The sequence below is a fragment of the candidate division TA06 bacterium B3_TA06 genome (assembly GCA_005223075.1).
Taxonomy (GTDB): Bacteria; Hydrothermota; Tepidihabitantia; order B3-TA06; family B3-TA06; genus B3-TA06.
Genome location: NJBO01000009.1, coordinates 57,672 through 99,628, shown reverse-complemented (window position 1 = coordinate 99,628; position 41,957 = coordinate 57,672). Strand labels below are relative to the sequence as shown.

Annotated in this window: 31 protein-coding genes and 1 tRNA gene (1 of these 32 only partly in view); 23 read left to right on the top strand and 9 right to left on the bottom strand. The window is 54.3% G+C overall.

What is annotated here, in order from left to right; genetic code table 11:
- Positions 1–137: 137 nt before the first annotated feature.
- On the bottom strand, positions 138–458 hold the full coding sequence (locus CEE36_06820; GenBank protein ID TKJ42790.1) for a hypothetical protein: 321 nt from the start codon (positions 456–458) through the stop codon (positions 138–140).
- 147 nt (positions 459–605) lie between these two features.
- Entirely contained in the window at positions 606–1,187 is a 582-nt protein-coding gene (locus CEE36_06815; GenBank protein TKJ42789.1) for a hypothetical protein, read from the bottom strand.
- 636 nt (positions 1,188–1,823) lie between these two features.
- On the opposite strand from CEE36_06815, the gene CEE36_06810 reads away from it, so the two are divergent.
- From CEE36_06810 to CEE36_06780, 7 genes are all read left to right on the top strand, one after another.
- Positions 1,824–3,398 carry a hypothetical protein gene (locus CEE36_06810; GenBank protein TKJ42788.1) on the top strand — a complete coding sequence of 525 codons (1,575 nt, stop codon included), beginning with the start codon at positions 1,824–1,826 and terminating at the stop codon, positions 3,396–3,398.
- Positions 3,399–3,883: 485 nt separating this feature from the next.
- Positions 3,884–6,997, top strand: a complete 3,114-nt coding sequence (locus CEE36_06805; GenBank protein ID TKJ42787.1) for a hypothetical protein — start codon at positions 3,884–3,886, stop codon at positions 6,995–6,997.
- Between the two features lie 238 nt (positions 6,998–7,235).
- Positions 7,236–9,272, top strand: coding sequence for a hypothetical protein (locus tag CEE36_06800; GenBank protein TKJ42786.1), 2,037 nt, complete (start codon positions 7,236–7,238; stop codon positions 9,270–9,272).
- A gap of 217 nt (positions 9,273–9,489) precedes the next feature.
- Positions 9,490–11,055: a hypothetical protein gene (locus CEE36_06795; GenBank protein TKJ42785.1), complete on the top strand. Its 1,566-nt coding sequence runs from the start codon at positions 9,490–9,492 to the stop codon at positions 11,053–11,055.
- Positions 11,056–11,261: 206 nt separating this feature from the next.
- The gene (locus CEE36_06790; protein ID TKJ42784.1) at positions 11,262–12,110 is read left to right on the top strand and encodes a hypothetical protein; all 849 of its coding nucleotides are present in this window, start codon (positions 11,262–11,264) and stop codon (positions 12,108–12,110) included.
- Between the two features lie 278 nt (positions 12,111–12,388).
- Complete coding sequence (locus CEE36_06785; protein ID TKJ42783.1) at positions 12,389–12,934, top strand: hypothetical protein; 546 nt, start codon at positions 12,389–12,391, stop codon at positions 12,932–12,934.
- A complete protein-coding gene (locus CEE36_06780; GenBank protein ID TKJ42782.1) occupies positions 12,931–13,485 on the top strand; it encodes a hypothetical protein in 555 nt (184 codons plus the stop codon). The genes CEE36_06785 and CEE36_06780 overlap by 4 nt, the downstream gene beginning before the upstream one ends.
- 155 nt (positions 13,486–13,640) lie before the next feature.
- On the opposite strand, the gene CEE36_06775 is transcribed toward CEE36_06780, so the two are convergent.
- Positions 13,641–14,138 (bottom strand): hypothetical protein, encoded by a 498-nt coding sequence (locus tag CEE36_06775; protein TKJ42781.1) that lies wholly within the window; start codon positions 14,136–14,138, stop codon positions 13,641–13,643.
- Positions 14,139–14,262: 124 nt separating this feature from the next.
- The gene (locus tag CEE36_06770) at positions 14,263–15,270 is read right to left on the bottom strand and encodes a hypothetical protein (protein TKJ42780.1); all 1,008 of its coding nucleotides are present in this window, start codon (positions 15,268–15,270) and stop codon (positions 14,263–14,265) included.
- A gap of 467 nt (positions 15,271–15,737) precedes the next feature.
- Here CEE36_06770 and CEE36_06765 point away from each other — a divergent pair, with 467 nt between their 5' ends.
- Entirely contained in the window at positions 15,738–17,912 is a 2,175-nt protein-coding gene (locus tag CEE36_06765; GenBank protein ID TKJ42779.1) for a hypothetical protein, read from the top strand.
- Positions 17,913–17,969: 57 nt separating this feature from the next.
- Here the strand turns inward: CEE36_06765 and CEE36_06760 are convergent, their stop codons facing one another.
- On the bottom strand, positions 17,970–18,185 hold the full coding sequence (locus CEE36_06760) for a hypothetical protein (protein TKJ42778.1): 216 nt from the start codon (positions 18,183–18,185) through the stop codon (positions 17,970–17,972).
- Positions 18,186–18,521: 336 nt separating this feature from the next.
- Here CEE36_06760 and CEE36_06755 point away from each other — a divergent pair, with 336 nt between their 5' ends.
- The 13 genes from CEE36_06755 to CEE36_06695 all read left to right on the top strand — a co-directional run bounded on the left by CEE36_06755 (position 18,522) and on the right by CEE36_06695 (position 33,960).
- On the top strand, positions 18,522–19,454 hold the full coding sequence (locus CEE36_06755; protein ID TKJ42777.1) for a hypothetical protein: 933 nt from the start codon (positions 18,522–18,524) through the stop codon (positions 19,452–19,454).
- Between the two features lie 480 nt (positions 19,455–19,934).
- Positions 19,935–21,230, top strand: coding sequence for a hypothetical protein (locus CEE36_06750; GenBank protein ID TKJ42776.1), 1,296 nt, complete (start codon positions 19,935–19,937; stop codon positions 21,228–21,230).
- 74 nt (positions 21,231–21,304) lie between these two features.
- Complete coding sequence (hypF, locus tag CEE36_06745; GenBank protein ID TKJ42775.1) at positions 21,305–23,707, top strand: carbamoyltransferase HypF; 2,403 nt, start codon at positions 21,305–21,307, stop codon at positions 23,705–23,707.
- Positions 23,708–23,842: 135 nt separating this feature from the next.
- Entirely contained in the window at positions 23,843–25,165 is a 1,323-nt protein-coding gene (locus CEE36_06740) for a chromosomal replication initiation protein DnaA (GenBank protein ID TKJ42774.1), read from the top strand.
- A 193-nt stretch (positions 25,166–25,358) separates the two neighbouring features.
- The gene (gene dnaN, locus CEE36_06735; GenBank protein TKJ42773.1) at positions 25,359–26,459 is read left to right on the top strand and encodes a DNA polymerase III subunit beta; all 1,101 of its coding nucleotides are present in this window, start codon (positions 25,359–25,361) and stop codon (positions 26,457–26,459) included.
- 27 nt (positions 26,460–26,486) lie between these two features.
- Positions 26,487–27,893: a transcriptional regulator gene (locus CEE36_06730; protein ID TKJ42772.1), complete on the top strand. Its 1,407-nt coding sequence runs from the start codon at positions 26,487–26,489 to the stop codon at positions 27,891–27,893.
- A 211-nt stretch (positions 27,894–28,104) separates the two neighbouring features.
- A tRNA-Leu gene (locus CEE36_06725) sits at positions 28,105–28,190 on the top strand.
- 43 nt (positions 28,191–28,233) lie between these two features.
- Positions 28,234–28,899, top strand: a complete 666-nt coding sequence (locus tag CEE36_06720; GenBank protein TKJ42771.1) for a glutaredoxin — start codon at positions 28,234–28,236, stop codon at positions 28,897–28,899.
- Positions 28,893–29,879 (top strand): thioredoxin-disulfide reductase, encoded by a 987-nt coding sequence (locus CEE36_06715; GenBank protein TKJ42770.1) that lies wholly within the window; start codon positions 28,893–28,895, stop codon positions 29,877–29,879. Before CEE36_06720 ends, CEE36_06715 begins: the two co-directional genes overlap by 7 nt.
- 17 nt (positions 29,880–29,896) lie before the next feature.
- Entirely contained in the window at positions 29,897–30,541 is a 645-nt protein-coding gene (locus CEE36_06710) for a hypothetical protein (GenBank protein TKJ42769.1), read from the top strand.
- A gap of 206 nt (positions 30,542–30,747) precedes the next feature.
- Complete coding sequence (locus tag CEE36_06705) at positions 30,748–32,223, top strand: hypothetical protein (protein TKJ42768.1); 1,476 nt, start codon at positions 30,748–30,750, stop codon at positions 32,221–32,223.
- Between the two features lie 13 nt (positions 32,224–32,236).
- The gene (locus CEE36_06700; protein ID TKJ42767.1) at positions 32,237–32,440 is read left to right on the top strand and encodes a hypothetical protein; all 204 of its coding nucleotides are present in this window, start codon (positions 32,237–32,239) and stop codon (positions 32,438–32,440) included.
- Complete coding sequence (locus CEE36_06695) at positions 32,440–33,960, top strand: hypothetical protein (protein TKJ42766.1); 1,521 nt, start codon at positions 32,440–32,442, stop codon at positions 33,958–33,960. The genes CEE36_06700 and CEE36_06695 overlap by 1 nt, the downstream gene beginning before the upstream one ends.
- Positions 33,961–34,111: 151 nt before the next feature.
- Here the strand turns inward: CEE36_06695 and CEE36_06690 are convergent, their stop codons facing one another.
- On the bottom strand, positions 34,112–35,752 hold the full coding sequence (locus CEE36_06690) for a hypothetical protein (protein TKJ42765.1): 1,641 nt from the start codon (positions 35,750–35,752) through the stop codon (positions 34,112–34,114).
- Between the two features lie 1,011 nt (positions 35,753–36,763).
- Here CEE36_06690 and CEE36_06685 point away from each other — a divergent pair.
- Complete coding sequence (locus CEE36_06685; GenBank protein TKJ42764.1) at positions 36,764–38,104, top strand: hypothetical protein; 1,341 nt, start codon at positions 36,764–36,766, stop codon at positions 38,102–38,104.
- Positions 38,104–39,273 carry a hypothetical protein gene (locus tag CEE36_06680; GenBank protein TKJ42763.1) on the top strand — a complete coding sequence of 390 codons (1,170 nt, stop codon included), beginning with the start codon at positions 38,104–38,106 and terminating at the stop codon, positions 39,271–39,273. Before CEE36_06685 ends, CEE36_06680 begins: the two co-directional genes overlap by 1 nt.
- A gap of 80 nt (positions 39,274–39,353) precedes the next feature.
- Here CEE36_06680 and CEE36_06675 read toward each other — a convergent pair whose 3' ends face one another.
- From CEE36_06675 to CEE36_06665, 3 genes are all read right to left on the bottom strand, one after another.
- Entirely contained in the window at positions 39,354–39,536 is a 183-nt protein-coding gene (locus tag CEE36_06675) for a hypothetical protein (protein ID TKJ42762.1), read from the bottom strand.
- Between the two features lie 157 nt (positions 39,537–39,693).
- Complete coding sequence (locus tag CEE36_06670) at positions 39,694–41,436, bottom strand: hypothetical protein (GenBank protein ID TKJ42761.1); 1,743 nt, start codon at positions 41,434–41,436, stop codon at positions 39,694–39,696.
- Between the two features lie 40 nt (positions 41,437–41,476).
- Positions 41,477–41,957: the 3' end of a hypothetical protein gene (locus tag CEE36_06665; GenBank protein TKJ42760.1), read on the bottom strand. 1,277 nt of this gene lie beyond the right edge of the window; the window shows 481 of its 1,758 coding nt (coding positions 1,278–1,758); its start codon lies beyond the right edge, outside the window — the gene reads right to left on this strand; its stop codon occupies positions 41,477–41,479.

Here is a 41,957-nt window from a genome sequence, read left to right as displayed (position 1 = left end):
CCACACCCGAGGGCACATCCTTGGCGCCTGAGTCGTAGGTCTTCTCCCAGATGATAGCCGGACCGTCATAGGTGTTGGCCCATATCAAGCCAAAAGCAAGAGCCAACCCGCACAACGCCTTCAATAAACCTTTCATGTTATCCTCCTATTCTTAAGATACTTCCTATAAACATAAGCAAACCGACTACAAGGAAGGAACCCCAAAGAGGAAGAAGCGCTACTGTCCATCCTCCCTTGGTCGTTTGGTCGAGCCGTAATCCTATGAGGAAAAGAGTCAGAGCAAACATCAGCAGGAACCAACCAATGATGATAGGGATAAATCTAAGAATGGAAGAAGCAGCATCGAATGAAGAGGAAAGAGAAGGTTGAGGTTGCTCTTGATACTGAGCCAAGAGAGGGGAAGCTAACATCCCAAGTCCTATTATTCCGATAAGGGTTAGGACTATCGTTCGTTTCATGTCATCCTCCTTAGTTTGCTCCCTTCACGCTCACTCCGGCTTAGGGCTGAATACGTAGCTCCACGTCAAGTCAAGAGAATCATTACCTTTACCGCGCCGGTCCATGGATTAACCCGCAGATATCCACGAAAAGAAGCTCAACCTGGCCTATCTCCTGAACAGACAGGAACGTTTGTGTTTCTGAGCCTGCGGTTGGACGATATCTGCCGAGACGACCGCGCCGGTGCTAAGGTTAACGAGGATTACCCCTCCCCTTGGCCTAAGCTCAAGGGACACGAGACTCCCCGCATCTGCAAGAAGGCGGTAGGGCTTGCCGCCGAACCCCAACCTGGCAAGGATCTCATCCACACTGTAGCTGATCCGATCCTTATCCGCGTAGCGCAGAGCCGCGATTAGATCAATCGAGCGAATCCCGGCGTCCAGCCTGGTGAAAACAAATCGCAGGGAAGAGTAAGCAACAAGGGTGTCTCTTTTTCTCGCGATCGAGTCGCAGTGCAGAACCTCCTGCAGTGCGGCAGGGTTCCCTCTCCCCAGCCAGCGCTCCTGGATTACGCCCTCGACGAGGGCTAAAAGGCCCTCCTCTTCAAACCCAAGATGCAGCTCTCGTTCATAGGTTGTGCTGTCTGCCCCCTTCGGCATGGGAAGAAACCACACCTCGCGCCGCACCACCTCAAGATAAGGGTACTCGTATGGAACGGTCTGGGCGATTAGAAGGAGAAGAAGTTCCACGATTTATCCTACCCCTGCATCCCGGATTGTCAAGTACCATCCGGTCTGTGCGCCAATAGATGGTTACCAGGTGGGTGAGAGGGTGAGGAGGGTATTAGAAAAAGCGGGGATCTCCCCTAGACTCAGGAAAAGAGAGATAACCAAAGAGATCCGCCGCTTATGAAGGAATGCGACTTATTCATCTCCCCCTTGATGGGGACGAAGTGCCCCGTCGGGTAGAATAAAAGAGGGGGTGACACCCCAAACCTCCACTACACGCACTTCGGATTGATCTATCTCCTCTTGCACCCCTCCGGGGCACAGGCCAAACTCCAATCCATTGGTTACGATTACCTCGATTAAAACATCTGCTTCTTCCCCCTCGTCCTTCTCGATGATCTCAACCCCCTCTTACCTGGTAACCTTGACAGTTCTTGTGGCCCTCCCCAAGCAAATGGGTAAACACAGATATTTTTCATATATGAAGCTAAATAGAATGTTTAGTGTATATAATTACCAAATAAGGACTTGACAACTGAAAAATCTGATGTAAACTTTACATCTAAACAAAGGCCTAGTCTGTAGGCCCAAGGGAGCGATGGGCTAAAAAGAAGTGCCAGGAAGCGCGCGCTTGTAGCGAGGTACTTCTGTAAGTGTATGTTGAAGGGAATAAACAAGCTAAACTCAGGAGGAACTATAATGCGCAAAAAACTTCCATTGGGTGCCCTAGTGGTGTTTGCGGTCCTTACCTCATCCCTTAATGCCCAACCAACCAGCCTGCTCTCAGAGGGGTTCGAAGGACCCTTCCCCCCGGGTGGTTGGAGTACTTCCACCTCCATCGGTCAGAATCAGTGGTTCCGCAACGACTACTGGGGCCGTCCCAACTATACCCCGGGCGGGAACGGTTACTGCGCAGACAACGACGACGCCGGTGCAGGCCCTGGCGCTGCCAGGGTGGGCAACAATATCCTGCAGTCGTCAATGTTTGATGCGAGTGGTTACAACATCATATGGCTCGCCTACGACGTGGACTGGTATCCAGTGGGTGAGGATATGATGGGCCGGGTGGAGGTCTACAACGGTTCGAGCTGGATTATAGTGATGAACCACCCCATGAGCCGCAAGACAACACGAGACAGCATCAACATCAGTGACAAGGTCGGAGCTGCGATGAACGCCCGGGTGCGGTTCCTCTACAGCGAGATGACAGGCGGCGTAAAATCAAACTGGTATGAGGTTGACGACGTGAACGTCTGGGGCTCAGACCCTCCCGAACCGCTTGACCTGGTGATGGTTCAGATAATCCGCCCCTGGGACAAGGAAAAGGGTGGAGTTCCCTTCAAACCCTCGTGTAGAATCTACAACAACCTCGACACCACTGCCCACGGCAAAGTCCACTGCGGGATCAAGCAATGGCTCCCCCAGCAGACAGTCTACGAGGACGTACACAATAACTACCCGCTCGAGCCGGGCTACACCGTAGTGGAGTTCGCGCCCTTCACCCCTCTCAAGAATAATTCCTACAATGCTTTCTTCGTGGTTGAGCACCCTGATGACGTAAACCCAACCAACAACGACATGAACAAGAACTTCTCCACCCACGAAATTGAATATGACGTAACACCCTATGAAATGCTCTTTCCAGAAACCCCTGAGCAGATCAATCCGTTCGAGCCCACAGCCAATTATGCCGAGCGTCTAGGCAAAAAAACGGTGGACGTGAAAATGCACTGCTGGATTCAGGATTTTGACACCGAAGAATGGGTCTACCGTGACTCGTCAGATATTCGCGATTTTGAGCCTTACGACACCTTCCTTGCCATATTCTACACAGCGTACCTTGAAACCGGTACTTACATAATCAGATTCTGGGCAAATGGCGAAAACAATACAAACATAAGCAACCCTCCACTTGTGGACACCTTCAACTACACATACACAACAGGGATCGCCGAGACCCCGATAACCGCCCGATTCAGTCTTGATGCGGTAACACCCAATCTTTGCGTCAATTTCACCACGATACACTTCACCCTGGGGCATTCTACCAATGTTAACCTGCGCGTCTATGATGCAACAGGCAACGTGGTGGCAACGCTTGCGGACGGTTCCCGTAACGCCGGCTGCCACTCGGTGGACTGGAACACTCACGATGTGGCTTCGGGTATCTACTTCCTGAAGCTTACGACACCTGAGTTCCGGGCCACCCAAAAGCTGCTGGTGCTGCATTAACCCCAACGGATTTTAGCTAACTTTAGCTAAGGATCTGTAGGCGGCCCTGGGTGTTACGGGGCCGCCTACTTTATTATCGCGGGCGACGAGCGCAGCCTTCGGATTGTGCCCCCTATGAGTTCGTCGCCCTCCCTTCGGTCGATCGCGATGACTTCCTGTGCTATCGTATCCGAACGGACGAAAGCCTCCGTTCCACATTGCTTTTGTCACTGCGAGGACGGTTGAGCTTGTGCCAGGCCGGACGAAGCTCCGAAGGACGACGCTTGCGGAGCAATTTTGCACTTTGCAATCTTCAATTTGAAATGAGCGCGAAAGCGCGTCAAAGGGCTTGACAAACCCCGAATTTTGACTAAATTTAGGTATTAGGTTATAGAGAGACGGGAGACGACTGAAGGACGGGCAAAATCGGGAGAGTGAGTGGGAAGCTCAGTTTTCCGATCAGAAAGATTTGGAGAATAAACCAACTCCAAGTAAGGAGGAACATAATGACCAAGAAAGTCATAGGGATCGCGGCCGCGCTGGTTCTTCTCGCGGTTGCTGTGCCGCTCTTCGGCCAGTGGCAGGGCGACACAAGGATCACCAACAACACCGGCTCATCATACACTACCTACAGAGGCGGCTGGTGCATCGCGGCTGACGACGCGAACGTCCACATCGCATGGCGCGACCACACTACAACCCAGCGCATCCGCTACTTCACCTTCCCCATCGGAAGCCCCACCACGACACCCAACGGCGAAGCGGTGAGCACCTCCTCCGGCTACGACCCGTCGATCGCCGTCCACGACGGCACGGTGGACGTCAGCTGGTACTACTACGCCGCCTACGATCTCTACACCCGTGAGAAGAACGGCTCCTGGGGCCCGATCATCAACCACGGCGTCTACAACCAATCCTGCTACTACCCTGCCATCGCCTTTGATTCCGACGGCGACCTGCACAACGTGTTCAACCGCTACAGTTACACCAGTGGCGACGCGCGCGGCTACAGCGTATACTACCAGAGAAAGAACTCGGGCGCCGGCTCCTACTCCTCGCCTGTCAGGGCCTTTGATCCCCACTCGGACGGGGGTTCAGCCTCCAGCACCTACTACGCCTACTACCCCTCGATCTGCATCACGTCCGACGATGTCATCCACATATCCGTCGCACACAACAACGGCTACCGTCTCAAGCATGTATGGAGCACCGACAACGGGGCGACCTGGAATCATGAGACCATCGGCGGAACATACTTCGCCTACTACAGCTACGGCACCTCGATCTGCCATGATAGTGAGGACAACCTCTACATCGCCTATGTGGGCTACACCCTCCCTCGCCAGGTCTACGTTGCCACCAACGCAAGCGGAAGCTGGGTCTCCACACAGGTAAGCAACTCCACCTACAACTACACCTGGTACCCCTCGATCTGCTGCGATACCAACGACAACGTCTGGGTTTCATGGGACGACCGCTCAGGCATGACCTACGAGATTCACTACAACAAGTATGATGCCGTATCCGGCTCATGGGAAGGCGACCAGGCCTTGACCCTTGACGACGGTCAGTACTCGCGTTACTCCAACATTGCAGCCGATGAAAATGGCAACGTTCACATCTGCTGGTACGACCGGCGCGACGGCAACTACGAGGTCTACTACAACTGGTACCACCCTCTTCCACCGGGAGTCTACCTCACAGAGGACTTTGAGGGTTCCTTCCCGCCCGCAGGCTGGAGTACAACCACCGAAAGCGGCTCCAATCAGTGGTTCCGTAACGACTACTGGAGTCGTCCCAACTACGCCGGAGGCTCGGGATACTGCGCTGATAACGACGACGATGCTGCAGGTTCAGGTGCCCCCTTATGCGAATACAACTGTCTTACTTCACCCTCTATAGATCTCTCAGAGGTCGCTGTGGTCACCCTGGAATACACCATGTCCTACAATCACGGTTCCAACGCCGAGGCACGCGTAGAAGTAGTAAATAGTACCGGCTCGTGGATTGTGGTAAACTACAGGGATGACGTGGATCCAACCGGCCCTGGCAAGGTGGAAACCTACAACATCAGCCAGTATGCCGCTGGTGAATCGGACGTCCGGATACGTTTCGTTTACCACGAGTTCGCCGCGGGTCACAATGGTTGGTTTGAGGTAGACGACGTTGAGGTGCGGGAATGCGCCGGGGTAGACACCCTGCTTACGGAAAACTTCAACGGCGCATGGAGCACCACCTCACCGCCTGCCGGTTGGACAATCAACTACGGCTCGAGTGTAACCCGTGACGACTGGAACCGCTGGTACCGGGCCGGGAACTACTGCGCCGGCATCTACTACTACTTCGATACCGAGACCGACGAGCTGATCTCACCTGTGATTGACTGCTCAGGCGAGGGCGAGGTGTACCTTGCCGTGGACCATTACTACAGCCATTACATGAATTATCCTTATACGGCCCAGTGGCTGGGCTCCACAGACGGCGGCGCCACCTGGCCCCACGTCATCTGGGACTACGATGAATCCAGCTACGGTAACTATCCCTTCACCCGTGACAGCCTTGACATCAGCTGGGCCGCAGGTGAATCCCAGGTCGCCATCAACTTCTACGGCGACGGCTACAGCTACAACATTAACTACTGGTATGTTGACAACGTGCTGATGGTCGGCTTTGCAGACTGCGGCTTACCCCCGCCCTACGTATACCTTGATCTCAAGCTGGTTAACATCATCAGGCCCCGGAAGGAAGAGGAACCTGACGTACCCTTCACGCCCAGTATCAAGATCTTCAACAACGTTGATACCGTCGCCCACACCTCGGCATCCTGCAAGATAAAGGACCTCACGACCCAAACCATTGTCTACGACGATGTGTTAAGTAACGTTCCGCTTGAGCCTGGCTATAACATCATAAGCGGCTTCAAGGCCTTCACCCCTGAGGGTGATAAGACGTACAACGCGTTCTTCATTGTGGAACATCCCGACGACATCAACCCGGATGACAACCGCAAGGACAAGAACTTTACCACCGCGGTGGGCGTGGATGTGACGCCGTTCGCGGTGCTGGCCCCGACCGATCCTCAGGTGAACCAGTTTGAACCATCCGCCAGATACGCTGAGAAGGCAGGCGCTGAGGAAACTGATGCAAGTCTGATCTGCGAGATAAAGAATGACGCTGAGGAAGTGGTTCACGGAGATACCCTTGAGCATACCTTTGCAGCCAACGACACCTTCACGGCCACATTCAACAAGAGCGTAGAGCTTGAGGAAGGTCCCTACACGATTACCTTCTGGGCCGAGGAAAGAGGTGGGAACATAAGCAATCCACCGCTCTCGATGGGCTTCAACTACAGCGGTATTGCTGAGACCCCGCTTCCAGAACGCACGAGCCTTGAGGTGCTAGGCACCAGGGTGAACTTCACCCTTGCCACCGCGACCAACGTTAACCTGCGCATCTACGACGTGGCAGGCAACATGGTTGCTACACTTGCATCCGGCACCTACGGCGCTGGCTACTACTCCCTTAACTGGAACACCTCAGGCGTTGCTGCGGGCGTCTACTTCGTGAGGATGATAACTCCGGAGTTCAACGCCACACGCAAGGTGCTGATTCTTCACTAGCCCTCCTTTCGTCCTGAGGACGAAAGATCGAAGATAAAAAGGAAAGGGGCCGGTCTGAGACCGGCCCCTACAGATTTTAACCCAAAGGGCTTGACAAACCCCGAATTTTGACTAAATTTAGGTAGAGAGACGGGAGCCGACTGAAGGACGGGCAAAATTGGGAGAATGGGCCACAGGCTCATATTCCCCGTTTGGAAAATAAACCAACTCCAAGCAAGGATACGCAAGGAGGAGTATAATGACCAAGAAAGTCATAGGGATCGCGGCCGCGCTGGTTCTGTTCGCGGCCCTGGTTCTGCCCCTAAACGCTCAGCTGAGTAGCGTGCTACACGAGGAGTTCGAAGGCACCTTCCCACCTACAGATTGGACGACAACCAACGACGGCGGCACTAACCAGTGGTTCACCAACGGCTATTGGGGCAGCCCCAACTACGCCGGAGGGTCAGGCATGTGCGCCGACAACGACGACGACGCGGCAGGTTGGGGCGCTCCGTGGTGCCAGAACAACGCACTTGTCACGCCCTCTATGGATCTGTCAACCGCCACCGAGGTCTGGCTGGCATACACCATCTCCTACAACCTCCTCAGCAGCACCAACGAGCACGCCCGCATAGAGGTCTACGACGGCTCGAGCTGGCAGAATATTGTAACCTATACCAGCGATCAGGACGCTTACGGCCCTGGCCAGCGCGACAGCTTCGACATCAGCTCATACGCTGCCGGCGAAGCAGACGTTCAGGTGCGCTTTGTCTACAACGAGATCAACTATGCCGGCTGGTACTGGTGGCTCGAGATAGACAACGTTGATGTATGGGCCGACGTCGGCGGCGGCTCCGTAATAGACACCGTAGTGAACGAGGGCTTCGAAGGCCCCTGGCCACCCAGCGGATGGACCACTACCATCGGCTCAGGCAACGACCAGTGGAGGGATCTCAACGGCCTTGGCGGCTTCTGGGCCAACTATGCCGCCTCGGGCGGCGGCAACTGCGCTGAAAACGACGACTATTGGGCCACCAATTTCTTGGGCTGGCCGCAGTGCGTGGAGAATGCCCTGGTTACCCCAGCCTTCACTCTCGGGGGCAACATCTGGCTGGAATTCGACAGAGGCACCTATATGGCCCCTACGAGTGAGATGCGTGTGGAGGTCTGGGACGGCTCCACCTGGCAGCTCATCACCTCCTACACCTTGTCGCAGCTCTGGATGCACGACGTATGGAGCCTGAGCGCCTTCGGTGTGGACGGGGTAACGGATGCACAGGTACGCTTCGTGTACAACGAGACGTCGCCAAGCTCCTCATTATTCTATCAGATCGACAACGTGCTTATCTACGGTGAGACCAGCGGTACGGAGGAGCTCGATCCCCAGATGGCGCAGATCATCCGTCCTCGCAACGAAGAAGAAGGCGGGGTATCCTTCACGCCGGCGTGCAGGGTCCTTAACAACCTGGACACCGCCACTGCCAAGGTGGGATGCAGGTTCAAAGACCTCGAGACCATGGAGACGGTCTACGAGGACGTGCTTAACAGCGTCCCGCTCGAGCAGGGCTACACCGTTGTGGACGGCTTCCGCGACTTCACCCCTGAGGCCAACAAGGAATACACTGCCCTGTTCTGGGTCGAGCATCCAGACGACATTGACCAGACCAACAACGCCAAGGATAAGCACTGGACCACCTTTGCCGGTATGGACGTGACCCCGACCGTCATGCTTTCGCCTGCACCCCAGCAGGACAACGAATTCGACCCAGAGGCGACTTTCGAGGAGCACGCGGGTGCAGAGTTAACGGTTGCGACACTCCACTGCAAGATCGAGGATGGCGAGTACCACGCCGTGGTCTACGAGGATAGTGTGATAGGTGAACCCTTTGCCGTCGAAGAGTCCAAGAACATCAAGTTCCCAACGGTAGAAGGTCTTGAGAACGGCACCTACACGATTACCTTCTGGGCTACAGAGGAGCGCGGCGGCAATATCAGCAATCCGCCGCTCGTGGAGACCTTCGAATACTCAGGTATTGCTGAGGAACCTGTTGCCGAGCGCTTCAGTCTGGATGTTGCAGGCAGCAGGATCAGCTTCACGCTACCTACCGCGACCAATGTGAACCTTCGCGTCTACGACGTGGCAGGCAACGTGGTGGCGACGCTGGTTGATGATTCCCGCGGCCCCGGCTACTACACCATCAACTGGAATACAGACGCCGTTGCTTCGGGCGTCTACTTCGTGAGGATGCTGACACCTGAGTTCAACGCCACACGCAAGGTGCTGATTCTTCACTAATCCTCCTTTCGTCCTGAGGACGAAAGATCGAAGATAAAAAGGAAAGGGGCCGGTCTGAAACCGGCCCCTACAGATTTTAACCAAAGCCCTTGACAAAAGCCGAATCCTGATTATAGTCTGGATGTTTTGGGAGAAAGGCGGTAGTGGGAACTGAACTTCGGCTCAGATTCCCGATGGCGAAGTTTCGAAACAAAACTCTCCAACCAAGGAGGGAGTAATGTCCAAAAAGATCGTAATGATCGCGGTTGCAGTGCTCATGCTTGCAACCATCGTTCCCAGCATCAATGCGCAAACCGTCCTTTTGGGGCCGGAAGGCTTCGAGGGTAGCTTCCCGCCCGCAGGCTGGACCAGAATAGACAGCCCGGTCCCTTACCAGTGGGTGAGGTGGCTCCGACAGAACTGGGGCTCCCTGTATCGAATCGAGACATACTCCGCAGGCCTCGCTTACGCCGGTAACATGGGGCCCTATGGAGTAGTAAACGACTGGCTCATCACCCCGGCTATCGATCTTTCAAGCTACTCATCCGGAACTGTTCTCTTCGGCTACAACTGTGCTTTCAACGTATCCGGAAGCTCCTATTACAGGCAAAGGCTGCACTACTACGTTAAGATCTCTACCGACGGAGGAGGAACCTGGGATGATCCCCTGGTGGATATGCACGGTGACCCGGAGTTCACCCCTGGTCAGCACTATATACACGACGCCCCCAATCCCTTCGTGTTCGATCTCTCAGACTATATCGGCGAGAACATCAGGATAGCATTCCATATCCACTGGGATCCTCCATCCGGCAGCGGCTGGTACTGGCTCTACCGTCCCATCAGCGTGGACAGCGTGTGGCTTACCTGGGAAACAGGTGGCGCCGCATTCGACCTTGAGATGGTGCAGATCATCAGACCCAATACCAAAGAAGAACCTGACGTAGCCTTCACTCCCGCCTGCAAGGTTAAGAACAACCACACTGAAACGGTCGAGGCCCTGGTTCGCTGCAGGATAAGAGAAGTGGGTGGTGGAACCGTCTACGAGGATGTCCTGAGCAACTTCCCGTTTGAGCCAGGCTACAGCGACGTAGCGGCCTTCAAGGACTTCACCCCCGAGGGCGGCAAAAGCTACAACGCTCTGTTCGTGGTCGAGCATCCGGACGACACCGACCCCGGCAACAACGACAAGGACAAAAACTTCTCCGCCGAGCTGGGCATAGACGTGACCCCGTTCGAGATAGTATCTCCTGCCGCGGATACCCAGATGAACTCGTTTGCCCCCTCGGCCAGGTATGCCGAGAACAAAGGAATACCTACAAATGCCGATCTCATCTACACCGTCGAAGATTTCGGATTCCATGCAATAATCGAAACGGACACCGTAGCCCACAGCTTTGCTGGCAACGATACCTTTACCGCGACGTTCGACGAGATCAGCCTCGAAGACGGAATAACCTACGTCATCACCTTCTGGGCGGAGCAAGAAGGTGAGGACATCAGCCATCCTCGGCTGCCCTGGACGTTCTCCTACATCGGAGTTGCGGAAACCCCGTTTGCCGAGCGCACGAGCCTTGAGGTGGTAGGCACCAGGGTGAACTTCACCCTTGCCAAAGCGAGCGAGGTTACCCTGTGCGTCTACGACGTGGCAGGCAACGTGGTGGCGACGCTGGTTGATGATTCCCGCGGCCCCGGCTACTACACCATCAACTGGAATACAGACGCCGTTGCTTCGGGCGTCTACTTCGTGAGGATGCTGACACCTGAGTTCAACGCCACACGCAAGGTGCTGATTCTTCACTAATCCTCCTTTCGTCCTGAGGACGAAAGATCGAAGATAAAAAGGAAAGGGGCCGGTCTGAGACCGGCCCCTACAGATTTTAACCAAAGAACACCCCTTGACAAAACAAAGCCGTTCGACTAAGCTGGATCTATGAGCGTATCTCTCAGGGTCTCTTTATTCCGGGGGGTCCCCAAGCGAAGACGAAGTATTCGCTTGGGGTGTTGATCATGCCTGAGATGCCTGAACTGGAGGTTCTGCGGGAGAACCTCGAACGCCTGATCGTCGGCAAGTCGATCGAAGACTTTCGTATCATCAAGCCCTATATCCAGAAAACACTCCTTCCCGATGACTTAATAGGACAGAGGGTGGCCGGTGTCACGCGCCGGGGCAAGTACATCGAGATAGCGCTTGAGGGATACCGAATCGTTGTCCATCTGATGCTTAAAGGCAGATTCAAGATACAGCCCAAAGAGAAAGAACCCCTCAAAAGTTCAGCCGCGTTCATAGAGTTCGATAATGACAATACCCTGCACCTGGTTGAGGATGCAAAACTCAAGCGCATGAGCATGTGGATACTCCCAAAGAAGAAAGGGACAGACGACATAAAGGAACTGGGACCGGAGCCGCTCTCCGAGGAGTTTACGGTGGATAGATTGGCTGAACTTCTTGGAGCCTCCCGTGAGAGATTAAAGAACTTCCTTTTGAATCAACGCAACGTCGCCGGCATAGGCAACGCTTACGCGGACGAGATCTGCTGGCAGGCAGGACTTTCGCCCTTCAAGCAGGCGAATAAGCTGAGTGCGGATGAAGTCGCCCGACTCCATGGAGCTATACGCAAGACCCTTATCGAGGCCACCGAGCAGACCCGCAGGCTCACCGGTAAGGGGATCGAGATCAATGAGACCAGACCATTCATGGCCGTGCACCGCCGCAAGGGCGAGTCCTGTCCGCGTTGCGGCACCAGGGTCCAGTGGGTCTCGACCACCGCCCGCGACACATTCTACTGCCCTCGCTGTCAGACAGAAGGCCGCATACTGAAAGATGGCCGCACCTCCCGTTTTCTGAAAGGGAATTAGCCACAATATCTGAGTGGCTTAACAAGTTCATACCTACCTTGCGCGTACTGTCAGTCAGCAGCAAAAAGGATGTCCAGGTTTTCACCCCCTCCCTACCCTCCCCCATCAAGGGGGAGGTGAAATAATGCTCCTTTCGTCGGAGGACGAGAGATCGCAATGAGAATTTAGTGGTTCCCACAGCTTCGTGTAGCGAAGGTGTGGGGTGATAGATAGACTTGACAGGAGCGATGAATCCCTTATGCTGTAGCATGGCAAGAGACCCCCTATCATGGGTGAGGATGACCGTTGCGCTGTTTATCTCCCTCATCATCGCAGGCGCAGGACAAATCCTTGTTGAATTGCTTTCCAAAGCCCCTATAGGATGGATAAGGGTCTTGCAGATAGCCGCTGCGGCAGGCGTGATCGGGTTCCTTGTCTGCGCGTGGCACGAGAGGGGACTTTTCTACGCGCTCCTGACCGCTCTCATCGCGGCCCTTGCCGGCGGGCTTGTCGGAAGGTTCATGAGTGCAAAACTAATCCAGATTCTTCTTATCTTTGGAGTCGAAGTCCTCTTTGTCGGACTGATCAAGCTTGGGGATGCGCTCGGCCGGCAGCGTCAGGCCCTGCGTTGGTTTTTCGGCCTTCTGGGAGGAGTCATAGCCGGACTGCTTGTCTTCGGGATAGTAGGGACGATCATAGCCGAGATAGGTGGCTTCTTCAAAGGAACGAAACTAGGGCTGCCATTCATACTTGAGGTCGGGGTTGCAGTGCCGAGTGCTCTGCTTGTTACAAGGATCCTTCTGGGTGAAAGAAAAACCCTTAAACCTGAAAAGGAGTTGGAATGAAACAACGTGCCAGTTGGTTGAAGATCATTCTTGTGCTTGCGGTTGCCTTTGTGGTTGCAGGGCTGCTGCATGGGCTCCTGCAGGGGGCATGGTTCAGTGGGATGGGGCTAAAGGTGGCATTCCTTGCCGCCGTCCTGGGATTTGTGGTTCTTTCCTGGAACGAGGAGGGGTTCTTCTATGCGCTTGGAAGCGCGGTTGTCCTCTCTGCGATGGTCGCGGTCGCAGGAAAATCCACATATCCACCGCTTCTTAGGGGTCTCTTTACCCTTCTCTACTTCGCGCTTTTTGCCGGACTTATGTATCTGGGTGATTGGGTCAGCCGAAGGATTATTTTCTTGCGCGCGGTTGTGAGCTTCGCAGGCGGTGTTATCGCCGGTGTGATAATGGTCTACCTTCTGCCTCTTATAAGTTTCACCAGGCCGCTTGCTTACTTCATGAAAGATATGCAGGGCGATTTGGTTTCCGCTATCGAGACCACCGGCGGGGTGGCAATCGGGATACTCGTTGCCCGGCTGGTCGGGGGCGCGAAGAAAGAGAGGGAGAAGAGGTAAGATAACAAGTCCTTTCTCCATCGGAGACGTGTACCCCATAGGGGTAAAAGATCGGTATTAATTAAACGAATCGAGGATCGGCCTGGACTGGCAGAAGTTCACGCAGCGCTCACACATCAAACGTCGGTTGTGGAACTCACTCGACGCCGGACAGACTATTCCTCTATCCCATCTGCTTGATCGGTCTCCACAATACGACCTATACGCAAGATCCACCTTATCACCTGTCCAACTTTCGAGCCGCTGTGGGAGCGAATCTCTCTCCCTACCCCCCTCACCTCAACGCGTCCGGACCGGGTCTCATGCACAACATCGCAGTTTGCAGGCACCCGGGCGCTGACGTCCGCCTCATAAAGCCTGAGCTGCCGCATTATTAAACCCAAGGTTCCCTCAGATTCCAACCTCACGGTTACCTTATCCCCCTCCTGCTCAGTTGAAAGGGAGTAAATATCCTCCCCAGGCAGTTCCACCTTCAGCTCTATCCGGTTGCTGTCACCTACCTCTACAGTCAGTCGCGCTGGGTCCGCATCGATAATCAATCTGGGCTCGGAGCCTACGGAAAACTCCTCTTCTATGACCTGCGCCTCCCCGGCCGCGAGTACAGCGACTGCCGAAAACAACAGAAGAAGTGTGTGGAGCAGTTTTCCTCTCATCAAGCCTCCTTCAACGAAGACGACGCAATATTTGAGCCGTTTGTTTCACATCTTTCCACGTAAAGAGGGCTGGCACCTTGAAGATAAAAAGGCGATTACGATAGATGCAAGGCGGCCTGGACAACTACTTGATCTGTTCCCTGGACGGTGCGTCCTCTGATTCCTCTGGCTTTGTCTCTTCTTTTTCAACCTCGATCTTCTCTGGTTCGGTTCCCTTTCGGATACGAATCGATCCGGTCTCCGAACGCAGTCTAAGCCTCTTGCTGCCGTCACCTATACGAACACGAAGGTAATGCTCACCCTCGTCAACCGGCTCAATACCCGGAAAGATGCTCACGCTGCCAACCTCGGTTTCTGCGTCTATCTCGATATCGGAAAGACCGCTGAGCCTGGCTCTAATAGAACCCACCGAGGTCTTGAGAAGATTATCCTCTCCTTCTGTAATGGTTCCGTCAAAATCGATCGATCCTACGCTTGAGCGGACGCGGAACCGGCCTGACGTGCGCTCTATCTCGATAGAGCCAGCACTGGTCTCAAGATAGAACTCCCCTTTCGAGTCTTGAACCCTTATCTCGCCTGTGCTGGTTTCTGCATCCACCGTTCCCTTAGCCTCATCTATATGGATAGAGCCGCTTGCGGCCCTTGCCCTAACATCGCCTCCAACGTCATTCATCCTTATCGAACCTGCGCCTGTCCGGGCCTTGATGGTTCCTTCAATGCCGCCTTTTACCTCTATGCGTCCGGCATCGATCGCAAGATCAAGGTCGCACCTGGAAGGCACCTCTACTCGAACCCATGGCTCATCACCTGAGATGAAGTGGAGGGGGAAGAGGAACCATCCTATGAGGCCTCTGTGTTCCAGGTCAACGCGCACCTCGTCACCGTCCTGATCGCTTGAGAGTCTGTATCCCTCACGATCCGGCAACTGGACGTAGACCGTGATCTTGTCACCCTCCCCTCTCTGGACCGTCACCCTTCCGGCATCAACGTCAACCGTAAGTTCAGGGGCGGAGCCGACCTCAAACTCCTTCTTGAGTCTCTCTGCGGCCGTAAGTGATGCCGCTGCAACAAGAAAGGCCACAACGACTAACGAAAACCTCTTCATGCTTCCTCCTTTTTTGGATCGCGTCATAGAAGACGCAGTAAGTTCGGCTTTTGTTGCGAACCGCCCCGGCCTCTGGGTCGTTTTAGATGTCGAACTGAACTAGAAGCAAGTCAAGACTCTCGCTTGATTTCCTCGACATTGTGCTGGCCGGAAGAAAACATTACGTATCTTCTGCACGCGACGATCGGTTCCACTTTTTCTGCGATCTTTTCCCGAAAGGGAAAAGGAGCATTAAGGACTTGACAAAATCCTTTCTTTGCCTATAGTTTTATGATGGGTGTTCGAGGAACCGGTTGCGGGTTGATGTAAAGGAGGAGGAGAACGAGAAAGGAGGAGGCTAGATTGAGGGATAAGCGTAATATGGTAAGGGGCAAGGGAGACGGACAGGGAGGAGGCCTGTACCTATTTCAAGGTTTCCTGCAAGATTCTCGAAAACAAAGGGCGCAGGCAGAGCCTGTGTAGGATTATCAAAAACAAAAGCCAAGGAGGGTATTATGCGTAAAAGCATAGTGTCTAAGACACTACTGATCCTTGGGGTGCTGGCATTGGCGGCAGTTCCACTGTTCGCCCAATGGCACTCCGATACAAGGATCTCAAACACCTCAGGCACCTCCTACGCCCCTTATAACACCGGTGGATGGGGTGTAGCAGCGGATGCCAACGATGTCTACATCGTGTGGCGCGACTATAGCTTCTCTCAGTACGTCCGTGCCGTAGTGTTTCCAATCGGATCCCCGCCCGCTGCCGGTTCAGGAACCGCGCTGAGTTCAACCAGCTTGTCTTATGATGTTGCCGTAGCAGCCGGAGACGGAACCAATGCCCATGCGGTATGGGATCGGTCCGGTAACCTGTACTACAACGGCTACAACGGCTCCTCCTGGGGCTCTGAATATCTTCACACCTCCGGCCAGAACCTGCGCGCCCAGTCCATCGCCGATATCAGCAACGGTACTTCTTACATCGCCACCTCAGGTTCATGGTCCTACCCGGGCTTCGTGTACCGGGTATGTTATCGGGAGCGCAGCTCCGGCGGCACCTGGGGACCTCTGATCAATGCCTGGGCTCCCACCTCCTCTGACTACCACTACTTTGTTCACCCATCGATCTGCGTGACCCCTGACGGTTTAAGGCACATCTCCATGGGTATCTATCGTTCTGCAGGACCTTCTTACACCATCGGGCATATGTGGAGCTCCAACGGTACCTCCTGGTCACACGAGTACCTGCTTCCCTCCTACAGCGCCTACCATATCCGTCCCACATCCATCTGCTCTGATCCTGACGGTAATCTATACATCGCCTACATGGACTATCCCTCGCCCTACCAGGTGTCTGTGATAGACAACGTGGGCGGCTCCTGGAACACGCCGGTTCAGATAAGTAACTGTCCCACATCGCTTTACTACCTCTCCATCTGCTGCGACACCTTCGGCACGGTTTGGGTAGCGTGGGAAGATCGCTCTGGTCAGACCTACGAGATATACTATGCCACTCGACCTAAGGGCGGCTCGTGGGGCGCTCCCCAGGAGCTGACCCCTAATGACGGCATTGTTTCCCGTCACCCCAACCTCACCGCCGACCCCAACGGCAACGTGCACATCACCTGGACCGACCGGCGCGACGGCAACTACGAGGTCTACTACAACTGGTACGCCGGCAGCGGAGGCGGTCCTGGCGGCCGCGATCTGGCATGCACCCGGATCCTTAAACCGCTGGGCAAGATCACAGGCGATCCAGTCACGCCCAGTGCGGTCGTCGCCAACTTCGGCGGAGGCGAGGACTCATGCTACGCCAAGTGCGTCATCACCGGTCCGGGCGTCAACTACGACAAAGGCAACCTTGAGGGCATCGTCTACCTTGAGGCAGGCGAAGAGGACGCCGTCTCCTTCCCGTCCTGGACACCCCCGGGCGGGGCTGGCGACCGCTACAGGGTCGAAGTAACGGTCTACCTGTGGCCTGAGAAGACCATTGAGGACGACGACCCCTCAAACAACATCCAGGTCGAGTACGCCACCATCGAAAGCGCCGTCCAGGTTGATGCGATAGAGGTCGTAAAGCCTGTGGAGGGCAGCGTGGTGGACAGCATGACGCCTGAGGCCAACTTCAAGAACGTAGGCACAGAGGCGGCTGAAAACTTCTACTGCTACTGCGAGATCGTATCTCAGGGCTATCACACCGCCGACTACCTCGACAGCGTGCCGGTGGCCAGCCTTGATCCGGAAGAGGTGAAGAACGTCAAGTTTGCCAAGTGGATCTGCGACGACGACGCATCCTACATGGCGACGTTCTTTGCCGCGATTCCGGGGACTCCTGACTACGCCCGCATCCTGCTCGGTAAAGAATTGTCCGTAATGTTCCAGGGCACGCCGTTAGTCGGCATTGCCGAGTCCGCGGATGCGCTTCGTATAGAGGTTACCGGTCCCAACCCGTTCATTGCCGGCACCCTTGTGAGCTACGCGGTTGGCTATCCTATCTCAACTACGATTCGGGTCTACGACGTAACAGGTAAGGTGGTTCGCACCCTTCACGACGGCGAGCTTTCCGGCTACGGTTCCCTTTACTGGGACGGGACCGACGACGCTGGTGCCGAGCTTGCAGGCGGGCTCTACTTCATCCGTATCATCACCCCTGGCTTCACAAAAACCGCCAAGGTTGTGCTGCTGCACTAAGAAACCCTTTCCTAAGATTTTATGCGGTCTCCTGCTACAGGGGGCCGCTTTTTTTTTTTAAGAGAAGGTTTTCGTGAAGGGGGCAACGCCGCGGGGACCCCGACAGGTATCCTCCTGCGATCTTCTGTGCGAAGCACAGAAGAACAACCCCAACGTGAAAAGCCCAACCGACCACGCCACCTCGTGGAAGCCAAGCTTGATCCCTGAAAGGTGAGTCCCAGACGCATCAAGCGGACGGATTACGTCAAAAATCACTGAATCAACCCTCTGCAAAAGACAAAAGACTCACGTCACCACACCCCAGGCGTCTCCTCCTCCTAGTACTATGCCAACGCAGCCTCCTATAGCAGTTCCTGGCTCGACTCTCACTCGCTAATAGCCTCGAACGGTCTAATTACTCACCTTGCAATGAGCGTGTTTAGTTCGCTATCGTAGTCAATTCCCAAGACTAAATTAGCGAACCTCAAGGTTCGTTCCGCATCGCTTTGTGTGCAATCTTTTTGTCACAGGCAAAAGGAGTATTAAACTGTTGACTTCTCCCTCCCTTAGCCTAAACTTCGCCAATGGAAGAGGCATACGCTGAGGGAACCAGGTTAAGGTGGTTGTGAGGTGGAAGTCGCACTGTATCCCCCAGGTATACTGGATATCGTCATCCTTGCAGCGCTGGCGCTGTGCATCCTGCTGCCTCCTCTCCTTGCCCCCCGAAGATTCTTAGGGATACTCAAGCTTCTGCGTCCACTCAGGCTGCTCCACTACGCGGGGTTCGCGGCAGGGGGCGCGGTGATGGGTGCGGCGGTGGGCGATGTTGCGCTCGATCCCTATCTTCTCTTTTATGTAACCGTCTCGGCCATTGCAGCGTTCCAGGGAGCGGTGTTTCTCAACGACATCTTCGATGAGGAGATAGACCGCCTGGCCGGCAAAAAGACCCCCTTCTCCAGGGGCCTTCTGGGGCGCAGAGGCTCCTACGCCCTTGCGGCCTCCCTCTCGATCTTCTCGCTGATCCTGGTGCTGCGCTGCGGGTTGGCAAGTTTTATCTTCCTGCTTGCCGCCCACGTAATCTCCCTTGCATACTCCACCTCACCGGTCAGGGCCAAACGAATCTACCCTTTGAATGTGTTCCTTCTCGCGCTGGCAGGTTTAGCGGTGATGGTTTCCGGGTTCGCAAGCCACGCGTCGGTTAGGCTCTTCCCCTTAAGGATGCTGATCCTTGTGGTTGTTACCTTAACCGCAACCTTCGGCACCAAGGACATGGCCGACGTTGAGGGGGATCGGAGACGAGGAATCAGGACGCTTTTTACCCTCCTGGGTTTAGGGAAGGGGCGTTGGGTGAACGCCGGGCTGGTTATTGTCTCCTACCTTTTGACTCCCCTTATACTTGACTATCTCAGGCTTTACTTGGCCGCAGCCCCTTTCGGCGTCCTTACGGCAGCCCTGATCGTGATGCGCGGGAGAAAGAAGCTGAGGGAAGCACTGATCCTTACGATATACATCCTGTTCGGACTCCTCATACTGGGGCTGATCGCCGCAGGGGAGATTTTTTGACACCCCGAATCTTAAGCCCCGGAGATATATCCTACGAAGCACTGTATACCGTCGCGGAGATTCCGAGCAATCCGTCCGGCACGTTTCACGTGAAACATCTGCACCGAGCTCAAGGATTGTTTCACGTGAAACACCGCAATCATCTCTTTGGGAAACATGCGTTCACATTGCCGCAGGATTGCCCGCTAGCAACTTAAGCCTACACAATACACTTGACAACTTCACGCAACCGAGTAAGATACGAAAATGGACGCCCGGACACAGGGCATCAGGGAACCGAAAACACAAGGAAGGCGGAGAGGAATATATGAGGCGGCGTTTCTTCAAACCTCGAAGGCACCGCATTCCATACGGCGTCATCATGGGAGTGAGTGTGTTGTGCCTGGCGCTCGTGTTCTACATGATCTTTCGGTTCCTTATGCCGGTGTGTCAGGTTTAGCACTCTTCGGAGGAAGTCTTGAGCTGAAGGAGGCTTGAAAGATGACGAAGCTACATTTCAACTATAAAGACATATTCCGGGCCTTCAGGCTCGGGTTCTCAGCCAAGAAGATATGGGTGGGCTTTGAAGGCCTGCTATTCGGCTGGCTGGGCTACATGGTTCTCGGCTACCTCGCATATCTCGTCTCAGGGACAAGCCTAGAGGCCGTATGGGAAAACTTCCGTCTCCTGCCGATGCCCGATGCGGTAGCTTCGCTTCCCGCCTTCAACGTGGGAGGCTGGATACTCTGGGCCGTAGGCGTGGTCTGGCTTATCTTCGTGGCTATGACCGCCGGGATAGCTATCTCCAAGCTCACCTACGAACAGCTGCGTGGAGACGAGTTCTACGAGGTCAAGGAGGCGTGGAAGCAGGCGCTGAAGAGTTTGGGTGCGCTTATCGCCACCCCTGTCCTTTTGGGCCTGTTCGTCATTCTGCTTCTTGCCGCAGGCCTGCTGCTGGGGCTTATCGGAAGAATCCCCTTCGCAGGCGAGATGATCGTGGGACTTTTGGTGATACCCGCCTTTGCCGTCGCTTTGTTCGTAGTCTACCTCATTGTGGTGTTCTTCTTCACCTTCACTATCGGTCCGGCGGTCATCGGAACCACAAAATCGGACGCCTTCGACAACCTCTTCGAGGTCTTCTCATGCGTCAACGATCAGCCATGGCGACTCATCTGGTACCAGTTCATGTTGGTGATCTTCGCCATAGTGGGCATGGTTATCCTGGCGTTCTTCAGTGTAAAGGCCCTGCAACTGGGCCGCTGGATCGCGGGCATTCTCATGAACGTGGGCGAGGTCAAGGCCAGTGCCCAGGTTTTCTACAAACTGGATCTAATGATCAACTCAGCGGCCGATACCGTAAGGCTACTGCTGCCCCGCTGGGTGGAACAGGCGTTGTTCTGGCTGCCCAACTGGGTGCATAACGCCTTCGGCTGGATAAAGGGCGCTGTTGATCTGCCGAGCCTTGTGAGCTCAAAAGCTGCGATGGTCCCGAACTGGTCGGCGATGGTAGGCACGATACTCTTCTCCATCGCCTACCACGCGTTTATCCTCTTGGTTCTGGCTTACGGGATGGCCATCTGGTTTTCTGGCAACACACTCGTCTACCTCGTGCTCGCTAGAAAGAAGGATGAGCGCAACCTGCTTGAGATCAAAGAGGAGGAGATCGAGATACCGGAGAAGCTTGAAGTGACCACGCCTGCAGAGGAGCCTGAAAAGAAAGCGCCGAAAAAGACCGCTGCCAAGAAGAAGCCAGCTGCAAAGAAAAAGCCTGTGGCTAAGAAACCGAAGAAGAAGTAAATCTAAAAATCGCCAGCCCCGCGATCGTCAGCTATTGCTTTAAGGCAATGGACTAGAGCGCATCCGGAGAGAAGATGTCGGCTGTAAATATCCGGGTTGCGGGAGCCGTTCAAGGGGTGGGCTTGCGACCATTCTGTTACCGCGAGGCCACAAGACGCGGCCTCGCGGGCTTTGTTTTAAACGACCTCGGCGGGGTGGTGATATTTCTCGAAGGATCAAGAGAAGCCATCGAGGGATTCGTTTATGAACTGAGGAACAACCCGCCGCCCGCATCGTGCATCACAGGGATCGAGGTTCAAAAGGCCGAGGAGCAGGGGCTCAGAGGATTCAGGATCCTGCAAAGCGAGGCGGGCCAGGCGTCACAGGAACTTCAGGTCTCAGCAGATCTCGCCACCTGCCATAACTGCAGACGAGAGATACTGAACCCTCCGGATAGAAGGCATCGCTATGCCTTCACCAACTGCACCGACTGCGGACCTCGATATACCATCATCTCATCCCTCCCCTACGATCGACCAAAAACAACCATGGCTGAATTCAAGATGTGCGAAGACTGCCAGAGGGAGTACGATGATCCTTCAGACCGCCGCTTTCATGCACAGCCGGATGCATGTCCGGTTTGCGGGCCTGAGCTGGTGCTATTTGACGCGTCTGGGAGAGTGCTGAGATGCAAAGATCCTATCAAGGAGACGGTGCGGCTACTGCTTTCAGAAAAGACCGTTGCGGTAAAAGGCCTGGGAGGGTATCACCTGATGTGCGACGCGATGGACCCTGAATCTGTGGAAAGATTAAGGAAGCGCAAACGCAGGGCACATAAGCCGCTGGCCGTGATGTGTGCGAATATCGAGCAGGCAAGAAGCTTAGCGGTTATCTCTCGGGAAGAGGAGCTTGTGTTACGGGCGCCCGCTGCCCCGATCCTTCTTTTGCCGTGGAATCCGGATGTGGGTGAGGATATAAGGGCAGCACTTGCTCCCCTCAATCCAGGCGTAGGCATCATGCTTGCCTACACCCCGATTCATCACCTGATGTTCGCCACAGACCTCGAAGGGAAGAGATTGAATCCTTTGGTCGCAACCAGCGCGAATAGGGGTGATGAGCCGATCATCGCGGATGAGCTAGAGCTTTTCGATAAGGTGGGGGATGTGATTGACGCGGTGCTCGCTCACAACCGGAGAATTGCCAACCGCATCGATGATTCGGTCGCCTTGGTGTCTTCTGATTCTCCGTCGGGGTCCCCGCGAGGAGACGAAGTATCCTCGCGGGGTGAAATTCACTTGATCCGCAGGGCCCGTGGGTTTGCTCCGGCCCCTATCGAAACGCCTTTCTGCTTCCCACCTTCGCTTGCGGTAGGTGCCGAGATGAAGGGCTCTTTTGCAGTGGCTGCAGGCAACCGCGTATGGCTGTCTCCGCACATAGGCGAACTTTCTGGCCGAGCGAGCATGGAGTTCTTTGAGCAAACTTTGACAACCTATCTTCGCTGGTTCCACGTTGAGCCTGAAGTGGTGGTCTGCGATGCGCACCCCGACTACCTCTCCACCCGGTGGGCCGAGCGGTACGCCGAGGATAAAGGCATCCGGCTTTACCGCGTCCAGCACCACCACGCGCACGTAGCCTCGGTTATGTTCGAGCACGAGATAGAGGAGGAGGTAATCGGATTAGCGTTGGATGGAACCGGCTACGGTCCTCACCCCGCAGATGATTATTCTTCCATCTGGGGATGCGAATTGCTGTACGTGCATGATAGGGGAGGTCGGTTCAAGAGATTGGGGCATCTCAAGCCTTTGCCCCTGGTGGGGGGAGAGCTGGCGATCCGCAGGCCACGCAGGATGGCGGCAGGGGTGATTGCCGATCTGTTTGGAAAAGACAAGGCGATCGAGATGTTCGGTAAAGAGGGTGAGATTGCTGGCAAGCTGCTTGAGAGAGAAAATGATGTGTTACGGGTGTTGCGGGGGGTGGTACGGGGGGTGTTACGGGCTTCGAGTGCGGGCAGGCTTTTTGACGCGGTCGCAGGACTCATAGGCCTGGTGGACGAGATCACCTTCGAGGCCCAGGCACCGGTGGCACTGGAATCGCTATGCCCTGCCGATCTGGAGGCTAAAAGCGGATATCCATTCGAGATCGGCAGTAACCTGATCCTTGATCCTGCGCCCTGCTTTGCGGCGATAATTGAGGATATGGAAAAGGGATTGGCACCCTCCGAGATATCCGCTCGGTTCCACCTTGGTTTTGCAAGGGTCCTGGTAGACTGGCTTGTGCGAGCCAGAGAGATGACCGGCACAAGCACCGTCGCCCTTTCAGGCGGCGTGTTCGTCAACCGCACCCTGGTTCGCCTGTTGAACAATCTCGCCCGGAAAGAACGTCTCTTGCCTCTCCTCCCCCGGCTTATCCCTGCGACGGACGGGGGTCTTGCAGCCGGCCAACTCTTGGCAGCTCGAGCACTTATCGAGTTGGAGCCAATTAAGGCTCAAACTACTTGACAAGCTTTCCCAGCCGCGTATAGTTTCTTCGTCCCCACCACCCCGGCATCGGGAGTCAGGAGGGTCAAGTTACGTAAACCAGCAAGTTGTAGATGGAGAGATTGTGGATAAGCCTGTGGATAACCCGGAGGAAAAGTGAGTGCCGAAACCCTCTGGAACGCCGTACTCGAGCATCTGAAGACCCTGATCCCTGAGGAAGGCTTCAACACCTGGTTTAAGCCCACACGCTTTCTGGAACAGCGAGAAGGCATGCTTCTGGTTGAGGTCCCGAATCCGTTCTTCGTGGAGTGGATAGAGGAGTACTACAGCAAGGCACTCGCGGACGCTTTAGCCGAGGTCAACTCAGGCGATCTTCGGATTGCGTTTAGGGCGCGCAAGGTCGAGCCGGGTGCAGCAAGGCCGAGGTTTACGAGGCGACGTATCGTCTACGCCAAGGACGGCTCACGACTACAGGAGCGGTATACATTTGCCAACTTCGTGGTCGGGGAGCAAAACCGCTTCGCACATGCCGCAGCCCTTGCCGTTGCAGAGGCCCCCTCGGAGGTCTACAATCCGTTGTTTATCTACGGCGGCGTAGGGCTGGGCAAAACCCACCTCCTTCAGGCTATCGGAAACTATCTGCACCGCGCACGCCCGAAACTCGCGGTTGCATACATCCCGGCAGAGACCCTCTTTATCGAACTCATCGACGCCCTTGAGAAGGGAACCAGGATGGAGTTCAAGAATCGCTACCGATCCAAGGATCTCTTGCTTATCGATGACATCCACTTCCTTCGCGGAAAGGAGTCGCTGCAGGAGGAGATCTTCCACCTCTTCAATCATCTCTACGAGGGTGGAAAGCAGGTGGTGTTGACCTCGGACCGTCCGCCGCGCGAGATCCCAACCCTTGAGGAACGCCTCGCCTCCCGCTTCTCCGGTGGGCTGGTAGTAGATATCCAACCCCCTGACCTTGAAACACGTATAGCTATCCTGCGCAGAAAGGCCTACTCGGAGAGCCAGAGCCTGCCGCAGGACGTGGCCTACTACATCGCATCAAGGATTCGCTCAAACGTCCGCGAGCTTGAAGGCGCGCTGATAAGGCTGCTTGCTCTCTCATCACTTACAGGACAAGGCCTTACAACCTCACTTGCAGAGGAGGTGCTTCACGATCTTTTAAGAAACCGTCCACGCACCACACCAAACCGCATAACAAAACAGGTGGCGCGTACGTTCAACGTAACAATCGAGGAGATAAAGGGCAGACGACGCACAGCACCACTTGCCCTTGCCAGACAGTCGGCGATGTTCATTATTCGCAAGATGCTGGGGATCTCACTCAAAGAGATCGGCCGCTTCTTCGGAGGCAAAGATCATACAACCGTGATTCACGCAATAGATAAAATAAAAAGATTGACCGAAGAGGACCTTGAGTTCAAGGAAAAGATTATGGGGATAGAACAGAGGATAAACCGTGGATAGGATTGTGGGTTATGAGAGACTCGCTTGGTTTTCAACAGATATCCCCTTTAGTCAACAGAATTCTCAACATGCCTCTGCGTATCTAAGTTCTGATACGACTGAAGGTTACACTGAAATCCACCAACTCCACATTGACAACAACAACAACCTAAGTAATATTTGTTTCTACTGTTGTTGAATTAGAGGAGGAAAGATGTGGTTCAAAATCTCAAGGGATAGGCTGGAGGAGTTAATAAATCGCATAGTGCCTGTTATTCCTTCACGCACGCCCTATCCTATAATTCAAAGCATCCTTTGTTCTACACAGAAAGGACGCCTCACCCTTCTGGCTACAGATCTGGACATCTATGTAAAAACCTCAAGCGAGATAGAGGCAGCAGAAGAAGCCCGCGTTCTTCTTCCCGGCCGTAAACTTGCAGGGATAGTAAAGGAAAGCACAGCCGGGGAGATAGAGTTCATAAAGGAAGAAAACCGGGTTATTCTGAAGGCTGGACGAAGCACCTTCCGGATTCCTATACTTGATCCTGATGAATTTCCCAAGATGTTCGAGCGTCCTTCGGCGATCCAGTTCAACATCGAGGCCTCCTCTCTTAAAGGGCTATTTGAGGGGGTTGAGTTCGCGGTCTCAAGAGGCGAGGACCGTCCCGCGATGACAGGTGTTCTTTGGGAGATCAAACCCCAGCGTAACCGAATGGTTGCCACAGACGGCCATCGTATGGCTTTAAGCGAAGATAAAGAGAGTGTGCCGGAGATTGCAGAACAGTCCCACATCCTTCCAACAAAGATCTTTGGCTTCCTGCCCAAGGAGCTGGAAGGCAGCATTGATGTCTTTCTTGACGAGGCAAAGATCGGTCTTAGCTTTGAAGCGACCGAGGTTGTCTCCCGCCTGATCGAGGGACCCTATCCCGATTATGAGAAGGTTATACCTGCCGAGATCAACAATCTTCTCACGGTTCATCGTGAGGAGCTAACAGCGGCCCTGCGGCGGATGATGATCTTTACCAATCAGGTAACCAGACAGATCAAGTTCGTTCTTGGCAGCAAGAACCTTCAGTTATTCGCGTTCTCGCCCGAAGGTGAAGAGGCCCAGGAGGAACTCACCGCCTCCTATAAGGGCGATAGCTTCGAGGTCGCTTACAACGGCTCCTATCTTCTGGATGTCCTGCGGCACCTTGAATCCGATGAGGTGGTGTTCGAGATAACAGGCGCGCTCTCAGCCGCTCTCCTTCGTGGCCCAGGCGAGCGGGAGAAACAAAATCGCCTTTACCTGTTGATGCCGATTTTGCTTGACTGATTAGAGATAGTCAAGGGAAATTATCAGATGGATTACGAAGGACTCAAGCGGATTGTTGCCAAAAAGGAATGGGATACCCTTGAGCTGAAGAAGTCGACAGCCCAGATTAAACCCGCTTGTGAAACGTTGTGCGCCTTCCTTAATGGAAAAGGAGGGCATGTCCTAATCGGAGTTAAAAAGGATGGGGAGATCATAGGCCAAGAGATTTCAGAGAAGACCCTGGAAGGTATTGCTAACGAGCTCGCTAAGATCAAGCTACACAATGATGTAATTATGGAAAGGATAGCCTTAGAGACTTCTGCTCGTAGAGAGGTCATTGTTTTAGAAGCTAGACCTTATGGCCCTCATGTTCCCTATACCTATGATGACCGACCTTATGAGAGGATCGGTAATACAACTCGTCGTATGCCCCGAGAACGCTACGACCAACTTCTGTCTAAACGCAGAGACACCACACACCGGTGGGAGACCCAAGTTGCTGAAGGATGGAGTATTGAGGACCTTGACACAGAGGAGATTTTACGCACAGCTCGTCGCGGGATTGAGACCGGTCGTCTACCAGAATCTACAGGATCAGACCCTGCAGAGATACTTGAGAGGTTTGACTTAATGACCGATAAAGGAATCCTTAATGCCGCAGTGGTACTTTTCGGGCGGGAGTTTTTACCGGATTATCCCCAGTGCGGACTGCGGATGGCCCGCTTCAAAGGTCTGAGTAAAACAGAGTTTCTGGATAACCGTCAGATTTACGGACATGCGTTCCAACTTCTTGAAGAGGCTATGGTTTTCTTAAGACGTCATCTCCCTATAGCAGGAAAGATTCAACCAGGGCTTTTTGAGCGAGAGGATGAACCTCTGTTTCCTACTGTGGCCCTGCGTGAAGCCTTGGTTAATGCTTTTTGTCACCGGGATTATTCAATAATCGGCGGGGCCGTGAATCTCGCCATTTTTGATGATCGTCTCGAAATATGGAGCGATGGCACCTTGCCTTCTGGTTTAAGGGTTGAGGATCTGAAACGGGACCATCCCTCGCGGTTACGTAATCCGTCGATAGCGGAGGTGTTTTTCCGACGAGGATTGATTGAGAAGTGGGGTAGAGGAACACAAAAGATAGTTGAGCTTTGCGTTCAGGCTGGACATCCAGAACCGGAATTCGTAGAACAGGGCGGGTCTGTCGGGGTGAAATTCACTCCGAGTGGTTATATAGCTCCTTACCGCGTCGACTTCCGACTTAGCGAAAGACAGCGAGAGATACTTGCTATTCTATCTATACATACTGATCTTCGGATCGGAGAAATTATGCGTCTTTTAACTACCTCTATTCCAGAAAGGACTCTGCGTCGTGAACTCGACAGGCTCAAAAATCTTGATCTAGTAGAATTGAGAGGATATGGTCGTGGAGCGCGTTGGTTCCTTATTAAGAAACAGGATTAGAAATACGTCTTATAATAAGGCCATAATAAGGCCGATTAAATGGCCTTATTCCGTCTTATTCCGTCTTATTCAGCCTTAATTATGTCTTATTACTTCCTATAGGCTGTATTTCAGCCTATTTTTGTTTAAGGTGCTAAGAGAAAGGATATTGTGACACGAGGAGATCAAAAACTTGACACTGTCTTGATTTGTTTTAGAATGTAGCAAAGATGCCGAAGTGGCGGAACTGGCAGACGCGGCGGACTCAAAATCCGTTGGGGATAAAACCTCGTGAGGGTTCAACTCCCTCCTTCGGCATTCCTCGTTGATTGTAAATGGAAAGTAAAAGGAGGACTTAATAATGGGAATGTTGAAGGATGAGGACAAAAAATACATCCGAGAACAGTTCGATGAAAAACTCAAAGGCCCGGTCAAGATACTGCTCTTTTCCCAGAAGCTTGAGTGCGAGTACTGCCAGCCCACCGAGGAGATACTCACCGAGCTTTCCGAGCTTTCGGATAAGATCACCCTTGATGTTCGCAATCTGCAGATCGATTCGGATGATGCAAAGCAGTTCGGGGTGGACAAGGTTCCGGCCATTATCCTTCTTGGAGAGCAGGATAAGGACTACGGCATCCGCTTCTTCGGCATCCCCTCCGGTTATGAGTTCTCAACCCTTCTTGCCGACATCCTCGAGGTATCCGCGGGCAAAAGTGACCTGTCCCCCCAGCTGGTTAAAAAGGTCGCCGCCATCACCACACCTGTTGAGATCAAGGTGTTCGTGACACCCACCTGTCCATACTGCCCCAATGCGGTCCGCGCCGCGCATAAGATCGCCATGGCCAACCCTCGCTATATAAAGGCCCAGATGATCGAGTCGGTGGAGTTCCCCCACCTTGCCAATAAGTATGCGGTCTACGGGGTTCCCAAGACGATAATCAACGAGAGGGTTCAGTTCGAGGGTGCTATGCCCGAGGCCGCGGTGGTCGAGCAGGTGCTTTCCGCACTCACCCAGCCGGAATCCTGAGATACGGGGAAGAAGTGGAGTTTTCCTTCTCCGTTACCGGGCCGCCAAAGGTTGATCTAAAGGACTCCTACGATGTGGTAGTGATCGGTGGCGGGCCTTCAGGCCTGACCGCCGCCATCTACACCTCACGTGCCCAGCTTTCCACCCTGGTTGTTAACAAGGGGGCCCCAGGAGGTCTGGTAGCCACCACCGAGTGGATAGAGAACTACCCGGGCTTCCCAGATGGCGTGGCCGGAGCCGAGCTCGGTCGAGCCATGCAGAGCCAGGCCCAGCGATTCGGCACCGAGTTTGCCTCAGGCGAACCCGAAGAGATCCACCTTGCCGCCGATCCCAAGGTTATAAGGGTTGCAGGTCAAGATATAAAGGCGCGCGCCGTGATCATCGCCACTGGAACAACACCTAAGAAGCTCGGGGTACCCGGCGAGAAGAAACTCTACGGACGAGGAGTCAGCTACTGCGCAACCTGTGACGGTCCGTTCTTTGCCGACAAAGAGCTCCTCGTGGTAGGGGCCGGAAGCTCAGGCGTCCAGGAATCTTTATTTCTGGCAAAGTTCGCCTCAAAGATCACCATAGTTGAGTTCCTGCCTACCATCCAGGCGGAGCGCATCCTTATCGAACGCTTTAAGAAGACGGGCAAGGGCTCTTTCCTCTTGAATCAAGAGGTTCTCGCCATCGAGGGTGAAGAAACTGTGACCGGTGTGCGCGTGCGTGATAGGGACTCAAACGAGGAGAAGCTGATACCGGCAGGCGGGGTGTTCATCTACGTAGGGCTTTTGCCTCAGACCGAGGCGTTCGCCGATCAGCTCAAGCTGGATCAGTGGGGCTGCATCGAGGTGGACTCCAATCTTCGCACGAACGTTGAAGGCGTGTGGGCCGCGGGGGACGTGGTTTCCGGCGCCACACGTCAGATCGCGGCGGCAGTGGGCTCCGGAACTATTGCGGCAATAGAGGTTGAACACTACCTTTCGTCCAAATCCTAGCCTAAAGGAGCAGCAAGATGAAGTTGGCAAGACTTTCAGGGGTTATGGTTATCCTCTCAATTCTCGGGGCAGGGTTCCTTGCAGGCTGCGGCAACAAGAATCCCAGCGAGACACCCGAAGTAACAGAGCGCATCCCCGATACATCAAGCGCCTCCGAAGTTGCAGACACTTCACTTGAGGGGGATGAAGGCAATACCCCCCAGACCTCAACTGCACCTAAAGAGGACCCGGGCGCCGATCGCAGGCAAGCGCCAGATTTCACCCTCGCCGATCTTAGAGGCAATCAGCACTCGCTGTCCGATTTTTACGGCAAGGTTGTGCTTTTGGATTTCTGGGCCACGTGGTGCGGGCCGTGCCGCAGGGAGATACCACACCTCATCAAGCTCTACGAGACCTACAAGCCTCAGGGGTTCGTGGTCTTGGGTGTGGGGCTTGACAAGGAGGCGAATCTTTCCAGGTTTGCAAGCGAAGCCGGGATAAGCTACATTGTGCTTGCCGACGAGAAAGGCGTTGCCGGAAAACTCTACGGGATACGCAGCATACCGCGCACCCTGATCATTGATAAGAAAGGCCGGATAGCCTTTGACCACACAGGTTTCGTCCCTGGGATGGAGGCCGAGATGGAGGCCCAGATCCGCACCCTTCTTGCCGAGGAATACTGACTTCACCCGAATTGATACCCCGAAATTTGCTCCTTTAGCAGGAACGGGTGAAAGATTGCGGTAAAGAAGGAGGATGATTCGGGCAACCTTAAGTAAGGGTTGCACGTCATAGGTATTTTGAGTATTATTGGAGGTGGACCTGTCAAGCAAATACAACCCCTTGTCGAGATGGCGGCTATGGGATTTGTAAGAAGGAGGTTTAGAGAATGAAGGAGATCTCGGCTAAATGGGTTGGGGTGATAATAGGCTCGGCCGCGGTAGCGGCGTTCGTCATCGGTTTACTTGTTGCAGGGGCGTTGAATATCTTTCCTAGGGCTGAAGCTGAAGAAGCCGATACACTTGGTCTGCCAGGGTCAGGTGAAAGCCCATTTGCGGCTGTGGTGGCGCAGGTTCTGCCTGCGGTGGTTAACATCAGCTCAAGCAGGAAGGTTGTCGTTCCCGGTCTTCCCTTTGACGACCCCTTCTTCAGGGAGTTTGCAGAGAAGTTCTTCGGAGAGGTGCCCCGCGAGCAGACGCGTTACAGCCTGGGTTCTGGCGTTATCTTTCGCCCGGACGGTTATATCCTCACCAACGATCACGTGGTAGCCGGGGCCGAGGATATCACAGTTACTCTGCACGACGGCCGCAGCTTCAAGGGGGGCCAGGTGAAGCTTATCGGGCGAGACCCACATACCGACCTGGCGGTGCTCAAGGTTCGGACAGCTAAGGATCTGCCTGTTGCAAAGTTGGGAGCCTCCGATTCGATTCGCGTAGGCGATTGGGCTATAGCCATAGGCAACCCATTCGGGCTTGAAGGGACGGTGACAGTTGGGGTTGTCTCTGCCAAGGGCCGCTCGAATCTGCTTTTGCCCTCCCGGCAGCGCTACCAGAACTTCATCCAGACCGACGCGGCCATCAACCCAGGCAACTCAGGTGGGCCGCTCTGCAACATCAATGGAGAGGTGATAGGTCTTAACACGGTGATATCCAGCCCCTCCGGGACGAACATAGGCATAGGCTTTGCCGTGCCCATCAACATGGCCAAAGAGGTCGCCAGGCAGCTTATCACCAAAGGGAAGGTCCAGCGTGGTTACCTCGGGGTCTACCCGCAGGAGCTTGATGCGGATATGCGCAAGGGCCTGGGACTTAAGGGAGCCTATGGTGTGCTCATAGCCGATGTGGTTCCAGGCACCCCTGCCGACAGAGCCGGGTTACGTTCAGGCGACGTGATAGTGGTCTTTGACGGGCACAAGGTAGGTGATGTGGAGGATTTCCGGGAACGTGTCGCCGCCACGCCGCCCGGAAAGACCGTGGCGATAAAGATCTGGCGCGGGGGCAGAGAGATGGGCTTGAATGCCAAGCTGGAGGAGTTGCCTGAGGAGGTTGCGGCTTCAACTCGTCCTTCCCCTCAGGCGCGGGAGGCCCATTTCGGTCTGGTGGTTCGTTCGCTTTCGGCATCCGAGCGCGCGAGCCAAAACCTCTCCGCAGGGGTCTTAGTCGAAGACGTTCAGCCTGGCTCTGCTGCTGAACGCGCAGGGATCAGACCGGGTGATGTTATCCTCAAGATAGACGGCCGCTCCGTTAAGAATCAGGGTGAGTTCTACAAGATAGCAGGTGAGCTTAAATCCTCAAAGAAAGAGGTTGTCCTGGTGCAGATTTACCGCCAGGGGCGCCGATTCTTCGTTACACTTTATTTAGAGTAAGGAGGCGGTTTTGATGTTTGAGGAGGGGCTTACACCCCACATGTCTGCTGCGCAGCCGTGCGGGGACCCCTCAATCCTCCTTTTGGCCTGCGGGGAAAAGATCGGAGAGATGAATTTTTTACCCCGACCAGACACTTCGTGTCTGGTCGGGGACCCCCGAAGGAAGATCAACAAGCAAGTGCGATCTTTTTGCCTTCGGCAAAAAGGAGCATTTTAATGCTTAGGTGGGTCTCCGATAGATCATTATCGCGTTACTTTAAGGAGATAATGCGGTATCCCCTGATCTCAAGGGAAACGGAGGAGGGGTTAGCACGCAGGGCAAGACTGGGGGACGTGATAATTGCGGTTGATGGCAGGGGTTGCAACTCACCAAGGACACTTTTAAGTCTCATCAAACGTTCAGGCCCGGGTTCAAAGCTAAAGATCACCGTGCGCAGGGGAGCGCAGAATCTAGAGCTTGTCCTTGAGATACCTGCATCGTTCTCCCATGCAGAGGCGAAGAAGGATCCCGACGCTCCGATATTGGGTATGAGGGTTCGCAAGGTTGAGGGGCTTAGCGCCAACAGGATCAAGGTGCTGGGCATCAAGCGCGGTTTACTGATCACCGAGGTCGAGCCGGGCTCGCCCGCAGCTTTGGCCGATCTACTCGATTACAACCGCGAGGCGCGCGACAGGTTGATTCTTCACAACCTTCGCTGGGTGGTTACCATCGCCAAGCAGTATCAGAACCGGGGGCTGGCGCTGGCCGAGCTGATTAACGAGGGCAACCTGGGTCTTATCCAGGCGGTCAGCAAGTTCGACGAGCGCCGCAAGACTCGTCTAACCACCTACTCCAACTGGTGGATTCGCTACTACATCGTCTCGGCGCTCGCCTCCAGGCATCTTATCAAGCTGCCCATCAGGATGCGCAACCTTGCAAAACGCATCCGCGACAGCTACGGGGTTCTCTCCCAGCGCCTGGGCCGCTCGCCCTCTATCGAGGAGCTGGCCCGCGAGCTTAAGGCGACACCGGAGGATGTCTCCGCCGCGTTCGACTGCGGTGTGGCCGAGCTCTCCATAGACGCCATGCCGTTCGAGGATTCCAAGGTCACCTTTGAGGAGGTCCTGCGCGATACCACCTCCCCGTCGCCTGCCGAGGTCAGCGCCAAGGATGAGATGGAGCGCCACGTGCGCTCCTCGCTTGCCGCGGTTCTTTCCGACCGCGAGCTTTACGTGGTCAGCCGGCACTTCGGGGTGCCCATGCCGCAGGATCGACGCGTTGCCATAAAGAAGTTGACCGCCATCTCCGGGCGATCTGAAGAAGAAATCCAACAAATCGTATGTCAGGCCTCGCGTAAAATCCTATCACGATTGCGCCTCAGCCTTGGCACCGACGGTTTCAAGCGCTATGCCAAGTTGACGGCAGCCGATATGCGGAGGTTGCCACAGCTGCTAAAGAAGAGGATGGATTACTCAGAGATAAAGAGCGCGATGTTTAAGATCATGCGCCGGGTGGCCAAGAACATCCCTTCGCTTATCTCAGACCACCTGGAAGCACTTGACCTACGGCAACAGGAGATTTTCTGCCTTTGTTGGAACGTCAGTCCTCAGCGCGAGGTGCTGAACCTGCGCGAGCTGGGCGACCTTCTGGGCGTCTCGCGCGAGGCGGCAAGACAGGTCAAGGAACGCGCCATACGCAAGCTAAAAAAGCACTTACGCCCCCAGGCATTCGACAGCTTCTTCCGGAAAGCGGTCTAAAAACACCCCGCGTTTCGTGCCACGTTTTCAATTAAAGTTGCTACGAACTCGTCAGGTTTACATCGCACTCGTCACGTTTTTAACACCCCACAAACCCACTGCGTGGTTTCGCGGGGTCCCCGGACGGCTGCGTAGCAGACGTCTGGGGTGGCTACCGCATCATCTTTCTGGCAATCAAGGTAACCAGCGTACCGAGGAACACGTAGCCCATAACCACCTCGGCCACGACGAACAGCTTAGCGAGTCCGGTGGTGGGTGTGATATCCCCAAAACCAAGGGTAACGAAGGTGACTACACTGAAGTACCAAGCGTCCCAGATTGTTGTAATAGCTTCTCCCTTACAACAAACCGCCGCCCATTCGCCCTGCGAACCCAAGAAGTAGAGGAATCCGAAGCCGATGATGAATCCAACCGCCCACAGCGCGGTCAACCACCACCGCTCCCCGAAACCGGCAAACACATGCATGAACCAAAGGCCGAGCCATCGTGGGAGAGCCTTGATTCGCTTTGCTGTGTGGATGACTGCTTTTCTAAAAGTGTACCCCATCTTACGTAGATATCTAAAGAAGACATGGAAGCGATGCTTGAGAGGCTTCTTTTTTCGGTGGCATAGATATTCTCTCCTATCTAGGAACAGATAGAGAATCAAACCAAGCCACTTTATAAATAGCCTTAAAGGGGCAAATAGAACTGGGTGAACCAATTCGTAAATCAGCGAGAAATACTTTCTGCCTCGCCCTGGAAAGGGCTTCCCTTTACGAAGCCTACGAAGGTCCCATAAGGTTTCTTTGGCGTGATAGGTCTTATGGTTTATCCTCTCTTCCACATCATAAGGACATCCTCCGCGAAAACATTCCCAAAATGCTTCATGCTTGACCATCAGTTTCTCACGATAATAAGCCTTGCTTTCGTCACCGTATTGCCCCTGTTGGTGAAAGTAGTTTTTGAGACGGCGGTAGGCATCGCGGGCACCGTCCCAGACGCGTATGGTTTCCTCTCCAACTCTTCCTACCTGTTCCCAAGTTAAATATCTGGCCTCGTCTAATAGGACCCCTTCCATAAAAGCGCCATTGAGATCGGCAGAATTTAAGTTGGCGGCACGAAGATCTGTCCAGAAAAGAGATGCTGACCTCAGATTGGCCGCGGTAAGATCCGCTTCTTTCATTTGAGTATAGGTTAAATGGGCATGGGTGAGAGTAGCTCTTCTGAGCTTGGTGTTCTCAAGATTGGAATAACTGAAATCTGTTTCCTTAAGATAAGCATCTTTGAGATCAGCACCGTAAAGATTGGCTTCGTAAACATGAGCCTTTTGAAGATTCGCGTTTTCCAATACGGCGTTTTTTAAATTAGCGTTACGGAGTTCAACTTCCGGCAGATAAGATTCACTTAGGTTTGCTCTTTCTAAGTTTATGTGTGTTAAATCAGCTTTATAGAGATTGGAATTCGGGAGAAACGCTCGTTGGAGATTTGCCCCGTTCAGGTAGGCCCCCTGTAGGTTTGCCCCCACTAAGAAAGCTTCTTTGAGATTGGCGCCACTGAGGGTTGCATTTGTTAAATCTGCGCCTCGCAGATCGACGCCTTCAAGATTTGCAAGCCATAGTTCTGCACCTGCAAGAGAAACTCCTTTTCGGAATAAAGTCTGCACCCGCTTCTTATAATGTGTTCTACGTTTGGAAGGGAGATGCATCCCGCAGTAATCTTCATTAAAAAGGGGTAGGATGTTACAATTTGCTACCTTACATTTATTCCCTACCTTCGGGTCGGGCAGGGGTTGGGTTTTTCTCTTCGCCATAGGGGATTGTATGAGAGCTTAAGGTTTAAGTCAAGTTATTCTCCCCTCCCCCTACACCCCCTCCACACAGGGAGGGGGATTAAGTGGGAAGCCATTTCCCCTCCCTTGATGGGAGGGGAGAAAGGGGAGGGTGAAACCAAATCACCACCCCCACCTTTATCCTCTACCCTATGAGTGCATCAAGTTCGTAGGGGCCGACTTTTGGCGATTAGACGCCGCTACGCGTAAGTCGGCCCGCGTAATAGTTTTCCGGGCGCACCTAAAGGTACGCCCCTACGTTCATTTGGGCTTCAGCGCACCCCCTTCGGGTGATAGGCTTCGCCGCGAAACTGAAGTCTCGCACTACGTTTAATGTGATTGCTTCGGTCGCCTTCGGCTCCCTCGCAATGACCGGAGGTGGGCGCACCGAAGATGCTTAGGTGGGGGCGATCCCCCTCAGTCCCCATTAATAAGGGGGAAGTAAAGGGGGATTAAAAGTGTGCGTTTTGTCTTGGGTTAGTGCTATGAGATGGTTCCGCAAGTTTTCCGGGCGCACCTAAAGGTACGCCCCTACGTTTAATGAGATAGTTTCGCAAGCCCGCCCTCGGTCGTCGGTTTTCCCAAAAGCATTCAGGTTAGAGGCCGGTGTCAAAGGTTGGTGCCATGAGATCGCCACGTCCTTCCTCCCTTTGGTCGTCACTCCTCGCGATGACGATCCCCCCTACCCCCCTTCAAAAGGGGGGCATTCTTCCCCCTCCTCGGTGGAGGGGGATCGAGGGGGAGGGGAATGCATTCATCTTGCCCCCTCTCCCTATCCCTCCCCCCGGTGGGGAGGGAAAAATCCTGGTCGCCATGCCGCCTCCGGAGGCTAGCTCGCAATGACGAACGGGGGTAGCATGATCGCAAAGACAATTTCGGCGTTGACCCTTGCGGCCTTTTCTCCCACGGAGAAAAGGAGCACCAGCTGTCTTGACATCCTAAACTCACCTCTTATAATCCCCCATAATTTCTGCTTAATCACGAAGGAGAGATATGTTCAAGTGGATTGACAGGACTTTCATCAAGCCGGTCGAGAGCTCCAGGATGCCTCTGGGCACCTTTATTCTCCTGGCCTACGGCTACATGGTCGTCCGCAACATGCTGGAGGGCGTGCTGGAGACGCCCGGGATTGGATTTGCCGCAACCACCATCATAACCCTCGAGATACTGCTTATGCACTTCCCGTTGTTCTACTTCATGGTGTTTCTCGTTGCAATCCTCTTAATCCGCCTCATCACAGGGCACGACATCTGCAAGGTGTCCCGCGTGCTTTTTGTCTATTCGTTTATTATCCTCATCGCCCCATTAGTTGACCCCTTGTTACGTCCGGGCGGCTACAATCTTGCATATCCAGGGGATCCACGGATGATCTGGGAGGGCATCAAGGCAACTTTCGGCCTTGGTAAAATGTACTACGGCGGTTCACCAGGGATGTTAATAGAGGGTTATCTGGGCATGATACTGGTTGCGATCTACGGCGGCCTTCGCGCTCGAAAGAGGTGGCGGAAGGTTATCTCAATTCTGCTTGCTCCCCTCATTTTGATTGCGGCTACGCTTACCGCAGGCGGGTTCCAACTGGTTGTAGGGGCTCTTTTTGGAGGCGGTTCTGCCACGGTAGCATCGGCTGCCAACGTCTACAACACCGGTGGTCTGATTAGCTCTGCGACGCGCAAGTACTCGTTGGTGTTGCTTTTGCCATTGATACCGCTTCTCGCGCTCAGCTTATGGCTCTATAGCCGTGAGAAGGTTCGTTTCTTGTTTCGCTCGCTGAAGCCTTTCTTGCTTATTGTGTTTGCACTTGGCGCAGGGGCTGGGTTTCTGTTCGGCTGGCTTAACCTGCGGGACGTGCTTATTGGGGTGCCCCGTAACCCGTTTGATTATATCGCCTTGTTTGCGCTTTTGGTTCTGGGGGTTTTGGCTGCCGGGGTATTGCTCTTCCTTGGTTATGGCTACGATCCTAACCGCGAGAAAGCCGAGCGGAAAATATTCCGTCGGGCGGCCGGGGGGCTTTTTATTCTTTCTATGCTCCTTGCCTGGTGTCTAGGATATACGGCACTTTTTATAGTTATCACTTTCTTCGTCTGCGGTTTTGTTCTCAAGACGCCTCCTTTGCGTCTGTCGCGCTTTACTGTGCCCTCCTCGTTCCTCCACGCATTGGCTGTATTTCTCCTCGTGCTGGCCGGGTATTCCCTGTTCGGCATGGAACGAACCTTTAACCTCTTCCCGTGGCAGTTAGGACTGGCTGTGTTCTTGCCGCTTTGGGCTGTATTTTTAGGACGAGAGCTCATCCTGCGGCGTGCGGGGCTTAAAGCTGAAGAGGAGGCAAAGGAGTGATGAAGGGCTTGCGGATATCCGCGGGTCTTATAGTCGCGGCGGTGCTTTCGGCCGCAACTGTTGCCCTTCTCCCGCCTCTGCTTTTGGGGATTGGCACCTTGTGGTTCATCACGCCCCCCCTTGGTTTGTTTGCTGCAGCGGCAATTCTTCTGCGGAAAAACGCCTTGCTTATGGTTGCGACGATCCTTGTAGTTCTTGCCGTGAGCATTATGGGTTTTTGGCATCCTGTGCGTTTTTCACCCCGGCAAGAGCGCCAGCTTAAAGCGACCGGCTACTTCCTTAAGGGGCAAACCTTCTTCCTCCGAGGTGACTACTCCCAGGCCCTGACTTCCTATACGGAGAGCGAGAAGGCCGGGTTTCGCCACCCCTGGGTTGCCTTTCAACGCGCCTACTGCTACAATTTCCTGGGACGCTCCCAGAACGCCTACGAGATATTCGCACTTCTGATGAAGGATACGCTGCTCGCCCCCTTGGAGGTAGTCCACCTGAACTATGCCCTCTCCGCCATGAAGTCCGGCAACTATAAGCAAGGTGAGCAGGCTTTCTGGCAAGCGTTAAGCTACAACCTCCAGCCTGGATACTGCTACTATCAGCTGGGTGTCTACTATCGAGTGAGCAACAATCAGACAAAGGCCGAGGAGATGATGACCAATGCACATCGGTTGGCTTACAACCGTAGCCAGTGTTCGTCGATACTCGGGTCGATAGCCGAATCTCGCAGGGATTATGCACGTGCGGAGGAATTCTACCACAGAGCACTGCGTGAGAATCCTGAGAACATCGCGGTGCATGTAAAGCTGGGGAGCCTTCTTTTCCGCGAGGGGCGCGTGAGCGATGCCAAACAGGTGCTGCTTGAGGGGGTGCGTATATCTGAATGGATTCCCATTAACTTCAGGATTTACGCCATGCTTCTGAATAACCTGGGGTTCGTCTATGCCGAAGAGGGACAGCTTGCGAAGGCGGTTCCGGCCTTCAAGCAGGCAATTCGTGTTGACTCTGCGTTCATGGATTCCTACGATAACCTCGCCCACCTCTACATAGAGAACAGGAGGTTTTCTGATGCGGTGATTGTGCTAAGGGCGGCTCTCGAGGTTAATCCGGGCTATGGGCCGGCTCGCAGGACGCTTGATCAGCTGCTCGCTGTGCCCGAGGCTGGCCAGCCGCAGTAGCTTTCCCTTTGGGAGGGGATCAACCTGGGGGTTTTCACAGGCGTGCACGAATGGCTGCGGGAGTTCTTCTGACTAAAGGTTTATCCTCTGGTTTCTTTCTCACCCAGCCTGGGGAAGAAGACCTGCTTGCGATCGTCGGTTAAGGCGGCGGCTATCCGGTACATGCCGGGCTTCTCGGCGGTGCGGCGGGCGAACTCAAGGGTATCCTCGACATTCTGCCGCTTATCCACCACCGCGAGCGCCTTTTGGGATAATGACTCCACCTAACCCCACGTCTTAAAAAACATATAGCCTGCCACTAACTTGTCAAGTGTCCTCAGACCGACTTGTCTTCCGGGGGCGGGTGGACTCGTAACCCTTGACTGATAGCTTATCAACCCAACTTCCGCCTTGCCTCTAATCCACAGAGGGGTGGGTAAACTAATCGACAGGGATGAGCATCCAGGAGGTGTAGTCGGCTACCCCTAAGTAATCATCAGATGCGGCCACGGAAAGCGCACGACCAGGGGTTTCGATGAACTTACCTATTACGGGATTTCTGACATCGCTTACGTCTATGGGAAGAACCCCCTCTTCACCGCAGGCCACGTACAGGGTTGAGCCTTCCAGGGCCATCCCGTAGGGTTGCGTTTCGATGAAGGCGAAGGAGAGTTGTCGTGGATTCTTTGCCTCGGAGATATCAAGGGCAACAATGGCACCGATGCTGTCGGCCACGTACAGGACGTCGTCTCTGCGTAAGAGCGCTTGCGGGCTTATAACGCCTGGATAGATAGAAAGTTCGTGAATTTCCTGATACTTATTCCTTACCACCATCACCCGCAGTCCGGAGTCGGGGTCGGCCACGTATATGATGGAATCCTTTGCCGCCACGTCTACTGCCTTAACACCCTGTAAGGCTACCTTCTGCTGGAGCGGACCGCAGGGGCAGATCAATAGGACCCTTAACCCTCTGTCGCCTGCGGCAAGGAATATCAGATCCTCGCTCAGGGCAAAACGCTGAGGCGTACCGGGCTGACGCAGATCGAACTTGCGTTCTGCAAAGGGGAAGGTCTTCAGGTTAAATATGGATGCGCCGCGGTCTGCGTCTGCTACGTAAAGGTATGTTCCAGAGAGCAGAACCCCTGCGGCCTTTTTAGGCGCCGGCTCGGCATGACCCCAGGCTACGGACTCCTCCCCTTCCAAAAGTCTCACGATACTTGCGCCGTTCCGATCCCGTGCCACCGCCCAGAACGCGCCGCTTTGTGCTGTATGAACCGAGGGGGAGTTCTGCTCAAGACGGGCGGCTACCTTCAGCTCCTTTGGGCTCTTGCCTTCAAGACGCACCAAGCCTCGCTCACGAAGTGCCAGGAACACACCCTCCTTGGTCGCCAGGATGCTCGCAACGTCCCCCTGGCGGAACGGCTCGGCTATCTCCAAACGCTCGCCACGGAGGTTGAATACCGAATACCCCGCATATCCATGGGCGGCATATAGATGCTTGTTGTAATAGGCAAGCGAGACCACCTCCGAACCGCTTGAGAAGCTCTTTTTTCTCTGGGGAGAGGAAGGCTCGGCAAGAGAGAAACCGAGGATATCTGCTGCGGTTGTTGCAACGAAGAGAAGGCCATCTGCAACCGTAAGTGCCTGGACACCGGAAACATCCATGGTCCGCACAATAGAGGGATTCTCTCCAAGCTCAATAATCACAACCCCGCCCCTGCCGCACGCCGCATAGAGGAACCCACGGTAGATAAAGAGGTCTTTCACCGCGGCCGGTGCATCAAACGTTGCAATAACCTTTGGCTTTGAGGGGTTCGAGAAGATTACAATCTTTGCCGAATCCGTACCCGCTACCAGCAAATCCTTGCGGGCCGCAAGCGCCGTCACCTTCCCCGGGACAGGATAGGTGGTCAACATCTGGGTTCCCTTGGTCGAAATCTTGAACTCGGTGATCTGGTTGCCTTCACCAAGATATACTTGCTTGCCCGCCAGTGCTATCTTTCTTGAGTAGTGTGGTGTGGGGATATGCTCCTGAGCACTGAGATCTGCAGGAACTATCGTAAGCCCGAAACCACTTGCGGCGTAAAGCGTTCCCCCAACATCAACCAGATCCGAAAAATCCCCTGATATGAAGTAGTTACGCCCCTGCTCGAATAAGACCTCCACCTCAGACGATGCGGTCATCAACGTTAAAAGTAATGCTGCGAACACCTTTTGCTCTCCTTTAAGGTTGAATCTTATAGGCCTCTATAGAATAGAGGGTCGAGACGAGAAACCTATTTTCAGATACAGCCACCCCCATCGCCGGTCCCACGTCCAGCGTGGTGACGAGTTCAGGCGATTGAGGTTTGGATATATCCACCACGTGCACCCCTGCGTCCTGTGCCGCTATCAAAAGATGATCCTGGTAGCGCGCCAAGGCTATGGGGGCACCCTCCAGTTCAAGCACAGCGAGTTTCTTCGGCCGTGTGGGACGTGCAACGTTGATAACAGCGAGCGCCCCTGAGGAATCAAGGCCAAAAAGGAGGTCTTTGTCCGCATACAACCTTTCGTAGTCACGTTCAAGCGCGAGGCTTGCCACCTCCTCCGGGTTGGTGCTGTCTGACCACTCGATTACGTACATGGCAGGCGGATTGGCGGAGACGAAGGCAAGCTTATCTCTGATCTTCACATCCAGCGCCTGACCGCCGAAGCTGTAACGTCCC

Bases quoted from the DNA above. Each gene is read 5' to 3' on its own strand.
- CEE36_06670 (TKJ42761.1), bottom strand. From the start codon at position 41,436: ATGACCGCATCGTCTGAGGTGGAGGTCTTATTCGAGCAGGGGCGTAAC.
- CEE36_06780 (TKJ42782.1), top strand. From the start codon at position 12,931: ATGAAACAACGTGCCAGTTGGTTGAAGATCATTCTTGTGCTTGCGGTT.
- CEE36_06800 (TKJ42786.1), top strand. From the start codon at position 7,236: ATGACCAAGAAAGTCATAGGGATCGCGGCCGCGCTGGTTCTGTTCGCG.
- CEE36_06805 (TKJ42787.1), top strand. From the start codon at position 3,884: ATGACCAAGAAAGTCATAGGGATCGCGGCCGCGCTGGTTCTTCTCGCG.
- CEE36_06795 (TKJ42785.1), top strand. From the start codon at position 9,490: ATGTCCAAAAAGATCGTAATGATCGCGGTTGCAGTGCTCATGCTTGCA.
- CEE36_06775 (TKJ42781.1), bottom strand. From the start codon at position 14,138: ATGAGAGGAAAACTGCTCCACACACTTCTTCTGTTGTTTTCGGCAGTC.
- dnaN (TKJ42773.1), top strand. From the start codon at position 25,359: ATGTGGTTCAAAATCTCAAGGGATAGGCTGGAGGAGTTAATAAATCGC.
- CEE36_06720 (TKJ42771.1), top strand. From the start codon at position 28,234: ATGGGAATGTTGAAGGATGAGGACAAAAAATACATCCGAGAACAGTTC.
- CEE36_06770 (TKJ42780.1), bottom strand. From the start codon at position 15,270: ATGACGCGATCCAAAAAAGGAGGAAGCATGAAGAGGTTTTCGTTAGTC.
- CEE36_06765 (TKJ42779.1), top strand. From the start codon at position 15,738: ATGCGTAAAAGCATAGTGTCTAAGACACTACTGATCCTTGGGGTGCTG.
- CEE36_06690 (TKJ42765.1), bottom strand. From the start codon at position 35,752: ATGGCGAAGAGAAAAACCCAACCCCTGCCCGACCCGAAGGTAGGGAAT.
- CEE36_06700 (TKJ42767.1), top strand. From the start codon at position 32,237: ATGTTTGAGGAGGGGCTTACACCCCACATGTCTGCTGCGCAGCCGTGC.
- hypF (TKJ42775.1), top strand. From the start codon at position 21,305: ATGTCGGCTGTAAATATCCGGGTTGCGGGAGCCGTTCAAGGGGTGGGC.
- CEE36_06820 (TKJ42790.1), bottom strand. From the start codon at position 458: ATGAAACGAACGATAGTCCTAACCCTTATCGGAATAATAGGACTTGGG.
- CEE36_06750 (TKJ42776.1), top strand. From the start codon at position 19,935: ATGACGAAGCTACATTTCAACTATAAAGACATATTCCGGGCCTTCAGG.
- CEE36_06710 (TKJ42769.1), top strand. From the start codon at position 29,897: ATGAAGTTGGCAAGACTTTCAGGGGTTATGGTTATCCTCTCAATTCTC.
- CEE36_06705 (TKJ42768.1), top strand. From the start codon at position 30,748: ATGAAGGAGATCTCGGCTAAATGGGTTGGGGTGATAATAGGCTCGGCC.
- CEE36_06685 (TKJ42764.1), top strand. From the start codon at position 36,764: ATGTTCAAGTGGATTGACAGGACTTTCATCAAGCCGGTCGAGAGCTCC.
- CEE36_06680 (TKJ42763.1), top strand. From the start codon at position 38,104: ATGAAGGGCTTGCGGATATCCGCGGGTCTTATAGTCGCGGCGGTGCTT.
- CEE36_06790 (TKJ42784.1), top strand. From the start codon at position 11,262: ATGCCTGAGATGCCTGAACTGGAGGTTCTGCGGGAGAACCTCGAACGC.
- CEE36_06785 (TKJ42783.1), top strand. From the start codon at position 12,389: ATGACCGTTGCGCTGTTTATCTCCCTCATCATCGCAGGCGCAGGACAA.
- CEE36_06695 (TKJ42766.1), top strand. From the start codon at position 32,440: ATGCTTAGGTGGGTCTCCGATAGATCATTATCGCGTTACTTTAAGGAG.
- CEE36_06810 (TKJ42788.1), top strand. From the start codon at position 1,824: ATGTTGAAGGGAATAAACAAGCTAAACTCAGGAGGAACTATAATGCGC.
- CEE36_06730 (TKJ42772.1), top strand. From the start codon at position 26,487: ATGGATTACGAAGGACTCAAGCGGATTGTTGCCAAAAAGGAATGGGAT.